This is a genomic window from Arthrobacter hankyongi (assembly GCF_022012395.1).
Classification (GTDB): domain Bacteria; phylum Actinomycetota; class Actinomycetes; order Actinomycetales; family Micrococcaceae; genus Crystallibacter; species Crystallibacter hankyongi.
The window spans coordinates 55,790-112,212 of the sequence record NZ_JAKLTQ010000012.1 but is presented as its reverse complement, the minus strand read 5'-3'; the positions used below and the strand labels follow the sequence as shown (position 1 = coordinate 112,212).

The following is a 56,423-nucleotide window of genomic DNA, read 5'->3' as shown; positions in this document are numbered from 1 at the left end:
TCCACACCCTGCAGACGCATCGCTCCGGTATTTTGTGAGGTCCCGTTCCTGCAGATCAGAAAAGCCTGGCAGCCCTGGCCTCGGGCGGCTCCTCCAGCTCCAGCAGGAAACGCTTGCGCTCCAACCCGCCGGCGTAGCCTACCAGCGATCCGTCCGCGCCGATCACCCGGTGGCAGGGCACCACGATGGAGAGCGGGTTCCGCCCGTTGGCGTTGCCCACGGCCTGAGCCAGATGTGGATCGCCCAGTTGCCTGGCCAGCTGGCCGTAGGTGCGTGTCTGGCCGTAGGGGATGGTCTGCAGCAGTTCCCACACCTTGAGCTGGAAGGCGTCGCCGCGCGGAGCCAGCGGCAGGGTGAAGACCGTGCGCTCGCCGGCGAAGTACTCGGCGAGCTGGCGCTTGGCCTCGCTGAAACCTGCTTCGGTGCGCGCACCGAAGGCCGATGTATCCGGCAGCCGCTTGTGGCCCGGGAAGTAGATGGCGCTCAGCGCCCCGTTCTCGGCGACCAGGGTCAGCTCGCCGATCGGGGTGTCCGTCACGGAGTGCACGCGGGTCATGATGCTCCTTTGTCGTCCAGGACATTTTCCCCCATTCCGTTAAGCAGACGTCCGGGGCGGGGCAATTGTGAGGTCGACCGCAGAAGGTTTTGCTTCGCAGAGCTAATAGTTAGAATATCTAAATATGAACACCGATGGGTCGATGGAACTTTCCCGCCAGCTGCGGCCGCTGCTGACCCGCGTGTACCAGATGGTCCGCCGGCGCAGCCCGGGCTGGGATGTCACCGCGGCCCAATCCTCGGTGCTCACCACCCTGTTGGACCGCGGTCCGCTGCGGATGGGTGAACTTGCCGCCGTAGAGGGGGTGCGGATGCCCACCGCCACCAGTGTGGTGGCCAGGCTGGTCAAACTCGGCCTGGTCGAACGGACGGCGGACCCGCAGGACCGCCGGGCAGTGCAGGTAGGGCTCACGGCGCAAGGCCGCATCCAGATCGACGCGCTTTCGGCCGAACGCAATGCGAACTTCGCCGAACTGCTGGGCCGGCTCAGCGCCGAGGAGCGCGGCCTGCTGCAGGCAGCAATGCCGGCAATGGCCCACCTGCTTTCCTTGGATGCCGACCCGAACCTCGCCGCATCGGAGAACGACCTTTCAACCGCTCTGGAAGGAGCCAGCAACCATGAGTAAAGCTGCAGCCGAGCAGCACGCCCATCCCAAACTGACCGATGCGCTGCGCGGCCAGCCGAAGATGGTATGGGTCACAGCCTTTGCCGCCGTCATCGCTTTCATGGGCATCGGGCTGGTGGATCCGATCCTGAACGTCCTCACCGAGGATCTGGGCGCCGACCCGTCCCAGACCACCCTGCTCTTCGGCTCCTACCTGGGTGTGCAGGTCGTGGCGATGCTGCTCACCGGACTGATGTCCTACCGCTTCGGCGCCAAGCGGACCCTGATCGCCGGACTGGTGCTGATCGTGGTGGCGGCAGGACTGTGCGCGCTGGCCGGGGACATCGAGACCCTGATCTGGCTGCGGGCGGTCTGGGGCCTGGGCAACGCCTTTTTCATCGCCACCTCGCTGTCGGTGATCGTCGGAGCCGCCGGCAGCCACCAGGGGGCGATCCTGCTGTACGAGGCAGCGCTCGGCGTCGGACTGGCCGTCGGCCCGCTGCTCGGCGCGGTGCTGGGCAGCATTTCCTGGCGCGGGCCGTTCGCCGGCACGGCCATCCTCATGGCCGTGGGCGTGATCCTGTGCGGGACCATGCTGGCCAAGGACAAGGACAAGTCGCACCGGACGCCGGTCCGGCTCATTGATCCGCTGCTGGCACTGCGCAACCGCAACCTGCTGCTGACCGGCATCGGCTCGGCCTTCTACACCGCGGCTTTCTTCGCCATCATCGCCTGGGCGCCCTTCGTGCTCAAGGAAGGCGCCTTCTACATCGGCTTCGTCTTCTTCGGCTGGGGCCTCTGCGTGGCCCTGTCCGGCGTCTTCCTGGCGCCGAAGGTCGCCAACTGGCTGGGCGAGCGCGGCGGCGCCACCGCGGCGGTGTTCGTCTATGCGCTGATCCTGCTGGCCATGGCCACCGGCATCAAGACGGTAGTCGTCATCGGCATCATTGCCTCCGGTATCGTCTCGGGCGTGCTGAACACCTTGTTCACCGGCAGCGCGATGAGCTCAGGGACGGCCCCGCGTCCGGTCAACAGTGCCGGCTACAACTTCCTGCGCTGGCTCGGCGGTGCGGCATCGGCCATCCTGGTCGGGCACGTGGCCATCTGGTTCGGCAACATGTCCGCGCCGTTCTGGGCCGCTGCCGCCTGCAGCGTGGTCGCCGCCGTCATGCTGCTGCTGCGCCGGCACGAGGCTCCTGCTCAGGACCCGCACACCGTGCCCGAAGACGCGGCCATCATCGGCGCGGACTAACCACATTCAGCGGATCTGGCGGATCCGTCCGCCGGAGCCCCACGCGGTATCGGCCGTCCAGACCGTGGCGTCCAGGCGTTCGGCCGTCGCCAGGCAGAGCCTGTCCGCCAGCGAGAGTCCGGTGCCCCGCCGCCACAGCAGGGCTGCCCGTTCCGCGTCGTCGGCCTGGACCGGTTCGATCGCCAGGCTGTAGCTCAACAACAGGCCGCGGGACAGGTCCCAGTCCTTGCCTCGGGAAAGCAGCTTCTGCGCAGTTTCCGACCAATTGACCGCACTGCATGCCCCGCCCACGAGCAGTTGCTCTTCAACGAGGTCCGCACCAGGTTCCCCGGCCAGGAAACTCAGCAAGGCCGAAGCGTCGAAGAGGTTCATGCGGCGTCGTCGGCGGCAGCCTGGCGACGGCGTTCTGCGAGCAGTTCGGTGACCAGATCCGTGCCTTCCAGCTGGGTCCGGACAAGTTTCTTGACCTGTTCGCGGGTGGCCAGCACCAGGCCGTGTTCGGATTCCAGCAGAATGAGGGTGGATCCCGGGGCCAGCTGCAGACGCTCGCGGAGTTCGGCCGGAATGACCAGCCGGCCCCGTTCTCCCATCACAACCTGATACGTCCCACTCATGGACACATGATCCCACGCCGGCGCTGGAGCCGGCCAGCGGTCAGCGCGGCTGCAGCGCCAGCTTCACCCCGAAGCCCACCAGCACGGTGCCGGTGATCCGGTCGACGATCCTGACCGTCTTCAGGCTGCTGAGCCATTTGCCGGCCAGCGAGGTGCCGAAAATGAGCAGGGCGAACCAGGCCAGGCTGAGCAGGCAGTGCACCCCGGCCAGCAGCGCGCCCATCAGCAGCGGAGCGGTTTCGTGCGGGATGAACTGCGGAATGGTGGCGATATAGAACACCCCGACCTTGGGGTTGAGCAGGTTGGTGCCCGCACCGAGCAGCCAGCCCTTGGCCAGGTCCCGGTCCGCGGGCGGCAGCGTCCCGCCCGGCAGGTCCGGGGACGGCCCGGCCGGACGCCGGGAAAAGCTGCGCCACAGCATCGAGGCCCCCAGCCACACCATGTACCCCGCTCCGGCAAAAACCAGGACCCGATAGGCCAAGTCGGAGGCGGCCAGCAGCGCCGAAACGCCGACGGCGGCCGCGGTGCCCCAGACCATGGCGCCGGTAGTGATGCCCAGGGCGGTGGCGAAGGCATATCCTCGGTTGCGCGAGATGGCCGAGCGCAGCACCAGGGCGGTATCGAGTCCGGGAATGATGGTCAGCAGACCGGCAACGAGGGCAAAGGAGAGCAGGGCCTGGGCAACGGTCACGCTTAAGAGGGTACTGGGCAGCACAATGGTCAGGAGTCGAAGCCCATCCCCACGGCGTCCGTGAGCTTCAGCCAGGGCCCGCGCCGGCCCCGGTTGCGGTCCGCGCGGGCCAGGGCGCCGTTGGTGGCCTGGATCCCGAGCCAGGCCAGTGGCTCCGGAGGGAAGGGCAGCGGCTTCTTCCGCACCATCCGCAGCCGGGTGCGTTCGGTCGGCTCGCCGGAGAGCAGATCCAGCATCACGTTGGCGGCGAACCGGCTGGCGGCCACCCCCAGCCCGGTGAACCCCGCTGCGTGCGCGGTGCGGCCGCGGTGTCCGGTGGCGAAGAAGGCAAAGAAGCGGCTGCAGGTATCGATGGCACCGCCCCACTGGTGGCTGAACTTCACGCCGTCGAGCTGGGGGAAGGTAGCGAAGAAGTGCGCAGCGAGCTTCCCGAAGGTCTGCGGCCGCTGCTCGTACTCCGGGCGCATCCGGCGGCCGTAATGGTAGACGGCGTCGTACCCGCCGAACAGGATCCGGTCCCTGCCCTGCGGATCGGTGGCCAGCCGGTAGTAGTGGAACCGGTTGTCCAGATCGCTGAGCCCCTGCCGGTTGGTCCAGCCGATGCCGGCCAGCTGCGCGGCGGACAGGGGCTCGGTCATCAGCGCGTAGTCGTAGACCGGGACCGTGTGCAGGCGGGTGTGCGGCAGCAGGGACGGGAACGCATTGGTGGCCAGCGCCACCTCGGCGGCGCTGACGGTGCCGCCGTCGGTGGCCAGCTGAAGCCGCTGCCGGTCCGAGGCCAGCTTGCGGACCGGGGTGTGTTCGTAGATTTCGACGCCGAGGTCCCGGCAGGCCTGCTGCAGGCCCCAGGCCAGCCGGGCCGGATTGAGCAGTGCGGTGCCGCGGCGGTCCCAGAGCCCGGCCCGGAACAACGGCGAGTCCACTTCGGCCCGGACCGCGGACCGGTCCAGATAGCGCAGCGCAGGGTCCGCGGCCGCCTCGTCCCGCAGCCAGCCGGCCTGGTGCTCCGCGGTGGCCACGCTGAGCGAGCCGGTCCGCTCGAAGCCGCAGTCGATCCGGTAACGCTCAAGGGTGTCGGCGATCTCCTGCAGGTTTTCCCGGCCGAGTTCTGCCAGCCGGGCGGCCTCGCCGGGCAGGTGCCGGTGCCCGTTGGCCTCGCCGTGCGTGAGGCTGGCTTCGCAGAATCCGCCATTGCGCCCCGAGGCGGCCCAGCCGATCCGCCGGCCCTCCAGCAGCACCACCCGCCGCTCCGGGTCCCGCTCCTTGGCCAGCAGCGCCGTCCAGAGCCCGGTGTAGCCGCCGCCGACCACGGCAAGATCGGTGGCGGTGTCCGCGGCCAGGGCGGGCAGGGGTTCCGGGCGGGCCGGATCGTCCAGCCAGAACGGGACCGGGGAGGCACCGGCCAGGGCGGCGGCCACGCGGGCAGCGGGAACGGCGGCTTCGGCGTCGTCGTAGATGGTCACGTGCCCGCTTTCTGGTCGTCGCAGGAGCCGCGCCGGCGGCGCAGCTCCCATCGAATCCCATCGAAACCGCAGCGCCGGCCCCTGTCAATGCGCATCTCCGCCCACGAGGCGCTGCGCACCGGCCCGCCGCGTGTCCTACTGTAAGGGCACAACCATCGGCGAAAGGCAGTCAGCGTTGACCATGAAGAGCGGCGTCCGCCGGGCATCCTCCGCAGCCCTGCTGGCCGCGGGCATCATGCTCGTGGCGGCCAACCTCCGGGCGGTGCTCACCGCCGTGGGGCCGCTGCTGGACCAGATCGGGGCGGACACCGGCCTGGGTGAGGCCGCGCTGGGCTTCCTCGCCGCGGTGCCGCTGCTCGCGTTTGCCGCCGTCTCGCCGCTGGCCCACGGGATCAGCGGCAGGTTCGGCGTCGAGCGAACGGTCTTCCTGTCCCTGCTCGTGCTGGCCGGCGGAACCCTGCTGCGGTCGGCCCCGGGCAGCCTTGCCAACTTGTGGACGGGCACCGTCATCATCGGTGCCGCGATCGCCATCTGCAACGTACTGCTGCCGGCCCTGCTCAAACGCGATTTCCCCACCCGGATGGCGTCCCTGACCGGACTTTATTCGGCCGTGCTGGGCGGTATCGCCTCGCTCGGCGCGGGACTGGCGGTACCGCTGTCCCGGCTGCCGGTGGCGGACGGGGAACCGGGCGGCTGGCGGTTCGCCCTGGCCGCCTATGTGCTGCTGGTGATCCCGGCGGTGCTGTGCTGGCTGCCGCAGCTGCGCCGCGCCCGGCCGGACCGGAGCCGGGCCGCGGGCGCGACGGCTGCCGCGGCGTCGCCGGCCCGCGGGGCGGTGTGGAAGTCCGCCGTCGCCTGGCAGGTCACCTGCTACATGGGCCTGCAGTCCATGTCCTTCTACGTCCTCATCACCTGGCTGCCCACGCTGGAACGCAGCTACGGGCGCGGGTACGCCGAATCCGGCTGGGACCTGATGCTGTTCCAGCTCATCGGCGTGGTCTCGAGCCTGCTGACGCCGCCGCTGCTGCGCGGCCGGCAGCAGCGGCTGGCGGCCGCGCTGCCGCCGCTGCTGGTGGCCGCGGGCGTGCTGGGCCTGATGCTGGCCCCGGTTTGGATGCTGTTCTGGGTGCTGCTGGCCGGCTTTGGCTCCGGCAGTGCGCTGGTGACGGCGCTGGCGCTGTTCGGGCTGCGCACGGCCAGCCACCGCGAGGCCAGCGCACTGTCCGGCATGGCCCAGTCCGTGGGCTACCTGCTGGCCGCGGCCGGGCCGCCGCTTTTCGGTGCCCTGTATGCGGGCACCGGCACCTGGGTCCTGCCGCTGGCGCTGCTGCTGGCGGTCGCGGCCGCCCAGTTGGCGACCGGGCTGGCGGCGGGCCGGCACCGGTTCGCCTTCACTCCGGGGTAGCCGGCGGCCCGGTAGGTGGACACTTCACGGATCTGACACCATCGAAGCATGGCTGATTACCTGGATGTGTTCGGGCCGCTGGCCGTAGTGCTCGCCGCGGCTGCCGCAGCGCTGGTCGTGACCGCGCTCCTGCGGATGGCCGCCAACCGGCTGTTCCGGCGGGTGCCGGAAATCCGCAGGATCTCCGCCCGGGCACGGAACCCGTTCAGGGTGCTGCTGGCCGCCCTCGGCATGCGCGTGGGTTTCGGGCTGACCGCTGCGGACGAGCCATGGTTCGCAGTGGTGGACTGGATCCTGGTGGTGGTGCTGATCGGCGCGCTGGCCTGGTTCGCCATCGTCATGCTGCTGGTCATCGAGACGGCCATCCTGACTAAGTACCGCACGGACACCAAGGACAACCGGCGGCTCCGCCGGCTCAAGACCCAGGTCATCCTGGGCCGCCGCGTAGCGGTGTCGCTGCTGGTGGTGATTGCGGCGGCCTGCGTGCTGCTGACCATCCCGCAGGTCCGTGCCCTGGGCGCCGGCATCCTGGCTTCCGCCGGCGTGCTGTCCGTGGTCGCCGGCCTGGCGGCGCAAAGTTCCCTGACCAACGTCTTCGCGGGCATGCAGCTGGCGTTCACCGATGCGATCCGGGTGGATGACGTGGTGGTCGTGGAGAAGCAGTGGGGCACGGTCGAGGAGATCACCATGACGTACGTGGTGGTCCACATCTGGGATGACCGCCGGCTGATCCTGCCCTCCACCTACTTCACCACCACACCGTTCGAAAACTGGACCCGGCAGACGGCGGCCCTGCTGGGCACGGTGGAACTGGACGTGGACTGGCGGGTGCCGGTGGACGAGCTGCGCGCGCAGCTGAAAACCGTGGTGGAGGACACCGGGCTCTGGGACGGGCGCACCGCCGTCCTGCAGGTCACCGACGCCGTGAACTCGCTCATCCGCCTGCGCATCCTGGTCAGCGCCGAGGACAGCGGGACCCTGTTCGACCTGCGCTGCCTGGTGCGTGAGGCGATGGTTTCGTTCGTGCAGCGCGAGCATCCCCAGGCTCTGCCGCGCCAGCGCTGGGAGGCCGCCGGCGGGAACGGGCACGACGGCGCCGCCCGCCATGCCGCGCCGGCGGCGCCGAGCGCGGACGAAGCGCAGCTGTTCACCGGCTCGCTCGACGCCGTCGAACGCAACCGGTCCTTCACCGGCCCGGGCGAGGAGGTCTACGAGGAGCGCGGACGGCGGGCGGACCAAGGCAAGTAGCGGCGCCGGCGGACCTCAATGGGTCAGCACGAACTTCAGCACCGAGACCAGGGCCACGACGACGGCCAGGGCGATGCCCGAGACCACCACCCGCAGCGGGCTGCGCTCCCCGCGCCAGCGGGCCACCGCCGCACCCAGCATGGCCAGCCGGAACAGCGTTGCGGCCTGGGCCAGGAGCCAGGCCGGCTGGGCGTCCAGCCAGCCGGCCCACGCCGCGGCCAGGAAGAGGGCGGGCGCGGTGGCCGAGGAGGCGATCGGCAGCGCGTTGCGCACGTGGGCCCTGGTCTCCGCACGCGTGGCCGGTGCGGCCGGGTGGCGGCGTCCTCGACGGAAATCCGGGGAGGTTGGCTCACGCCACGGTCCCTGCGGATCCGGCGGGCGGCCGGCGCCTCAAGGGCCCTGCCGGTAGGTCTCGATCTGCCTCAGGCGGCGCAGCAGGCTCTCGCGCCGGTGGGCGTCGCCGCCGGCCGTGAGTTCGATATGCCGCCGGCCGTAGTGCCACAGCAGCAGGTCGTCGAGCAGGCGGTCCGGACCCGGCGAATAGCGGTGGTCCAGCGCCTTGCGCACGTGCGTGATGGTTTCGGTCTGCAGCAGGCCGGCCAGATCCTTAGTGGTTTTCAGCCCGTGGGCGGCCAGCAGTTCGGCGGCCCAGCCCCAGTCGTCGTCGGCCTTGCGGTCCACATGCGGCAACAGCGTCTGCCAGACGTCGCGGATCCGGTTCGGCGTCAGCAGCGCGGACCCCTCGTGCTCCTCGTCCCAGTAGCCGGCGACTGTCTCGTAGCGTTCATCCAGATCGACAAAGACCGACTCAACCGTCTCCAGCATGGCCGCCGCGGCGGTGAACTGGCGGTCCACGTATGGGCTGCGGGCACGCGGTTCGTTGGCCTTGAAGCGGATTCGGTGCTCGAATTCTGACCAGGCGTGGGCCAGGATGGTCCGGATCTGGACCTCGAACAGGTAGCTGCCGGTGGGCTTGGCTGTGGCGCCGAGCAGCTCCTGGTACTGCCTGACGGTGCTGCTCTGGATGGTGCGCAGGACCAGATGCCGGCTGGAATAGCCGTAAGTGCCCGATTCGATCGAGCCGATGTCCTTCTCCCGGTCCACCCGGCAGTCGAACTCGCCGCGCTGGCGCTTGATCAGGTTGGCCGCCATCCCGATTTCGTGCGGCAGGCCGACGATCACCCGCACCCCCACCAGGTCGTGCAGGTCCCGCAGCGGATCGGGGAATTCCAGCGCCGGGACCCCTCCCGGTTCGTCGGGCTTCAGGACCCGCGACGCCTTGTCGCGGAAGGACTCCACGGTTTTGGTGCGTGCGGTCACGAACAGCGGCTGCAGGTCCGTGTCCCGGAAGATGTCCCGGATCCGGGCCTGCATGTCGGCAGTGACGGTCTCCAGCTGCGGACGCACCCGCTCGAAGTCGCCGACGGCGGCTGCGACCCCGGGTCGCAGCCGCTCGTCCAGCCGGTCCCACAGCAGTCCCACCGGCGGCTCCGGTCAGCCCTGGGCGTGGCGGTCCGCCACCGCCAGCGCCCGGTCCAGGATCTCCAGCCCGGCCCTGGCGTCCTCGACGCTGATATTCAGCGGCGGGGCCACATGGATCCGGTTGAAGTTGGCGAACGGCAGCAGCCCGCCGGACTTGCAGGCCGCGATGACCTCGTCCATCTCGGGGGAGGAGCCCCCGTAGGCGGCCAGCGGCTCGCGGGTCCGGCGGTTCTTCACCAGCTCCACGGCCCAGAAGCAGCCGGTGCCGCGGACCTCGCCCACCGACGGGTGCCGGCCGGCGATCTCCCGCAGGCCCGGTCCGAAGACCTCCTCGCCGAGCCAGGCCGCGTGCTCCACCATCTTTTCGTCGCGCATCGCGTTGATGGCCGCCACCGCCGTCGCGCACGCCAGCGGGTGCCCCGAATAGGTCAGCCCGCCCGGATAGGCGCGCTCGCGGAAGGTGTCGAAGATGGCGTCGCTGATCGCCACCCCGCCCAGCGGCACGTAGCCGGAGGTCACGCCCTTGGCGAAGGTCAGCAGGTCCGGGACCACGTCCCAGTGGTTGATTGCGAACCACCTGCCGGAGCGGCCGAACCCGGCCATCACCTCGTCGGCGATGAACACGATCCCGTACCTGCGGGTCAGTTCCCGCACGCCTTCCAGGTAGCCCGGCGGAGGCACCATGATGCCGGCCGTGCCGGGGATGGATTCGAGGATGAGAGCGGCGATATTGGCCGCGCCTTCGAGCTGGATGGTGGTTTCCAGGTGCTCCAGGGCGCGCTGGGACTCCTCTTCCGGGGTGGAGGCGTGGAACTGGGAGCGGTAGAGGAAGGGGGCGTGGAAATGCACCGTTCCGGCGTCGCCGTAGTCGTTGGGGATGCGCCGCGGGTCCCCGGTGACGTTCACCGCCAGCTGGGTGCCGCCGTGGTAGCTGCGGTAGGCCGAGAGCACCTTGTACCGCCCGGTGTGCAGCCGGGCCATCCGGATGGCGTGCTCCACCGCGTCCGCCCCGGCGTTGGTGAAGAAGATATGGTCCAAGTCCCCGGGGGTCAGTCCGGCGATCAGCCGGGCGGCCTCGGACCGTGCCTCGTTCACGTGCTGCGGGGCGATGGTGCACAGCTTCGCGGCCTGCTGCTGGATGGCCGCGACCACCTTCGGATGCTGGTGGCCGATGTTGGTGTTGACCATCTGGGAGGAAAAGTCCAGCAGTTTCCGGCCCTCACCGTCCCAGACCCAGGAGCCCTCGGCCTTCAGGATGGTCATCGGCTTGATCTTGTCCTGCGCGGACCAGGAATGGAACACATGCTTCCGGTCCAGCTCGTACGCCCGCCGTCCGGCCTCGACCGCCTCCGCGCCGACGCCGGATGCTGCGGTGGTAGCTTCTGTCGTCATCACTGCCCTTTCGAAAGTCCGGAACGGCTCAGGTGTTCTGCGGGAAGCCGAGGTTGATGCCGCCGTGGCTGGGATCCAGCCAGCGGGTGGTCACGGCCTTGCCGCGGGTGAAGAACTGCACACCCTCGGCCCCGTAGGCATGGGTGTCGCCGAAGAGCGAGCTCTTCCAGCCGCCGAAGGAGTAGTAGGCCACGGGGACCGGGATCGGCACGTTGATGCCCACCATACCGACCTCCACTTCGTTCTGGAACCTCCGGGCCGCGCCGCCGTCGTTGGTGAAGATCGCGGTGCCGTTGCCGTACGGATTCGAGTTCACCAGCTCCAGCGCCTCGTCGTAACTGTCCGTCCGGACCACGGACAGTACCGGGCCGAAAATCTCGTCTGTGTAGATGGACATCCCGGCAGTGACGTGGTCGAAGAGGGTGGGGCCGAGGAAGAAGCCCTCGCCCTCGGCGTCGGCCTCGACCTGGCGACCGTCGACGACGACGGCGGCGCCCGCCGCCTCGCCGGCATCGATGTAGCCGGCTACCTTGTCCCGGTGCGCTCTGGTAACGAGCGGGCCCATATCGCTGCCGCGCAGCCCGTCGCCCACCCGCAGCGTGCGGGTACGTTCGGCAATCTTGGCCACCAGTTCGTCCCCGATCCCGCCCACGGCCACCAGGACGGAGATGGCCATGCAGCGCTCGCCGGCCGAGCCGAAGCCGGCATTGACCGCGGCGTCCGCGGCCAGGTCCAGGTCCGCGTCCGGCAGGACGATCATGTGGTTCTTGGCCCCGCCCAGAGCCTGCACCCGCTTGCCGGCTGCGGTGCCGCGCTCGTACACATAGCGGGCAATGGGGGTGGAGCCGACGAAGGAGACGGCCTTGATGTCCCGGTGGTCCAGGATGGCGTCCACGGCTTCCTTGTCCCCGTGCACCACGTTGAAGACGCCGTCGGGCAGGCCAGCCTCCTTCCACAGTTCGGCCAACCAGTTCGCCGCACCCGGGTCTTTTTCACTGGGTTTCAGAATCACGGTATTGCCGGCGGCAATGGCGACAGAGAAGAACCACAGCGGCACCATGGCCGGAAAATTGAACGGGCTGATCACCGCCACCGGCCCAAGCGGCTGGCGGACGGAGTGGATGTCGACCTTGCTGGAAGCGTTCTCGGAGTACCCGCCCTTGAGCAGGTACGGGGCACCGCAGGCCAGTTCCACCACTTCCAGGCCGCGGGCCACTTCGCCCATCGCGTCGGAGAGTACCTTGCCGTGTTCGGCGGTGATGATCGCGGCCAGTTCGCCCTTGCGGGCGTTGAGCAGCTCGCGGTAGGCGAACAGGATCTGGGTGCGGCGGGCCAGCGAGGAGTCGCGCCACTCCGGGAAGGCGGCCTTGGCCGCGGCCACTGCCTCGTTCACGACGGAGGCATCGGCCATGGCCACCTGCGAGGAGACCTTGCCGGTGGCAGGGTTCATGACATCCTGACGGCGGCCGGCTGTGCCTTCCGCCTCCGTGGTGAAGGCACCGTTAATCCAGTGCTGGGTAGTCTGCATCGAAGCTCCTTGCTCGTTCGGGTCCATTGGCACCATCCTCACCCACCTCCGTGCGGTCCGGTATTGGCATGCTGTAACGAAAACAGCCAGGAGATTTACACTATGTAAATGATGACTGTGGGCGAGGTCTTGGACCTTCCGGTGCTGGCCGCCGGGGCACCGGAAATCCTTGCCGGCCGGGACAAGCTGCAGAACCCGGTCCGCTGGGTGCACGTCGCCGAACTCACCAACCTTGCCGGCCTGCTCGGCGGCGGCGAGCTGGTGCTCTCCACCGGCCTGGGCTTCGGCGGCCACGCGGAAGCGGCCCGCCGCTACCTGGCCGATCTGGAAGCGATGGGCGCCGCCGGCGTCGTCGTCGAACTGGCCGGGGACGGCAACCGGGAACCGGCCCGCGCCGCCCTGCGCGAGGCCGCCGCCGGCGCCGGGCTGCCGGTGGTCATGCTCAGACGGCAGATCCGGTTCGTCGAAGTGACCGAAGTGGTGCACCGGCAGATCGTCGCGGCCCAGCTCGCCGAGGTGGAACGGGCACGCCACGTCCATGAGGTCTTCACCATGCTCAGCCTCGAGGGTGCCGGGGCGGAGGAGATCGTGAGCCAGGCGGCGGGCCTGATCGAGGCGCCGGTGGTGCTGGAGGACGCGGCTCACCTGGTGGTGGCCTTCGCCGCCGGCCGGCTACCCGCGGCCGAGCTGCTGCGGGACTGGGAAGCGCGTTCCCGGCTGGTGCATTTCCGGGAGGAAACCACCCGCTCCGGTATCGAGGGCTGGCTGCAGACCCCGGTGGGACTGCGCGGCCAGCGCTGGGGGCGGCTGGTGGTGCCGGCCGCGCTGGCCGGCGGCCCGGAGCGCGAGGCTGCCGTGTCCATGGTGCTGGAACGGGCCGGGCAGGCCCTGTCCATCAACCGGATGGCCGAGCGCGACCAGCGCGAACTGACGCTCCAGGCCCGGGCCGGCCTGCTGCAGGAACTGCGCCGGCCCCGGTCCCTGGGCGAACCCGAGGCCCTGGCCCGGGCCGCCGCCCTGGGACTGCGGCCGGCCCCGCTGTACCTGCCGGTGGTGCTGCGACTGGACCGCGCCGGGCAGGAGCCGATCGAGCTGCAGCGGCGGGAGCGGGCCCTGCTCGAGCTGGTCCACCGGGTGCTGACCGCCTCACGGAACTCCGCGCTGTCCGCGAGCCTGCAGTCCGGCTCGGTGGCCCTGCTGCTGGCCGTGCCGGCGCGCCAGCTGGAGGACCCGGTGCTGGAACGGATCTGCGGACAGCTCGCGGACGAGGCCGGCACCGGCGCACTGCGCTTGACCGCCGGCGTCGGCCGGGCCCGGCAGACACTGCTGGCCGCCGCCGCCGGGCTGGATGAGGCGGCGCACGTCGCGGAAACGGCCAGTACCCTCAAGCCCGGGGGCCGCCGCTTCTACCGCTCCACCGACGTCCGGCTGCGCGGCCTGCTGGCGCTGCTCAGCCAGGACCCGCGGGTGCAGGCCTTTGTGGAGGCGGAACTGGCGGGAGTGCTGCGCGCCGACGGCGGCTGGTTGCCGCTGCTGGAACGGTATCTGGAATGCGGCGGCAACAAGGCCGAACTGGCCCGGACCGGGTTCCTCAGCCGTCCTACCCTCTACGCCCGGCTGACCGAACTTGAGCGCCGGCTCGGCGTGCGGCTGGACGATCCCGAGTCGCGCACCTCGCTGCACGTGGCGGTCCTGCTGCACCGCCTCAGCCACGAAAAAAATGGCGAGTAGGTGGCGGGCGGGCTCGGCCGCTGGCACAAAGCCGGTCAGGGTCGCTTCCAGCCGGGCGTGCCAAGCAGGCTTCCATCCGGCCTAACGGCCAGCACCTGGACCGGCCAGCGCCGCACCGCCTCCTCGAGCAGCGGCACTCCGCCGGCCAGCACTGCGGTGGCGAGCACATCCGCCGTCACGATGTCGGCGGCCAGCACGCTGACCTGGGCCAGCGGCTCGGCGCCGGCGGGGGACCAGATGTGCGCCCCGCGCTCGGAGCTGCCCGAGGTGGCCAGTGCCTGCCGGCCGGGGCCGAGCGTGACGTCGGCCAGCAAGGCACCGCGGTCCGCGGGATCCACGATGCCGGCCCGCCAGGCCGCGCCCGGACCCGGTCCGCCGTGCGTGAGCACGTCGCCGCCGGCATTCAGGCACCAGTCCGTCAGCCCCAGCCCCAGCAGGACCTCCCCGGCATCGCGGATCGCTGCCGCCTTGACCACACCGGACAGGTCCAGCACCCCGTCCGTCCGCACCGGGGTAAAGACGCCGTTGGCCTCCAGTTGCCAGTGCATGGCCAGCGCGTACATCTCCCGCACTTTCGGACCGGCCGCGGCCAGGCTCAGCTCCCTGGCCGCGATGCGGCTGAGCTCGGAGTCGGGCCGGTACAGGCTGAACCTGCGGTCGTAGCCGGCAAAGGTGCCCTCGACCGCGGCTGCAGCCTCGTCCAGGATGCCGTCCGCGGCACCGGCCGTCAGGCTGACGACGGTGCCCATGCTGTCGAAGACCCGGGTGGCCCTGTCCCTTCGCTCGGTTGCCGCCGGCCCGGTCATCGGGTGTTGTCCAGGGCGGACTGCAGCGAGGATGCGTAGGCCTCGCTGGTGTAGGTGGCCCCGCTGATGGTCTGGATATCGGCCGACTGGGCGCTGAGCACTTCAGAGCGCAGCATCGGCTCGACGGCGCTGCTGATCCGGGCCGAATGCCCGTCATTCTGCGGCAGCTGCAGGGCGGCGACGTCGGTAATCTTCCCGTCCGAAACCGTCACCTGGACCTGCACCGGCCCATACCGGGTCTGGACCGTCTGGCCCTGGTAGCTGCCGCTCGGGGCGGCGGAGGACCCGGCGCCGTCGCCGGAGGCCGGAACCGTTCCTCCCGAACCGGCCCGCGCCACCGCCACCTCGTGCGCGGCGCCGGCCTGCCAGCCTGCCGCCACGATCCCGGCCGATGCGGCCAACGCCAGGGTCAAAGTCCTCAGTCTCACCAGCTGAACCTTTCATGATGGAGTTGGCCGGACGGGGTGCCACGGGTTCGTGCGTCCTGCAGGACCAGGTCCGCCCAGTCCCGCGGCCCGCACACGTAGACATCCGCCTCCGCTATCCAAGGTGCGTAGGAAGCCAGCGTGTAGCCGCTGGCGGCGGAGGCCTCGGGCAGCCAGGAGCCCGGCCGGCGCCGGCCCACTTCGGTGAAGAGCACGGCCCCCTTGGCCACACACAATTCATGGATTTCCCGGTACAGGTACAGCCCCGCCTCGTCCGGGGCCCGGAGGATGACCACGGCCTGCCCCGGGGCGAAGCGGCCGCCTTCCAGCAGTGAGCGGACCGGGGTGATCCCGATCCCCGCGGCGACCATGACCACCCGGTCCGCGGTCCGGGCCAGTTCGCTGAACAGACCGTACGGGCCTTCGATGGCGGCCCGGGTGCCCGGCCGCAGCAGGGCCAACTGCCCGGAGCCGCGGCCCAGGCTGCGCACCGTGATCCGCAGCCAGCCCTGGCTGCCGCTCGGGGCCGGGTCCGCAGACAGCGAGAACGGGTGCCCGTGCCACCACATCCCGGGGCCGAGGAAGCGCCAGATGAAGAACTGTCCGGCCCGGGCCTGCAGCCCGGCCAGGTCCCGGCCGGTCAGGTAGACGGAGAAGGTGTCCGGCCCCGCCGGTTCCACGGCGGCCACCCGCAGGTCGTGGTGCAGCGTGCGGTAGACCGGCAGGACCACCCGGTAGCAGGCCAGGGCCAGCACCGTGCCGGCGTAGAGCAGAATCCAGTACCAGCGCTGGACCGTGCCTTCCGCGAAGAGCTGCCCGGTGCTGAACTGGTGCGGCAGCGCCGCCAGCACGGCCACGTAGCTGAGCAGGTGGATCCCGTGCCAGACCTCGTACGGGTAACACCGGCGGACCGCCACGATGGACGTGGCGACGACGGCGATCAGCAGGCCCAGGCCGATGAAGGCCAGCGGCATGTCCTGCATGGTGGTCCACATCGAGACCGCCTCCGCGAAGGGATTCAGCCCCTCCAACGCCCCGTAGCCGGCCAGCAGCAGTACCGTGTGCGCCAGCAGCAGGTACAGTGCCGGCTTGCCCAGTTTGCGGTGCAGTTCCAGCGCCCGGTCATGGCCGATGGTCCGGTCCACCACCGGCAGCCGGGCCGCCAGCAGCAGCATGACGAAGATCAGGTCCGTGCCGATCAGGCCGGCCAGGATGCCCAGTTGGGTCAGTGCGCCGGCGGCAGTGGAGAAGCCATAGGCACCGCCGTCGGCCAGGAAAAGCGCCACGACCACCGCCACGGAGCCGACGACGAGCACGGTGAGGAGGTCCTCGCGCCACAGCCGGCGCCGGTGGAGCCGTCGGAGGGGCGGCGTGGAGACGCTGCCCGAAGCATTAGTTGACATGTACTAACCATCCGGCCGGAACCTGAGCTGCGGCTGAGAAGAGCCCCAGCCCGGTATATGGATCCGGTCGGGCGGCCTGAGGTGCCGCGGTCTAAGCTGGAACCATGAGCCAGGCGACCAGCACCGACCAGAGCACGGCCTTCAGCACCAGAGGTGCCTACGTCCACACCGGCGAGGAATTCAACCGCGATACCAACTACATCGAGGACCGGATCCTGCGCGACGGCGACAACCCGCAGGCGGGCGAATGGCCGGTGGAAGCGGGCCGGTACCGGCTGATCGCCGCCCGCGCCTGCCCGTGGGCCAACCGCACCATCATCGTCCGGCGGCTGCTGGGCCTCGAGGACGCCATCTCGCTGGGCCTGCCCGGACCCACGCACGACGTGCGTAGCTGGACCTTCGACCTGGACGAGGACGGCAGGGATCCGGTGCTCGGCATTGAACGCCTGCAGCAGGCCTACTTCAAGCGGTTCCCCGGCTACCCGCGCGGCATCACGGTGCCCGCCATCGTGGACGTGCCCTCCGGCGTCGTGGTCACCAACAACTTCGCGCAGATCACCTTGGACTTTTCCACCGAGTGGTCCGGACATCACCGCGACGGCGCGCCGGACCTTTATCCCGAACACCTGCGAGGCGAGATGGCCGCGGTGAACAAGCGCGTCTTCACCGAGGTCAACAACGGCGTCTACCGCTGCGGTTTCGCCGGCAGCCAGGACGCCTACAACAATGCATACGACAGGCTCTGGACGGCGCTGGACTGGCTGGAGGAACGCCTCGCCGGGCAACGCTACCTGATGGGGGAGACCATCACCGAGGCGGACGTGCGGCTGTTCACCACGCTGGTGCGCTTCGACCCGGTCTACCACGGGCACTTCAAGTGCAACCGCAGCAAGCTCACCGAGTTGCCGGCGCTGTGGGCCTACGCCCGGGACCTGTTCCAGACCCCCGGCTTCGGGGACACGGTGGACTTCGTGCAGATCAAGCAGCACTACTACATCGTGCACGAGGACGTGAACCCCACCCAGATCGTGCCGCAGGGTCCGGACCTGGCCAACTGGCTCGAGCCGCACGGCCGCGAGGCACTCGGCGGCCGGCCCTTCGGCAGCGGGACCGCCCCCGACCCGGTCCGCCCCGGAGAACGCGTGACCGCCGGCCACAACCCCCTGTATCCGGTGCAGGACCCCGCCCGCTGACCTTCAGGAGCCACGGATGGACCAGACCGCAGGCCGCCAGCCGCGCATCGCCGTCAGCTACGCCCGCACGGCCGCCAGCCACCCGCCGCGGTTCAGCGCGCATCTGGCCGAACTGGCCGCCCGCGCCGCCGCCGGCGTCGAAGCCGCCGGCGGACACGCCGTCGTCGTCGATTCCGCCTCCGGGCAGGTGTTCAGCGCCGAGGATTTCGACGGCGTGCTGATCCTGGGCGGCGGCGACGTGGACCCCGCGCGCTACGGCGGGAACGGTGCCGAGCCCACCATCCACTGCGTGGACACGCAGGCGGACGAGACCGAAATCGACCTGGTGATCGGCACGCACGAACTGGGCAAACCGGTCTTCGGCATCTGCCGCGGCCTGCAGCTGATCAACGTGGCCTTCGCCGGCAGCCTGGTCGAGGACCTGGGCCCGGACTCGGTGCACAAGAACCACCGTGAGGCGGCGCCGATGGCCCTGCACCAAGTGGCCGTGGAACCGGGCTCCCTGCTCGCCGGTGCGCTCGGTGCCGGACCGGTGCAGGTGCGCTCCGGCCACCACCAGGCGGTGCGCCGGCTCGGGGACCGGCTGAAGGTGGTGGCCAGGGCCGGCGACGGCGTGGTGGAAGCGGTGGAGCTGGCCATGCCGGACGAAGGGTGGCTGCTGGCGGTCCAGTGGCATCCGGAGGACGAGGGTTCGCCGGACGGGCAGCTGGCGGAGCTGATGGTCCCGTTCGTCCAGGCCTGCCGGGGGAATTAGCGGGCTGTTCCGCAGGCGGTGCCGTTGGGGTTCTGCAGGCAGTTGTCGGCGTAGTTGTTGACCTTGGACCGCCAGACGCTGATGTTTGCAGGTTCGGCGGTGAACGAGCCGGTGCCGGGGACGGGAACGGCCGGGCCGCCGTTGACGCTGTAGGTGCCGCTGAAAGTGGTGGTCAGCGTGACCTGGAAGTCGCCGGTGTCCTTGTAGGCATGGCTGGTGGCGGTCTTTTCGCCCCAGCGGTCCTGCGGCAGCGGACCGCCCGGCGCAGTGGTGGGTCCGAGGCCTGCCCCGTCACCGTAGCTCCAGGTGTATTCGACCGGTGTGGCCGTTACTGCCACGTCCTGGTCAAGGATGCGGATATTGAAGGATTGTTCGGCGGCCTTGGCGTAGACGTTGGTGTGGGCACCGACCAGGGTGTGCGGCGAGGGCTGGATGGTCGACGTCCCAGCGTGGACCGGCAGGGACCTGAAGTCGGAGAGAATGCGGCCGGCAATCCGGTCCAGGACGTCGTCTGGATTGCTGGAGTAGATGCAGCCGAATTCTCCGACCACCGTCCAATCGGAGAATCCCAATTCATCGCTCCGCCAATACCATTGCACCGGAACCCCGTCTTCGCCGTTGGTGCACGTTGGAACTCCAGGTAAGCATTGTTTGGCTATATTGTCCCCTTCTAGGCATGCTCTTTCGTATTTATACTCACGATTGCCTTCAATGCTACTGCCGGGTTGGATTCCCCAGAGTTCCGTGCCTGGAAGCTGGGAATACCTTCCCGCGATTATTCCTTCGTTAGTCCAATACGGCGAGCCGCCTTGGTTCTGGGCTGTGGCCGGAGGGGGGTTCCAAGAGGCAAGAAGTGAAGCTCCAATTATTGCTGCCAATATCCAGATGAGCGCACTGAGCTTTCTACATAAGCGACTATGGACCCTCGATAACGCCGACATCGTGCGCCACCCATCCTGTCTCCCCGTAAGTAGCCAAGAAAAGGTCAATCATCTCAGAAGGTGAACGGTCTTCGACTTTCTTGCCGCCCCGGCCGTAAAGCTCGGATCCTGCCATCTTGATATGAACCGGTGATTGGTAAACACCAGCGGTGTCAGCAACAAAATTATCGCTTACCTGCAGCACGTTGACTTGGCCCCCGACTATCCACTTTTTCTCGGACGCCCACCGATCCAGACCGTCGTACACGGCTTCACACCGGGTGCAGTTTGTCGAAGTAACGTCACGCAAGGGGCCCAGATTCGAGGATTCGTAAGCGTAATTCAGCAAGGCGTACCAATACTTGACGAACGCCTTGAGCCCTTTGACCGACTTTTCCCGCGCTGACTCGGGCAGCTTTGGTACCGGCACGTTTTCGGCCGGGCCGTCGGCCGAGGCAGGCTTGTACACCGCCGTCGGGCTCGGCGTGGCGGTTGCCGGTGCCGCGGCGGGAGTGGATGCCGAGGGCACCGGCGTTCCGGCGCCCTCGGCATCGCCGCTGCAGGCACCCAGTGCCAGGGCGCAGGCTGCCGCAAGGACGACTGATATTCGGGCGCGCGCGGATGGAACGGTCACACGGCTCACCTAGACCCCCATGTACTGGCTGGGCTGTTGACTCAACTGCGAGCAGTCTATGCAGATTACCGAGGCCGGTGTGAGCGTTATCCACAGTTTTCAGACAAGATACCGGTCGGCATAGACCCGCATCGCGTCGCGAACAAACCGCGCACCGGCGTCGCCACCGTAATTGGCGCCGAACCGCGGATCTGCGACGTACATTTCGCCCAGCCCGGTGAAGTAGGCGTAGGAGACCTCCTGCCCGCCGTTGGCGCCGGCGAGCCAGTCGAACTGGCGCCGGGCCAGGTCCTGGGCATCGGCGCTGTCCGGACCGGCATCGGAACCGGCGGCCGCGATCCAGTCCGCCTGCAGTGCCCTGCTGCGCTGCAGCCAGGCCCGGCGGCCTTCTTCGCCCAGACCGCGCCACCACCTGTCGCCCCGGGCATAGGCTTCCTTGCCCCAGCGTTGCTCCACCTCGTCCTTGTACTGGGTGTGGTCGAAGCCGTCGAACATTTCCTCGGGCATGAGCGTGGCCCCCCTTTCTGATTTGCCGATGGTTGTGCGTACGGAGGCGATCCGGCGGTCCAGCCGGTCGCGCTCCTCGAGGAGGACCTCCAGATGCGTGCGCAGCGCCGCGATGGTGTCCGTGCGGCCTTGCAGCACCCCGCGGATCTCGTCCAGGCCGAGTCCCAGCTGGCGCAGCAGCAGGATCCGCTGCAACCTCAGCAGGCACGCGCCGTCGTAATACCGATAGCCGTTGTGGCCCACGCGGCTGGGCTGCAGCAGGCCGGCGGTCTGGTAATGCCGCAGCGTGCGGCTGGTGGTCCCGGCCGCCTTCGCGATCTCCTGGATGGACCATTCCGGTGTTCCCTGGCCGCTGTCTGTTCTCATGGTTACCAGTATGGAAGTTGACGTAACGTCAAGGTCCAGCACGGGTGGAAACGGGCTGCCAGTCGCTGTGGCTTTCGCAGGAGCCCCTAAACTGGGGCAGTGCCTGAGTCCCGTTCCATCATCCGTGTGCCGGCCGCCGTCGCGGTGGTGCTCGCCATGGGCGGGGGAGTGGCACTGGCCGTGCAGGGCAAGCTGAACAGCGAGCTGGGTCTGGCCCTGCATGACCGGATTGGGGCGGCCCTGGTCAGCTTCGCCACCGGATTCGCGGCGATCCTGCTGTTTGCGCTTGCGGTACCCGCCGCCCGGGCGCGGCTGCGCGGGGCCGGGCAGGTGTTCAGGCAGCGCAGCTATCCGCGGTGGTATCTGCTGGCTGGCGCCGTCGGGGCATTCTATGTGTTCAGCCAGACCGCCGCCGTCGGCGCCGTGGGACTGTCCCTGTTCACCATTGCGATCGTGACCGGACAGATGATTTCCGGGCTGCTGGTCGACCGGCTCGGGCTGGGTGCCGGCCGGAGGATCGACGTCAGTCCGGTGCGGGTGGGTGCCGCCGCGCTCGCCTTGGCGGCGGCGGCGACGGCGGCGGTGCCGCATTTCGACGCCGGCGGCGCGCACGGGCTGCTGGCGGTGCTGATGATCCTGCCGCTGGTGGCCGGCCTGTTGCAGAGCGTCCAGCAGGGGATGTTGGGACGGATCGCGACGGTCCACGGCAGCCCGGTCATCTCGACCTTGCTGAATTTCGGCACCGGGGTGGTCCTGCTGCTGGCCATCTGGCTGATCCAGGCGGCCGCCAGCGGCCGGACGGGCCTGGCCACGCCGCAATGGTGGCTGTACCTCGGCGGCCCGCTGGGCACGCTGGTGCTTGGCGCAGCAACAATCTGCACTGCCAGCCTGGGCGTCCTGGTGATGATTCTGGCCGTCACCGGTGGCCAACTGGCCGGTTCGGTGGTCTTGGACCTGCTCTGGCCCTCTGCCGGTAGCAGCGTCGACGCCGCGACTCTGGCCGGGATCGGGTTGACCTGGCTGGCGCTGCTGCTGGCGGCACGGCCGTGGGGGAGTCGTAAGGCAGGCTGAAGGCCGTTTGGCTGCCGCGGTGCGTGGTTATCCACAGGGCGGACAGCTCCATTTTTTGTTCTAGTTGCCCAAGCTAGAATCGTATTCATGTTCGAAGAACTGCTTCGTGACAATTCCTGCGGGTCCGTCGTCGACGTGGACTCGTCCACGGTCCGGCAGTGGGTCGAAGCTCTGGCAAGTATGGACCAGGACGTCGACGGCACAGAACTGATTGACAGGATCCGGGCATTGGAGGATTTGAAGGCCTCCGCCGCGGCCGCCCAGGCACGGGCCACGGTGGCGTTCGACGCCGCACAGCGCAGGATACGGGCAGAGGCGGGTGTTCCCGCTGAGAAACAGGGCAAGGGGATAGCAGGCCAGATCGCCTTGGCCCGACGCGAATCGCCGACCCGTGGCGATACCTGCCTGGGCCTGGCCAAGGCCCTGGTATCCGAAATGCCCCATGCCCTCCGTGCCTTGGAGTCCGGAGAACTGAGCGAATGGCGCGCCACGCTGCTGGTACGGGAGACAGCTTGCCTGTCCGTGGAAGACCGTGGCCGGGTAGACGAGGAACTGGCCGGGGACCGGGAATTGCTGGCAGACCTGGGAAATCGGAAGCTGGTTGGTGAAGCGCGCCGATTGGCGTACCGGCTGGACCCACAGTCGGTGGTGCGTCGTGCGCGCAAGGCCGAGTCGGATCGCCATGTCAGCTGCCGGCCCGCCCCTGACACCATGACGTATGTAACCGGACTGTTGCCAGTGAAACACGGTGTGGCCGTGTATGCGGCGCTCTCCCGCGAGGCAGACCGCCTCCGGGCCGCCGGTGACGAACGCGGCCGGGGCCAGATCATGGCGGACATTCTCGTCGAACGCGTGACCGGGCCGTCGGCCGCCGGCAACGCCAGGATCGAAATCCAGCTGGTCATGACGGACCGAACGCTCTTGCAAGGGGACAGCGAGCCCGCACAGCTGTCCGGCTACGGCGTGGTCCCGGCCCAGTGGGCGAGGGATCTGGTCCGCACCTGCACTGCCGGGAACGACGGTCCTTCCGCCGTTTCGGAACGGATCTGGCTGCGCCGGCTCTACACCGCACCCGACACCGGCCGGCTCATCGCGATGGACTCGCGTGCACGACTGCTGCCGGAAGGCCTGCGCCGCCTGGTCCAAGTCCGGGACGCCACCTGCCGCACCCCGTGGTGCGACGCTCCGATCCGGCACCATGACCATGTGCTGGCCTGGGACGCTGGCGGGACCACCAGCGAGGCCAACGGCCAGGGCCTCTGCGAGCACTGCAACCAGGTCAAGGAAGCCGCCGGCTGGCGGGCCGGCCCGGTCCCCGGGCCTCGGCACAGCGTCGAAATCGTCACGCCGACGGGGCACCGGTACCGTTCCACTGCACCGCCGCTGCCCGGCACGGAACCTCCGGGCCGGCCGCCGGGCAGGGAAGAGCCCTCCCGGCGGGTTCGGGGCCGCTGTGGACCTGTCGACTACTTTTTGCCGCGGCTTAGGACCGGCCGGCTTCGGAAGAAGCCTGCTTAGTAGCTGTACCACCCCTGCCCGGATTTGCGCCCCAGCCTGCCTGCGGCCACCAGCGCGGCGACCTGCGGGTCGGGCCTGTCCGCCTCGTTGCCGGTCTCGGCGTAGGTGGCCTGGGCGATGAAGTCGATGACGTCCAGGCCGACCAGGTCCATCAGCTCGAACGGGCCCATCGGGTGCCCCAGTGCGGTGCGTGCGGTGGTGTCGATGTCTTCCTTGCTGGCGATGCCGGCGGCGGACAGGGCCAGGGCTTCGCGCTGGATGGCGCCCATCAGCCGGTTGGCGATGAAGCCGGGGATCTCGCGGTTGATCAGCACCGGTTCCTTGCCGAAGCGGCGGGCCAGTTCCATGGCGGTGTCCACGGTGGCCTGCGAGGTGTCCGGGTGCCGGACCACTTCCACGCATTTCATCACCAGGGCCGGGTTGAAGAAGTGCATGTTGCAGACCCGGTCGGCCCGGCCCGTGGCGGCTGCGACCCTGGAGGAGCCCAGGGTGGAGGAGTTGGTGGCCAGGATGGCGTGGTCCGGGGCCAGGCGGCCGAGCCGGGCGAAGATCTGGCCCTTGATCTCCAGCTGCTCGGTGGCGGCTTCGATCACGAAGTCCGCCCCGGCCGCGGCGGCGTCCAGGTCGGTGGTGAAGTCCAGCCGGCCCAGGGCGGTCTCCGCGTCCGCGGCGTCCAGGCGGCCCTTGGCCACGTTCGCCTCCAGCCGCGCGGACAGTTCCGCCTTGGCCTGGGCGAGCATCTGTTCGGAAATGTCCTGGACGGTCGTGTCGTAGCCGGCCAGCGCCGCGACCAGGCCGATCTGGCTGCCCATGGTGCCGGCGCCGATGACCAGGATGCGCCGGATGCCGTCGATGGAGGGGTGGATGTTCGTCATGTCAGGGCCCTTTCGGTGGGTGCGCGCCGGACGGCACGTTGGTCTCGGGGGTGGGGCTTGCCAAGGCTGCGACGACGGCGGAGACCGTCCCGGCCAGTCCGCCGGCCGGGGTGCCGTCCCCGGCAAGCTGCACGCCGCCGCCGTCGAACGCCGCCGTGACGGCGCCGCGGAGGTCGGCGGCCGCGCCGGCTTCGCCCAGGTGGTCCAGCAGCATGGCCGCGCACAGCAGTTGCCCGGCGGGATTTGCCCGGTCCCGGCCGGCCAACGCCGGGGCGCTGCCGTGGGCCGGCTCGAAGTAGGCCGCGCCGTCGCCGACGTTGGCCGCCGGGCACATGCCCAGCCCGCCCACGGTGGCGGCGCCGACGTCGCTGAGGATGTCGCCGATGAAGTTCTCGGTGACGATCACATCGAACCGGCCCGGGGCGGCGACGAGTTCGTAGGCGGCCGCGTCGGCGTAGCGGTGTTCGGCCTCGACCTGCGGGAATTCCTCGGCAACCTCGTCGAAGATCCGGCGGAAGAAGGCGTAGCTGCGCAGCACGTTGGCCTTGTCCACGCACGTCACCCGGCGCACGCCGTCGGCTGGTGCGCCGCGGCGGGCGGCCGCGGCCGCAAAGGCCCGCCGCACGATCCGCTCGGTGCCCGCCCGGGTGACCAGCAGCTGGTCCACCATGGCATGGTCATTGCCGACGCCGTTGCCCCGGGAGGCGTAGAGCCCCTCGGTGTTCTCGCGCACGATCACATAATCGATCCGCCGGCCGCCCGGCAGCAGGGACCGGACGGGCCTCAGGTTCGCGTAGGCGTCCAGGCCGGTCCGCAGGATGCCGCCGAGCACCCCGGCCTCAAGCCCGTCCGGGGTGCGCACCTCGGGCAGGCCCACCGGCCCCTTGAGCGTGGCGTCGTAGCCGCGGATCCGTTCCAGCGCTGCCGCCGAGAGCGCGGTTCCGGTGCGCCGGTAGGTTCCGGCTCCGCCGTCCTCGCGGTGCCAGCGCAGCACGAAGCGGCCGCGCGCCGCGGTCTCGAGGACTGCGGCGGCGGCCGCCGTGAGTTCGGGGCCGATGCCGTCGCCGGGGATCAGCCCGAGGTGGTACTCGCGCACGGACCGTCAGGCGCCCGGAGTGTCGCCGCGCAGGTACACGGTGGTGGTGTGGGTGAAGAACTCCTTTGCGGCGCCGCCCTGTTCCTTGGGCCCGTAGCCGCTCTTCTTCGCCCCGCCGAACGGCACATGCGGGTCGGCGCCGGCGGATTCGGAGTTGATGTGCAGGATGCCCACGTCCAGGTCGTCGACAGCGTCCAGTGCGCGGGTGATGTCCTGGGTGAAGACCGCCGCGGAGAGGCCGAACTCGCTGTCGTTGGCCAGGCCGAAGGCTTCCTCGGCGCCGGCCGCGCGGCGCAGCGTGAGCACCGGGCCGAAGAATTCCTCCCGCCAGCCGGCGTTCGCGCCGTCGGAAACCTCGAGCACGGTCGGGGCGACGAAGGCACCTGCGGTCAGCGCATCGTCCCCGGCGGCGTCGAAGCTGCCGTCGCCGGTTCCGCCGCCGGCCACCACGCGCGCGCCCTGCTGCACGGAGGTGCCGATTCCGGCGAGGATGGACTTGCGGGCGGCCTCGTTGACCACCGGGCCCATGTGCACGGCCGGGTCCGTGGGATCGCCCACGGTCCAGGCGTCCAGCCGGGCGCGCAGCCGGTCCAGGAACTCGTCCGCCACCGTGTGGTCGACAATGAGCCGCGAGGTGGCGGTGCACTTCTGGCCGGTGGAACGGAAGGCGCCGAACATGACCTGTTCGGCGGCCAGCTCCAGGTCGGCATCGGCCAGCACCACGGCGGCATTCTTGCCGCCCATCTCCGCCTGCATCGGCACGCCGAGGGAGGCTGCCTGCCCTGCCAGCCGGCGGCCGACGCCGGTGGAACCGGTGAAGGTGAGCCCGTCCAGCTCCGGGTGGCCGACCAGTTCGTTGCCCATCGAGCCGGGGCCGATCAGCAGGTTCAGCACGCCGGCCGGCAGCCCGGCGGCGTCCAGGGCTTCGGCCAGGCGCATGGCCAGCAGCGGCACCGTGCTGGCCGGCTTCCAGACCACGGTGTTGCCGTAGGCCAGCGCCGGGGCGATCTTCCAGGCCGGGATGGCAATCGGGAAGTTGAACGGGGTGATCACCCCGACGACGCCGAGCGGCTTGCGGGTGACGAGGATCTTCTCGCCGCGGCGCGGGGAGGAGAAGATTTCCCCGGCCGTGCGGTCACCCTCGTTGCCGTAGTAGCGCAGGATCTGCGCCGCGCGCCGGACCTCGCCGGTGCCTTCGGCGGCGGTCTTTCCCTCTTCCCGGGCCAGTTCCAGGCCCCAGGCCATGGCATTGGACTCGAGCTGCGCGGCCGCGGCCAGGAGCACGGTGCCGCGCTCGTGCGCGGGGGTCCGGGCCCAGTCCCGGGCGGCGCGGCGCGCGGCGGCGACGGCGCGGTCCACCTCGGCGGCGCCGGCCTGCCGGCCGCTGGCGACCACTTCGGCGGGCCGGGCAGGATTGGCCGAGGTAAGCAGACCGCCGTCGCCTTCTACCCACTCGCCGGCGATGTAATGCTGCAGTCCGACAGTCATGTGCTTCTCCTACAGTGCCGTTAGCGGAAGGCGGGGATGCCGGTGATCTTGTTGCCCAGGATCAGGGTGTGGATTTCGTCGGTGCCTTCGTAGGTGCGCACGGATTCGAGGTTGTTGGCGTGGCGCAGCGGCGGGTAGTCCAGGGTGATGCCGTTGCCGCCGAGCATGGCGCGGGCGTCGCGGCAGATCTTGATGGCTTCGCGGCAGTTGTTCAGTTTGCCCACCGAGATCTGGTGGGGCTGCAGGGCCCCGGCGTCCTTGAGCCGGCCCAGGTGCAGGGCGAGCAGGAAGCCCTTGTTGATTTCCAGCGCCATGTTGACCAGCTTGGCCTGGGTCAGCTGGTAGCCGGCCAGCGGTTTGTCGAACTGCAGGCGCTCCTGCGCGTAGGCCAGGGCGGCCAGGTAGCTGTCCCGGGCCGCGCCCATGGCGCCCCAGATGATGCCGTAGCGGGCCTCGTTCAGGCACTCGAACGGACCGCGCAGGCCCTTGGCCTCGGGCAGCAGCGCCGAGGCGGGCAGGCGGACGTCGGTCAGCTCGATGTCGCACTGGATGGAGGCGCGCATGGACAGCTTCGGTCCGATCGGGGTGGCGGTGAAGCCGGGGGTGCCGGTGGGCACCACGAAGCCGCGCACGCCGTCCTCGGTCTGCGCCCAGATGATTGCGACCTTCGCCACCGAGGCCAGGCCGATCCAGCGCTTGGAGCCGTTGAGCACCCAGTCGTCCCCGTCGCGGCGGGCGAAGGTCTTCATGGCGCCGGGGTCCGAGCCGGCGGTGGGTTCGGTCAGCCCGAAGCAGCCGATCGCCTCACCTTTGGCCATGGCCGGCAGCCATTGGTTCTTCTGTTCCTCGGAGCCGTGCTTGTGGATGGCGCTCATCGCCAGCGAGCCCTGCACCGAGACGAAGGTGCGCAGCCCGGAGTCCCCGGCCTCCAGTTCCGCGGCGGCCAGGCCGTAGTCCACCGCGGAGCGCCCGGCGCAGCCGTAGCCGGTCAGGTGCATGCCCAGCAGGCCCAGCTTCGCCATTTCGGGGACGATCTCCAGCGGGAAGACCGCGTCCTCGTACCAGCCGGCAATATTGGGCTTGATCGCCGCGTCCACGAAGGAGCGGACGGAATCGCGCAGCGCGCGCTCCTCGTCGGAGAGCAGGGAATCGATGCTGATCAGGTCGAATTCTTCAGTCACGGTGATGTTTCCTCTTCGGGGTGGTCGGGGAACGACGGCGGGTTAGACGGCGGCCGGACCGGCGGCCGCGAGGATGGCCCCGCGCAGCACCTGCAGGCCGTCCGCGAGCAGCTCGGGGCCGATCACCAGTGGGGGCAGCAGCCGGATGATGTTGCCGTGGGTGCCGCAGGTCAGGGTCAGCACGCCCTGCGCGTGGCAGCGGGCGGAAACTTCCTTGGCAATATCGGCCCGCGGTGCGAGCGTGCCCGGCTCGGCGAATTCCACGGCGAGCATGGCGCCGCGGCCGCGGAACTCGGCCACCAGGCCGGTTTCCTGGACCAGCGGGGCCAGCGCTGCCCGGGCTGCGGCCTCGATGGCCCGGGCGTTCTCCAGCAGGGTCCCGTCCTCGAAGGCCTCGAACACGGCCAGGGCCGCCTCGCAGGCCAGCGGGTTGCCGGCGTAGGTGCCGCCCAGCCCGCCGGCGTGCACGGCGTTCATCAGCTCCGTGCGCCCGGTCACCGCGCTCAGCGGCACGCCGTCGGCCAGCGCCTTGGCGCTGAGCGTGATATCCCCGGCAACGCCCTCGTGCTCGCTGGCGAACAGGGTGCCGGTACGGCCCATGCCGGCCTGGATTTCGTCGATCACCAGCACAATGCCGTGCCGGTCCGCGATGGCCCGCAGGCCGGCCAGGAAGCCGGGCGCAGGGACCACGAAGCCGCCTTCGCCCTGGATCGGCTCGATCACCATGGCGGCGAAGTCCCCGGGCCCGTGTTCGGCCAGCGTGGCCTCGACACCGGCCAGTGCGGCGGCGGTCACGGACTCCGGGCCCTGGGCGGCGGCGGGGGAGCGCAGCGGGTTGGCCGAGGACGTCCGGACGATCTCGGCCGGGAACGGGCCGAAGTTCAGCTTGTAGGGGTTGACCTTGGCGGTCATCGCCATGGTCAGCAGGGAGCGGCCGTGGTAGGCCTCGTCGAAGACCAGGACCTTGTCGCGGCCGGTGGCGGAGCGGGCGATCTTGACCGCGTTCTCCACGGCTTCGGCGCCGGTGGAGAAGAGCGCGGTGCGCTTGTCGAAATCGCCGGGGGTGTGCTCGTTGAGCCACTTGGCCACCTGGGTGAAGGACTCGTATTCGGTGACCATGAAGCAGGTGTGCGTGAAGCGTTCCAGCTGGGCCGCGACGCGCTCGCGGACGCGCCGGTTGCTGGCGCCGATGCTGGTCACGGCGATGCCGGAGGCGAAGTCGATGATCCGGTTGCCGTCCACGTCCTGCAGGATGCCGCCGCCGGCCCGGTCGATGAAGACCGGCAGGGTCACGCCGAATCCGTCCGTCACGTGAGCCTGCCGTTGTGCATGCAGGGCCTGCGAGCGCGGGCCCGGGATGGCCGTGGCCAGGTGGCGGGACTGGGGGAGCGTGGCGGCGTCGGCCGCGGCGGGGGCGGTGGCCAGGGTTTCTGTCATGGGCACCACCGTAGACGGAGGGCAGCGGCCGGTCATTGGATGTCCTGACCAATAAAGGGCCGAGTTTCGGATAATCCGCATAAATTGATGCATAATCGGGCCATGGTTTCCCTCGCACACTTGTGCAGCCGCCTCGGCAGTTCGCTGCACCCCGCCGCGCCGGGCACGGTCTCCGGCCGGCAGCTCTCCGGCGTGCATATCTCCGAGCTGGAGGATCCGACCGCCTACCTCGAGGGCGGCGAGCTGCTGCTGACCACCGGCATCCCGCTGCGCGGCGCCGGCAGCCAGGCCAGCCGGGCGCAGACGGCGGCCTACGTGCACCGGCTCGCCGCACGCGGCGTGGCGGCGCTGGGCCTGGGCCTGGGCGAGGGGCTGGACGCCGTTCCGCCGGCGCTGGCCGAGGCCTGCCGGGCCGAAAGCCTGGAACTGCTGGTGGTGCCGGACGGCGTGCCGTTCATGGAAGTGTCCCGGGCCTTCTGGGACCTCGCGGCCCAGAGCGGCCAGGCGGACCTGATCGCCGGCCTGGGCACCCAGACGGCCCTGGCCCGCTCCGCGCTGCGGCCGGACGCGCTGCCCGCCGTCGTCAAGGGGCTGGCCCAGGCGCTCGGCGGCTGGGCCGCCTACCTGCCCGCCGACGGCGGCGCCGAAACCTTCTGGCCGACCGGCGCGGCATCCCTGGTGCCGCAGCTGCGGCAGGAAACCCTGCAGCTGAACCAGACCGGGGCGCCGTCGGCGGCAACCTTCGGCCTGCACGGCACGGCGGTGGTGGAGTACCCGATCCTGGTCGGCCGCCGGATCGAGGGGTTCCTGGCCATCGGCGCCGGGCGCACGCTGGCCAAGGCGGACCGGCAGATCATCCTCACCGTCTGCGTGCTGCTCTCGCTCAAGGCGCAGCAGCGTCAGGAACTGGAAGGCACCTCCGCCGCCCTCGGGGCAGCCGTCACGAAGCTGGTGCTGCGCGGCCACGTCGAAGCGGCGCGGCTGCTCACCGCGGATACCGGCCTGGGCATGCTGCCGGAGCGGGTGCGCGTGCTTGCGGTGCGCGGCGGCAGCACCGAGCGTCTGGGCGCGCTGGCCGGGACCGTGGCGTTACTGGCCGCGGATGAGGACGCCGCGGAACTGGCCGGGCTGCTGGCCGGGTGCCGGTTCCGGCTGGCCGAGGACGGGCTGGGCTGGTTCCTGCTGCCCGCGGCGCCGGCCGCCGGAAGCGGGGACGCGGCGGGCGGGGACCTCCCGGCCCGGCCGTGGCAGGAGTGGGGCTGGGACCAGGACGACTGGGAACAGGGCGAAACCGGTGCCGTCCCCGGCCCGCCGCGCGCCGCCGTCGGGCCCGGGACGGAAGGCCATGACCGGGCGCCGCAGACGCCGCGGTGGATGGCTGGCGACGGCGCGCCCCCGCACGGCGCGGCAGTCACCGAACCGCTGGCGCTGGCGGACGTGGCCGGCCGGGCCGCGGCCCTGCGGCAGGCCGCCCTGCAGGCTCCGGCCGGGAGGCTGGTGGGTACCGGCGGCGGCGCCGATGCGCTCGCGGACGCCTGGGCGGAACAGCTGGCCGGCTACGGGCGGGCCGACCTGCTGGGCACTGTCGCGGCCTACCTGCGCCGCCGCGGGCACTGGGAGGAAGCGGCGCGGGATCTGAACGTGCACCGCAACTCGCTGCGGCACCGGATGGCCGTGGCCGAGCGGCTCCTCGGGGTGAGCCTGGACGATCCGGACGCCGCGGCCCACCTGTGGCTGGCCTTGCGCCGCCGCGGGCTCTGAACGCTCAGCCGCGCAGCCAGCGGAGCACGCCTTCCGTGTGCTCGCCTAGGGCCGGCGGAGCCTGGGTGGGGGCCTGCAGCGGCGGTGTCCAGGTGATCGGATGGCGCACCTGCTTCCCGACGGTCCGGCCGGAGGCATCCTGCACCTCGATGACCGGGTCCAGGCCCAGGGAATCGGCATAGTCCAGGCCCTCGTCGATGCTGGCCACCTGCCCGGCCGGCACGCCGGCGCCGGTCAGCTTGTCCTGCCAGATGCGGGCCGGGGCGGCGGCCAGCGCCTGCTCGAGCAGCGGGACCAGGTCGCTGCGGTGGCGCACCCGGGCGCTGTTCGTTGCGAAGCGTTCGTCCGTGGCCAGTCCGGGGGCGCCGAGGATGTCGGCCAGCTTGGCGAACTGCCCGTCGTTGCCGCATGCGACCGCCAGCGGCCCGTCCGCGCACTCGAGCAGCTGGTACGGCACGATCGACGGATGCGCGTTGCCCATCCGGCCCGGGACCTGGCCGGCGCCCAGATAGGCCTGGGCCTGGTTGGCCAGCGCGCCCTGCAGGCTGGAGAGCAGATTCACCTCGAGATGGCTGCCGCGGCCGGTGGACTGCCGGGCGTTCAGCGCCGCGAGGATGCCGATCGTGGCGTCCTTGGCCGTGAGCACGTCCACCAGGGCGACGCCGGCCTTGTAGGGGGAGCCGTCCGCGTCGCCGGTGATGCTCATCAGCCCGCCCAGGGCCTGGACGATGAAGTCGTAGCCGGGCAGCTCGGCCCCGCCGGTGGAGCCGAAGCCGGAGATCGAGGCGTAGACCAGTCCCGGATTCAGCTCCGCGAGCTCCTCGTAGCCCAGCCCCAGTTTCGCCATGCCGCCGGGCTTGAAGTTCTCCACCAGCACGTCCGCGCGCCGGGCGAGCTCGCGGGCCAGGGCGCAGTCGGCCGGATCGGACAGGTCCAGGCAGACGGATTCCTTGTTGCGGTTCACGCTCTCGAAGTAGGTGGCGCCGGTGGCGGAGAAGGGCGGGCCCCAGCTGCGGGTGTCGTCGCCGGTGCCGGGGCGCTCAACCTTGACTACCCGCGCTCCCAGGTCCGCCAGGGTCATGGTGGCCAGCGGCCCGGCGAGCACGCGGGAGAAATCGGCGACGAGCACACCGTCCAGGGGACGCTGGCCGGACGACGGCGGGGGACTGGGCTGGGTAGGCATCGGCGCCCTTTCGTGCTTCGGGACTGTGCTTCGAAAATGTGCAGAGGACCGGACGGCGCAACCGCCGCCGGTTGCCGGACTGGCGTTCAGTGTAGGAAGGTCGCCCGGTGGTCCGCATTGGATGTCCGGACCCAAGGATGGACGGTTTGCACAAAGCGGGTGGCCCCGCCACGGCCCAGCATTGTCCTCCGCGCCCACGATTAGACCGCCCGGTACAGCTTTACGCTTCAAGCAACGCTCTGACCTGTGGTGATACCGAGACGCCATTTGAAAGCCGGGCGCGGAGGACGCGTGGCCGGCCGTGTTTGCTACCGGCAGGCACGGCAGACGGCGCGGGGCCGCCGTCGTCGCCCTTTCCATCCCGGCCTCCGGCGGCAGGCGGGGGACTAGGATTTTTCCCATGGAACGGGTGCCCCGCGGCTGCGCGGGCCGGCTGGATGACGGCGACGCCGAAAGCATCGCGGCACGGGCCATCCTGGACCGGCTGCAGGCCCTGGAGCCGCTGTGCGCCCGGAACACGGAGGCGGACGACTTCGAGCCGGGCTCTCCGCTGGCGCGGCTGGACGAGCGGTTCGCCGCCTCGCACAGCGTCAGCAGCCTGCTGCAGCAGTCCCTGGCCGCGGCGATGGATAACCTCCAGGCCCTGCGGCGGCTGCTGTTCGCCGAGGAGCCGGGCGGATCCGGTTGCTACCGGCTCTATACGAACGCACCCTACTCGCTGGTGCGCACGGTCATCGAGTGCGCGGCGACGGTGCTGTGGGCCCTGCTGCCCGAGCACGGGCGGGAACGCGCCCGGCGCAGCCTGGTGCTGATTGCCCGCGAAGTGTTCAACGCCGCGTCCTTCTGGGACACCTACCTGGAGGAATTCCACCCCGGGCAGCACGCCGGGGCCCGGGACTATTTCGACGGCCTGCGCCGGTCCGTCAACGAGTCGGCCCAGGCCATGGGCCTGCCGCCGATCTTCAGCCGGAAGGCGGACGGCAACTGGGGCTACGCCACGAAGAACCGCACCCAGACGGCGATCCTGAAAGACCTGCGCTCCGCCGGCGACGTGCCGGCGGAGCTGGTCTATGTCTGGCAGTTCTGCAGCGGCTATTCCCACGGGCTGGAGTGGGCCTCGGCCAACGGCGGCAGCTATCCGGATCCGTTCAGCGGCCCGGGCAGGGAACAGGCCCCGGCCGGCAGCATGGAGCAGCTGCGGCGCATGTGCGATGCCGCCTTCGACCTGGTTCCCCGGGCCTGGGCCATCTACGACATGCGCCGCCGCGCGTGGCCGCTGCTCTAGCCAACATGCTCCGGCAGCAGCGCCGTGCGCCTGCCGGTCGCCGTCCGGACGGCTGCATAGAGGCCGGCGGCGATGGCCGGGGTGGCCAGCGTGCCCACGATGCCGCCCCACGGCGCGCCGGACTGCACGAACGCAATGCCGATGGCCGCCGAACCCAGCCAGGCAGCAATTCCGGCCGGGTTGGCGGCCGCGAAGACCCGGTCCGGCAGGGCACCCGGCTCGGCGGCGGCCCCGCTGCGCCGGTCCATCGCGATGTGGGCCAGGGCGATGGCGACCCAGCCGGTGACCATGACGCCCTGCCACGTGAGGGCCAGCAGCAGGTAGTCCACCACCGGCAGCAGCATCAGCAGGAAGATGAGCGCGCCAGTGACAGCGGCCCAGACGGCGGCCGGAGCGCGGAAGCGCAGGGTCCGCTCCAGGAACTCCTTGAGGTTCGAGATTCCGAGGGCGTAGTTGGCGGTGTTGATCCGGGTCTGCGAGACGAAGACCACCAGCAACCCCAGCGGCCCCATCAGCTGGACCAGTCCGGCGGCCACGCCGGTTTCGGTGGCGTCCAGCCCCGGGATGGTGAAGGTCAGGAAGATGCCGATCAGCGCGTTGACGCCGAAGGCGAGCGTGTAGAAGAGCCAGCCGAAGGTGTAGCGCTGGTGGAACGCGGTGTCCGTCGGCTTGCCGAGGGCAGCGAAGTCCATGGTGTACATCATCATGATCCACACGCCCATGTAGGCGGCGAAGGTGGCCAGCCAGCCGGGGCCGCCCGCGGCGAAGGGCAGCGGACCGGTGCTGTGCGTCAGCCAGTTGCTGGTGAAACCGTGCGCGGCGCCGGCCCAGACCACGGCGGCAGCGAGGCCGCCCCAGTAGAGGGGCAGCAGCCAGCCGTTGATCTTGTCCAGCCAGCGGCGGATGCCGCCGGCTACCAACGGCGTGGTGTAGAGGACGACGGCGGCATACCACAGCGGCATCGGTCCGCCGAACTGGGCCTGGAAGGCGAAGGCCAGGATGGAACCTTCGAAAACCGCATAGTAGACGGCGGTGGCGGCGAAGATGAGGGTCGCCAGCAGGGCGCCGGTCCGTCCGAGCAGGCTGCGGGAGAACTGGCTGACCGTCAGTCCGTGCCGCAGCGCGTAGGCGGAGAGGACGCGGTTGACGGCGCCAAAGACCGCGATGGTCAGGACCAGGCCGATGATGGCATCGACGGTGCCATAGGCCTGGGCGAGGGCGGCACCGATGTAGACGAAGAACATCGCACTGACCAGGCCGTACCAGGCCATCGAGAGCGAGCCCTTGCTCATTTGTGCGGCGTCGGGAGAATGCAGCTGGGTATGGTCGGTGGTGGTCATGTCAACTCCGGATGAGGGCAGGAACGAGCATGAAAAGGGCGCGGCGGCAGGAAGTACCGTCGCCGGGAAACGAGGAAACCGGGAAACCGGGAAAACTGCAGCGAAGCAGGCCAGGGCCGCGGAAGGCGGGCGGAAACGGCCGGCCAGGGACGGACCGGGCCGCCGTCGTCGGCAGACGCCTCAGGGTGGCTGCCGACGACGGCGCGGGGCGGCTACTGCCAGTGGGCGGCGGACCGGCGCTGCATCAGCTCCCGGTACTGGGCCGTGGTGGTGGGGTAGAGTTCGCCGGTGCCCCAGTCGAGGATGACGCCGTGCCGGCGGATGACGTCCAGCATCGGCAGTTCGCCGCTGCGGTAGCGTGCGGCCACAGTCTCGGCATCATCGCTGAGCCAGCCGGGGCGCAGGGTGCGGATCTCGGTGCGCAGCGCTTCGGTTGCCTCGACGTCGATCTCGAACCGGTCCAGTTCCGGATCGATCCCGCGGATGACCACGCCGTAGTCCTTCGCGGCCCGCTCCAGCGACACATAGCCGTCGATGACGTCCTCCAGGACTTCCTCGGGGCCGCGTTCGAGCGGATCGCCGTAGCCGCCGCCGCCCGCGGAGGGGCGGGTGAACGCGTCTCCCGAGGCGACGGGCACGGACGAGAAATTGGAGCCGAGGAAGCGTTCGTCCGCCGTCCCCTTGTTCAGCCATACCCCGTGCGGGATGGACGGCAGCCCGCCCTCGATACCCCAGGTGATCGACCGGGCGCGGTCGCAGCAGTAGCTCATCACCGTGCTGACGGCATCCGTGAGGATGCCGCCCTTTTCGATCCCGCAGCCGCCGCGGTGGCGGCCCGGGCCGCCGGAATCGACGGCGATCGCGTGCATGGTGGTCAGCACGGGGGAGAGGCGTTCCTGGCCTTCGACCGGCTGCACCGCCAGGCCCGGCCCGAAGACCGGCGCGGTGGCTCCGGCGCCGTCCTTGGAGGCCCGGCCGCCCCAGCCGCCGGCCATCCAGTCGTACCACATGAAGTACGGGTTGCCGGCGTCGCGCGCGTCGCGCCCGCCCACCAGCAGGTACTCGAGGTTGAAGGCGCAGGCCATGGCACGCTCGGGCATGATCCGGGACCACAATTCGAAGATGCCGTTCATCAGCTTCTCGTACGGTCCGGAACAGAAGCCGGTGACGGCGTGCGGCCAGCCCGCATTGACCACGGTGCCTTCGGGGCCGATCTCGGCGGTGACCGCGGCGTAGAACCCGGAATTCAGCGGCACATCGGGGAAGAATGTCTTGGTGCCTGCATAGATGGCCGAAAAGGTGGTGCCGTAGCCGGAGTTCAGGAAGGTCTCCACGGCCGGCGCCGAGCCAGTGAGGTCGTAATGGATGCCGCTGCCGTCCAGCATCAGCTTGATCCGGATCGGTACCAGCCCCTCGCCCTTGCCCGGGTCGAAGTCGATGTAGTCGACGGTCTCCCACTCCCCGCGCGGCAGCGATTCCAGGCGCCGCAGCACGGTGCGCTCGACGTAGTCCTGGGTCTCCTGCATTGCGGCGACCACGGTGTCCTTGGAGTACTTTCCGACCAGGCGCAGGACCTCGCGCTCGCAGACCGCGGTGGCCTCGGACTGTGCGTGCAGGTCGCCCATGGCCTGCTGCGGCGCCCGCGTGTTGGAGACCAGCAGCTGTGCGACGTCGTGCAGGAAGACGCCCTTGCTCCAGATCCGCACCGGGGTGATGCGCAGGCCCTCGCCGAAGTGCTCCTTGGCGTTGACGTCGAAGGAGCCGGGGACGTTGCCGCCGATGTCCGCCCAGTGTCCCTTGTTCTGGGCGAAGGCGATGACCTCTCCCTCGGAGAAGATCGGGCGGATGAAGCTGACGTCGTTGAAGTGGGTGCCGCCGCGGTACGGGTCGTTGATGGCGAAGACATCGCCCGGGTGGATGTCGGAGCCGAATTCCTCCAGCACCGCCTGGCACTGGAAGTGCAGCGTGCCCACGTGCACCGCGATGTCGCCGCTGCCCTGCATGACGGTGTTGCCGCGGGCATCGCAGAGCGCGGAGGAGAAGTCGCGCGAATAGATGACGAAGGAGTAGCAGGTGCGCAGGATCTGCTCGCTCATCAGGTCGACGCTGGTGGCGAAGGCATTCTTGAGGACCTCGAAGGTCACCGGGTCAAGGCCCGACGGCGCTTGCCGCCCGGGTGCTGTCGAGGGCGCCAGCGTGGTGTCGGTCATTTGCTTTCCTCCTGCTCGAGGCGGCGGTGGGTCAGATGGATCCGGATGTTCAGCCATTCGTCGATCTCCGCCACGGTGTCCGGCGGGATTACGGTGGTCGAATCCAGTTGGTTGACGATGGCCGGCCCGGCGAACGTGGCGCCGGCGGGCAGGCTGTCCCGGTTGTAGACGGGGGTCTCGAGCCAGCCGTCCGGACCGAAGTACACCGAACGGTGCGATCCGGGCTCTCCCGGACCGCCTGGCCGGAGCTCGGCCGGCCGGAAGCTGGGCTTGGGGGTCTTGCCGACGGCGGTGAGCTGGAGTTGGTAGATCTCCACCGGCTGGGAATCCTGGCGGAACGCGAATTCCTTTTCGTGCTGCTGGTGGAAGGTGTCGATGGCGGCGGCGAGGGCGCCGGGGCCGGAACCGATCGGGACCGAAAGGGAGCGCCACTGGCCGTGGTAGCGCATGGAGATGATGCGCTGCAGGACCGAGTCCTCCTCGCTGACCCCTTCGTGCCGCAGGCGTGCGGTGGCGTCCGCCTCCAGCGAGCGGTACGTGGCCTCGAGGTCCTCCTCGTCCGCGGTGGCTGCCAGTGCCGTGTACATGGTGGACAGGTCGTGCCGGATGTCCACCAGCAGACAGCCCAGTGCCGAGGTCACCCCGGGGTTGGGCGGGACGACGACGGTGGGAATGTTCAGTTCCCGTGCCACCTCCGCGCCGTGCAGGGCGCCGGCCCCGCCGAAGGCGATCAGCGCGAAGTCGCGCGGGTCGTAGCCCCGGCGGATGGAAATCAGCCGGACGGCGTCGGCCATGTTGGCATTGGCCACCTGCAGGACGGCGTGGGCCGCCTCCTCCTCCGTCATCCCCAGCGGCTCGGCGATGACGCGGTTGACCGCCTTGCGCGCGAGTTCGCGGTCCAGCATCTTGGCGCCGCCGGCCAGGTCGGTACCGAGCCGGTTGAGCAGCACGTTCGCGTCGCAGTTGGTGGGTTCTTCGCCGCCGGTGCCGTAGCAGGCCGGGCCGGGATCCGCACCCGCCGACTGCGGGCCGTTGCGCAGCGAGCCGGCAATGTCGATGTGGGCCAGCGAGCCGCCGCCCGCGCCGATGGTGAGCACTTCGATGCTGGGGAAGACGATGGGGTGGCCGTATTCGACCTGCCACTCCTTGGTGATGCGTAGTTCCCCGCCGGAGACCAGCGCGATGTCGGTGGACGTACCGCCCATGTCCAGCCCCACGGCGTTCTCGTAGCCGCACTGCTGGGCCACATGCTTGGCGGCTATGGCGCCGGCGGCAATGCCCGACGCCGCGAGCCGGACCGGGTAGCGCTTGACCATGCGCGGGGTCATGGATCCGCCGCCCGAATGCAGCAGCAGCAGGTCCCCGGCATAGCCTCCGTCTTTGAGCTGTTCGGCCAGCCGGTCCACGTAGCCGGTCACCAGCGGGGCCAGGACCGCGTTGGACACGGCGGTGTTGAACCGGTCATGTTCGAAGATTTCGGGCAGGATCTCGGCGGAGGTGGAGACGGTGGCCTCCGGGATCTCCTCTTCCAGGATCCGGCGCATGCGGACCTCGTTGTCCGCATTGGCATAGGAATTAAGGAAGCACACGGCGATCGTGGTGGCACCGCGCTTGCGCAGCAGCGCCGCGAGCCTGCGGGCCTCATCCTCGTCCAGCGGGGTCACGATGTTGCCGGCGTAATCGGTGCGCTCGGTGACTTCGAAGCGGTCGCGCCGGCGGATGTAGGGGCCGGTGACGTCGTTGTAAGCATCCCAAAGATCATCCTTGGTGCCGTCGCGGATTTCGATCACGTCGCGGAAGCCGCGGGTGGTCACCATGGCGGCGGCGGGGAAGTTCCGGGTGATCAGGGCGTTGGTGGCGACGGTGGTTCCGTGGGAGAACAGCGAGACGTCTGCCAGGTCGATCCCGGCCCGGGCGACGCCGTTCATCACGGCGATCATGGGGTCGGCGGGAGTCGAGGGCACCTTGGTGACCCGCATGCTCTGGGTTTGTTCATCGAAGATGCAGACGTCGGTGAATGTTCCGCCGACGTCGACGGCGACTCGTACATTGGCCATCTGAGTGTTCCTCCAGACGTGGATTCGGGTAGCCATAAGGTTCCGCTGTGACGCAAGTCGCTGTCACTGGCAGAATTGAAAATGCTCACACGGCCGGTTGTGATTTTTACAATCCGGTGCCCTGACCGGGGCCGATCCGGCATGTGGCCGGCTGTTTCCAGGAGGTAAATTGATCGACGCCCGCGGTTCGGTTCCCTTTTTGACGCTCGGCGAGATCGCCGCGGCACCCTCCCTGAAGGTGGCCGCGGTGGTGGCAGGGGACCCCGCACGCAGCATCACGGGAGCACACACCAGCGAGATCCACGATCCCGGCCGGTGGTTCGAACCGGGTTCCATCATGCTGACCACCGGGCTGCGGTTCGTCGGCGCCGAGGACGACGCCGGGCTGGCACAGCATCTGGTGGCCAGCCTGCGCGGAGCGGGCGTTGCGGCATTGTTCTTCGGTGTCGGGGTGTACTTCGACCGGGTGCCGGTCACCCTGGTGGCGGCCTGCCGGGCCGGCGCGTTCCCGCTGTATACGGTCGCAGCCGAGGTGCCCTTCTATGTGGTGGAGAACTTCGTCAACCAGTCCAAGGTGTCCCCGGACTCGTACCAGCTCAAACGCGCCATGCGCCTGACCAACGACCTGCTCGAGGCCATGTCCCACGAGGACCCGACCCGGGCGCTGATCTCCAGGCTCGGGGCGACGTGCCGCGGGACCGCCGTGCTGTATGAGGAGTCCGGCCGGGTGGTCGAATCGACGGGCGAGGGTCCCGTCCACCTGATCTGGAATGAAGTGCAGCACGGCGCAGGCGCAGGGGCCTTCGACGTCGGCCGCTGGAAGGTGATGGCCCGGCCGCTGGTGCTGCGCGGCAACGGCTACCGGCTGGCGGTAGCCAGCCGCAATGCCGGCGTCGTGGAGGACCTGGGCGAGGTGCTCCTGGAAACCACCCAGCGCCTGCTCGGAGCGATCAGCGGGATCAACCAGCTGGCGATGTCGCGGGAACGCCATGAAGGCATCCAGCTGCTCACTGCGCTGCAGGACGGCATCCCCGGGTCCCGGGAGCTGCGTTTCTGGGAGCGCATGAGGCCCTTCCGCTTCGAGCCGTACACCAGGCTCCGGGCAGCTGTGGCACAGGGACTGGACAACGCGCCTTTGCCGCCGGCACTGGTTCCGCGGCTGCTCGAGTATGCGGGACGGAGCGGCCTGGGGCTGCTGCTGGCCGAGAGCGGGCGGACCCCGGAGAGCCCGCCCGGTTTCCAGGCAGTGGTCAGCGAATCGGCGGTACTGGACGGCTGGCTCCAGCTGTTCCGGGGCGAAGCCTCGATCGGGCTGTCCGAACCCTACGGTGACCTGGCCGCCACTCCCGAAGCCTTCCGGGAGGCCGAAACCGCCGCGGGGATTGCGCGCCGGGCGGCAGCCTCGGGCGCGGGCCGGGAGGCCGGTATTGTCCGGCTCGACGAAGTGGATCCGGTGTCCTGGCTGCTGGCCCGCCGGGACTCCCCGCGGGAGGCGGACAAGCTGGCGCGTTATGTCGACGCGCTGCGCCGGGACCCCGGGCTGCTGCGGACCGTCGTGCGCTATCTGGCGATGGACATGGATGTCGCGCGCACCGCCGAATCCCTTTTCCTGCACGGCAACACCGTGCGCTACCGCCTGCGCAAGGCCGAGGAGCTGGTGGGCGGCAGGCTGTCGGAGGCCGCGGTGGTGGCGAACCTCTACCTGGCCCTGCAGGAGGAGATCGCCGCCGAGCACGCCGCCCGGGTTCCGGGGGACCGGATCGATAAAATCTTTTAGAAACAAAGGTTTTCGCCGAGTTTACCGCAGGCGTGTCCCGCGTCATATTCGCCCAAACAGCCGTCGCCTAGCCTTGGATTTGCCGGTATTTAGCCAGCGCTGCCGGTGCCGGCAAAAGTTCTCCGATGAAACCTCTTGCCAATAAAAACATTCACAAATACAGTTTTTACGTGACGCGCCTCACGTGGCGTGCATCACCGAGGTGGAACCGGGGCTTCCGCCGGAACCGCAAGCTTACGACCTTCCTCCTGAAGGAGTTCAATGTCCGCCGAAATGACCCGTCCGGCCTCCGGGCCGATGCTCGACGAGGATGCCGAGCATCTTGCCTCGCTGGGCTACACGTACGATTCGCAGTTCAAGCGCGAGATGACCTTCTGGGGCAACGTGTCCCTGGGCTTCACCTACCTCTCCCCGGTGGTGGGCATCTACTCGCTGTTCGCAGCGTCGCTGGGCGTCGCCGGCCCGCCGATGTTCTGGTCGCTGATCATCGTCGGCGCCGGGCAGCTCCTGGTGGCCACCGTGTTCGGCGAGGTCGTCTCCAACTACCCCGTGGCCGGCGGCGTCTACCCGTGGGCACGGCGGCTGTGGGGCCGCAAGTGGGGCTGGATGAACGGTTGGGTCTACCTGTGCGCCCTGCTGGTCACTATTGCCAGCGTTGCCTACGGGGCCGGGCCGTACCTGAGCGGGCTGCTGGGCATGGAAAGCAACGTGGACTCCACCATCGTCGCAGCGCTGCTCGTCATTGCGCTGGCCACCGTGCTGAACCTGGGCGGGACGAAGATCCTGAACAAGGTCGCCATGCTCGGCCTGATCGCCGAACTTACCGGGGCGCTGGTGGTCGGGATCTGGCTGATGATCGCCGCCCGCCACCATGACCTGAGCGTGCTGTTCCAGAGCTTCGGCGCCGGGGAGGGCAGCGACTACTTCATCGCGTTCGCCGCCGCCGGCCTGATCGGCATTTACCAGTACTACGGCTTCGAGGCCTGCGGCGATGTGGCCGAAGAGGTTCCGAACCCGGGCCGGACCATTCCCAAGGCCATGCGGATGACCATCTACATCGGCGGTTTCGCGGCGATGTTCGTCTGCCTCTCGCTGATCCTGGCCGTGCCGGACTTCGGCGCCGTGATCTCCGGTGCGGACGCGGACCCTGTCGGCAACGTGCTGGCCTCGGCCTTCGGCCCGGTCGGCGTCAAGGTGGTCCTAGCCGTCGTGATGATCTCCTTCGTCTCCTGCGTGCTGAGCCTGCAGGCCGCCACCAGCCGGCTGGCCTACTCCATGGCCCGCGACGGCATCCTGCCGGCCAGCCGCCTGCTGAGCAAGTTCAGCGAGTCCCGTCACGTGCCCCCGTACGCGCTGCTGGTCGCCGGCCTGGTCCCGGCCCTGATCGTGCTCGGCTCGAAGGTTTCCTCGGACGCGCTGGTGGCCATCATTTCCTTCGCGGCGATGGGCATGTACATGGGCTTCCAGATGGTGGTCCTGGCCGCCCTGCGGGCCCGGCTGAAGGGCTGGAAGCCCCGCGGCGCGTTCCAGCTGGGCAAGTGGGGCGTTCCGGTCAACATCGCAGCCCTCGTCTGGGGCGTGCTGGGCATGGTGAACATGGCCTGGCCGCGCACCCCGGATGTGCCCTGGTACGACAACTACATCGTCCTGATCTCCGCCGTCTCCGTGGTGGCCGTCGGCCTGGTCTACATGGCCTGGAAGAAGCCGTACCTGCGCGGTGACGCCCCCGCCGCGGACGCTGTGCCAGCCGCAGCCACCTCCTGAGCGCCGCCCGCCCGCCGGCCGCACCCTTCCCCTCCGAGCAAGAAAAGGTTCCCACCATGAGCACACCTACTATCAACGTGCCCGACGTCCCGTACCTGGACATTTCGGATCCGTCCTTCGCCATGCAGTCCGAGGCGCTGCGCAGCGCCCGCGAGCAGAGCTGGTATGCCCGGACCAACTTCGGGCTCGCCGTCCTGCGCTACGACGAGGTCAGCAAGCTGCTCAAGAGCCCGCAGCTGATCCAGGGCAGCGCCAAGTGGCCGGCCCACAACGGAGTCCACGGCGGGCTCTTCTACGACTGGTGGACCAAGAACCTGCTGGTGCTCGAGGGCGAGGACCACCACCGGATCCGCCGCCTGCTCAACCCGGCCTTCTCGCCGCGGCTGATCAAGGAGCTGGTGCCCCGGTTCCAGGAACTGGCCAACGAGCTGGTGGATGCGTTCATCGAGGCGGGCGAGTGCGAGTTCGTCCGGGACTTCGCCGAACCGTACGCCACCCGCGTGCTGACCATCCTGCTCGGGATCCCGGAGAGCGAATGGCCGAAGATCGCCCGGCTGGCCTCCACCGTGGGCCTGGCCCTGGGCGTGACGTTCAAGCAGGACCTGGACAAGGTCGAGGCCGCCGTCGCCGAGCTGTACGAGTACGCCGAGGAACTGATCAAGGACCGCCAGGCGGACCCGGGCGAGGACTTCGTCTCCCGCCTGGTGCTGGCCAACCGGGACGGGGACCGGCTCAGCGACGAGGAGCTGCGCAATGCGCTGGTCCTGCTGATTTTCGGCGGCATGGACACCACCCGCAACCAGCTGGGCCTGGCCATGCAGTCCTTCATGCGCAACCCGGAGCAGTGGGAACTGCTGGCCCGGCGCCCGGACCTCGGCGGCAAGGCCGTGGAGGAGGTCATGCGGACCAACCCCACGGTCACCTGGGTGACCCGCGAGGCGGTGGAGGACTTCACCTACCAGGGCCTGTTCATTGAAAAGGGCACCACCGTCCACCTGTTCACCCAGTCCTCCGGCACGGACCCGCGGGCCTTCCCGGACCCCGGGATGGACCTGCTCGGCGAGCATGCCCCGCACTACGGTTTCGGCGGCGGCGTCCACCACTGCCTCGGCCACTTCGTGGCCCGCGCGGACATGAGCGAGGCGCTGCCGCTGCTGGCCCGGCGGCTGGCCGATCCGCACCTGGCCGGCGGAGACGAGTGGCTGCCGGATTCCGGCAACACCGGACCGGTCCGCCTGCCGATCGCCTTCACCAAGCGCGCCTGAACCGGCCCGCCCCAGACCCACATACCTGAGCACTACCGGAAAGCAGGACCTGTCATGAACACCATCGACGTAGACCGCAGCCTCTGCGACAACCACGGCCAGTGCGCCATTGCCGCCCCGGCGGTCTTCCGGATGAACGCGGAGGGCATCCTCGAATACGAGGCAACCGTCGAGGACGCCCTGCTGGACGAGGTGGAGGAAGCCATCGACGTCTGCCCGGTCCAGGCCATCTTCCTGAAGAACTGACGGAGTGTGGCCATGGCCCGCAGGATCATTGTGGCCGGCGCCTCCATGGGCGGGCTGCGCGCAGCCGAGCAGCTGCGGGCGGCCGGCTGGGACGAGGAGATCGTCGTCGTCGGCGACGAGGCCCACCCGCCCTACAACCGGCCGCCGCTGTCCAAGGAGCTGCTCGCCGCCCCGGGCAGCGCCGAGGAGGCCCTGGCCTCCGTATTGCTGCGGCAGCGCCGCAGCGCCGCGGACATCCAGTGGCGGCTCGGCACCGCGGTAGCCGCCGCTGACCTGGCCGCCCGCACCGTGACGCTGGCCGGCGGCGAAGAACTGGCCTACGACGGCCTGGTCGTCGCCACCGGGCTGCGCCCGGCCCGGGTTCCCGTGCCCGGACCGCGGCACGGCCGCCACGTCATCCGCCGCCTCGAGGATGCTCTCGGACTGCACCGGGAACTGGCCCCCGGCGCCCGCGTCGTCGTGGTCGGCTCCGGCTTCATCGGGTGCGAAGCAGCAGCCACTGCCGTCTCGCTCGGCTGCCGCGTGACGCTGGTCGAAGGCTCCGGCGGCCCGATGGAACGGCCCCTCGGCAAGCGGCTGAGCGACGGTGTCCGCAGCTTCCTGCGGCGCCGGGGCGTGAAGTGCGTGCCGCAGCAGCGCGTGGTGGAGTTCCTGGCGGGGGATGCCGCGGGCGGGTACGACGACGGCACGCACCTGCGGTGCGCCGGCGTCCGGCTCGCGGACGGGACCGAGGTTCCTGCCGACGTCGTGATCGAGGCCGTCGGCTCGCACCCGAACACCGAATGGCTGAGGGGCAACGGCCTGGACCTCTCCGACGGCGTGCTCTGCGACGGCTCGCTGCGCGTCGTCGGCGCCGGCCATGTGGTGGCCGTGGGCGACATCGCCCGCTACCCGGACCGCCGCACCGGCACCGGAGCCCGCCGGGTGGAGCACTGGGCCACGCCGGCCGATACCGCCAAGATCGCCGCCCCCGCCCTGGTGGCGGGACTCAACGGGACCGGGGCACCGGAACCGGCGGCACCGCTGCCCTCCTTCTGGACGGACATCTTCGCGGTCCGTATCCAGGGCGTGGGCAGCCCGGCGCCCGCGGACCGGATCGACGTCCTCGAAGGGGACCCGGACCGGCCCGAGGACGGTGCGGCGCTGGGCTACTACCGCGCCGGCCGGCTGATCGGCGCGGTCACCTCCGCACTGCCCGCGGACAAGCAACTGCACTACCGCAGGCTCGTCACCGACGCCGGCATCCCCGCAGATTCCCGGCTGGCCGCCGTCTAGGACGGCACCGGCCACAGCACAACCTGGACAAGCCTAGAAAGAAGACCGACATGACTCTCACCCCCGTCCGGCCCGAACTGGCCGGGACCGGCCTGCAGTCCGGCCTCCACGACGCCCTGAACGACAGGGAAGCGTTCGCCCGGCACCAGGAATCCAACCTGCGCCCCGACGTCGTGCGCGAACTCGGCCGCCGGATCGAGGAAGCCGGTGTCGAGTACATCTATTACGCGCTGCCGACCATCGGCTCGCGGATGGTGGCCAAGATGGTCCCGGCGAACCACTTCCGCCGCAACCTGGCCAAGGGCATCGCCTTCCACCGCACCGCACTCTCGGACCTGCAGAACGACCGCTACGGCAACCTGATCGGCGGCGGCATCGAGGCGCGCGAATTCTGGGCGCTGCCCGAGCCGGACACCTTCGTGGTGCTGCCCTGGGACACCTCGGTGGCACGCATTTTCTGCACCGCGTACGAGCCCCCGCACCTGCCCGAGGTCGGCGGCCGCCCGCTGGCCGTCGACACCCGCTCGCTGCTGATCCGCTCGCACGAGGCGTTCACCGCGCGCACCGGCTTCGAGGTCCGTTCCGGCACCGAACCGGAGATGACCTGGGAAGGCCCGGGCCTGGACGTGGTCAAGAAGCCGGGCACCAGCCCGGCCTACCAGGTGGAGAACCTGGAGCGCATGCGCCCGATCTACAAGCAGTTGGTCACCTACGCCAAGGCCATGGGCCTGGACATGATCGAGGGCGACTACGAGGATGACGGCCAGCTCGAGCTGAACTGGATGTACGACCGGGTCGAGAACACCGCGGACCGGCTGGTCACCTACCGGCAGATCTGCAAGCAGGTGGCCCGCGAATTCGGCGTCACGGCCAGCTTCATGCCCAAGCCGTACAACGGCCAGATGGGCAACGGCTGCCACCACAACCTGAGCCTGTGGGACGGGGACACCAACGTCACCGAGGACGCCGGGCGGGTGGAGCTGCACATCTCGCAGACCGCCCGGCACGCCCTCGGCGGCCTGCTCGCCCACGCCCCCGGCACGATGGCGGTGATGGCCTCGACGGTGAATTCCTACAAGCGCTTCTGGGACGCCGGACAGTTCGCCCCGAGCCTGGCCAACTGGGGCCTGGACAGCCGCGGCTGCCTGGTCCGGATCTCCGCCAACGGCCGGATGGAATACCGGGTCCCGGACGCGGCGGTGAACCCGTACCTGTCCCATACGCTGATCCTGGCCTCGATGGAGGACGGCCTGGACCGGCGGCTGGATCCGGGCCTGCCCGACGACGGCGCGGGGGTTGCCGCGGCCGGCGGCCAGCTGCCGCTGACCTTGGGCGACGCGGTCGAGGCCTTCGCGGCGGACAGCTACCTCACCGGCGTGCTGCCGGCGGACCTGGTTGCCATCTACACCCAGCTGAAGCAGGAGGAATGGGCGCGCTACTGCGGCGCCATCACCGAGTGGGAGCGCGACATGTACTGGGAGACCATCCCGTGAGCGCCACCCTCTCACCGGGCATCCTGCGCCTGGCCTGCATCGATTCCGAGGCCCCGCCGTTGTTCCACCTGGCCGACGCCGCCGGGATCCGGCGCGGCTACGAGCCGTCGGCGGCGGCACTGGTGGCCTCCGTGCTGGGCCTGCGCCTCGAGTGGGTGGTCATGGCCTGGGACGACATGCTCCCGGCGGTGCGCGACCACCGCGTCGACGCCGTCTGGTGCGGCCAGGGGATCATCCCCGAGCGCCAGGCAGTGGTGAACTTCAGCGACCCGTACGCGGTGTTCGACGAGACCGTGCTGGTGCGCCGGGGCGACCCGGCGCGCGCCCCGGAGGACCTGGCCGGCTACAAGGTAGCGGCGATCGAGGGCAGCGCGAACATGAAGCTCGCCCTGACCTTCCCGGGCATCGTCCCGGTGGGCTTCACCGGTGCCGACGTCTTCGGCGACATGCTGGCGGCCCTGCGCCGCGGCGAGGTGGACGCCATGGTGGACGACGACGTCGTCACCGTCCCGCTCGGCGAAGATCCGGCCTACGAGGTGGCCTTCACCGCCCGCACCGGCAACCGCTGGGGGATCGGCGTGGCCAAGGACAACCCGTTCCTGCTGGCGGAGCTGAACACCGCGCTGGCCGCCGTGGTGGCGGACGGGCGGCTGGCACGGACCTGGAACCAGTGGATGCCGCACCTGCCCTTCCCCCTGGACACCCAGGTGCCCGCATGAGCCGGCCGCTGATCGGGGTGCCGGGCATGTGGTCCAGTTCCGTGCACGGGATGCGGTTCGACGGTGTGGCCGTTGCGGCCGCCGTGCTGCGCTGCATCGACCGCGCGGGCGGCGAACCGGTGGTGATGTTCCCCGGCAGCATTGACGGCGTGGGGAACCCGGCCGCCCAGCTGGCCCGGTTCGACGGCGTCGTGCTCCCCGGCGGGGCGGATGTGGACCCGGCGCGGTACGGGGCCGAGCCGGACGAGCACTACTGGCCCGCCGACTATGACGGCCAGGACGCCTACGAGGCAGGGATCCTGGCCGGCTGCCTCGAGGCGGATATCCCGCTGCTGGCGATCTGCCGCGGGCTGCAGCTGCTGAATGTCTCCCGCGGCGGCACGCTTATCCAGCATCTGGAGCCGGGCGCCGTGACGCACAAGGACGCCGTCCATCCGGTGGCGGTGCCCGCGGGGTCGCTGCTGGCCGCTGCCGCGGGCGCCGGCACGGTGGAGGTTTCCTCCTACCACCACCAGGCGGTGGGGGACCTTGGTGAGGGCCTGCGCGTGACGGCCACCGCCGCCGACGGCGTGGTCGAGGCCCTGGAGCTGCCCGGCTCCCCGCTGCTGGCGGTGCAGTGGCATCCGGAGGACCTCGCGGCCGGCAACCCCGCGGACCATGCCCTGTTCCAGTGGGTGGTGGAGGCCGCCCGGCAGCGGCGGGACGTCCTGGCCGGGCTCGCCGGGGCAGGCGTCCGGTGAGGGCCGGGCAGGAAGGCGGCGCGCCGGCACTGCGGGTGGACCCGGCCGACGTCGTACCGGCCGGCGTCGCCGGGCTGCCGGCGGACGCGCCGCGGATCGCCGTCGTCGTCTCGCTGACGTTTCCGGGCATGACGGCCCAGACGCTGGAGCTGATGGAGCGGTTCACCCGCACTGCCATCGAGGCCTTGCTGGCCGCCGGGGCACGGGCCGAACTGGTGGACAGCGCAGCCGATGACCTGGTGCCGGAGACGGAGCTGGCCGGATTCGACGGCGTGCTCTTCCTCGGCGGCGGGGACGTGGACGGCGCCCTCTACGGCCACCACGGACCGGTGCCGAACTCCTACGGTGTGGACCGGCGCGCGGACGAGTACTGCCTGGCGCTGATCCGCGGCGTACTGGAACGGGACCAGCCGCTGCTGGCCATCTGCCGCGGCTCGCAGCTGCTCAACGTCGCCTGCGGCGGCACCCTGATCCCGGACCTGGACCCGTGGCAGCTGCACCGCGGCGGCCCGGGCGCGCCGATCTTCCTGGACGAGGAAGTCTCGCTGGTGCCGGGCACCCGGATCGCCGGCATCCTGGGCCGCGACCGCGTCACCGTCCGCTCCGGGCACCACCAGGCGGTGGGAACCGTGGCCGATGCGCTGGCCGTGACTGCCGTGGCCGGCGACGGCGTAGTGGAAGGCACCGAACACCGGGAGAACTCCTGGGTGGTCGGGGTGCAGTGGCATCCGGAGGATTCCCACGGCAGCGCCGCGGACCGCGCCCTGATCTTCGAGGCGTTCGCGGCGCGCTGCGCGCGGCGGCAGGACGCCTTGGCCGGAACTGTGGGCGTGTCCTAGCCCGGCCGGCTGCTGCAGAGCAGGCTCAGGTTCAGGTAGGGCACCTCCAGCGGCACCAGCGAGTAGCCCTCGGGCCGGTTCTTGATCCGTTCACCGACCAGGAACCGGCCCGAATTGCCCAGCACCACGCGGTTCTCGTTGCCGTTCAGGATGGCCGCATCGCCGGGGACGCTGCGGATCATCGGGATGAAGACCTGTTCCAGGTCGCGCACGCGCAGGTCGCAGCCGGTCACGCCGATGAAGTTCCCGCGCACGTAGCTGGGCACCGTGCAGGTCATGATGTATTCGTTGAAGCCCAGATAGTCCACGTAGGGCCCGGCGATGGTCTGCTGCCCGGTGCGCGCGGCAATCGAAAACCAGGGCAGCTGTTCGTAGTCGTAGAAGCTGTTGCCTTCCGGAGCCAGATCGAAATCCAGCTTTTCGATGGCGTTGTCGTCATTCTTGAACCACCATTCCAAAACGCCTTCGGCGTCCTGAATGGAGGAAATCGAAAATATGACCCCGGCGCCCACGACGTCGGAATGGGAATTCAGGAATTTGGTGGATTTTTCCCGCAGGCCGGCCAAATCCCGTTTGGAGATCTTGGTGCGGTCTCCCAGCGCGGCTTCCAGCAGCAGGCCCACCTCGCCGGACATGGTCCCCAGGTCCCGGTAGAGGTCGTTGAGCCAGCCGGTGATCGAGTCGGCGGCCTTCGCGGTGAGGTCCTGCGGGCTCAAAGGGTCTCCTGGGTCCGGTCCGAGTAGCTCAGGGACAGCTTGGTGTCGATCAGGTGGTAGATGTTCCGGCGGATGTGCTCCAGCGCCAGCCGCTGGGCCGTGTCCGGCTCGTCGCGCCGGATCGCCTGGGCCAGCTGCAGATGTTCCGCCGCCGCCGTTTCCAGGTCGAAGACGCCGGCCAGCGGGGTCCACAGGATCTGGCTGATTTCACCCTGGAGCCGGATTTCCGTGGCGACCAGCCGCGGCGACTGGGCCGCGACGGCCAGTTCGATGTGGAAGCGGCTGTCCGCCCGGGCCCGTGCCTCCGGCGTCTCGGCGCGGGCCTGCGCACGGGCCAGCTGTTCCAGCCGGTCCAGCGCCTGCGGGTCAGCGCGGTCGCAGGCCAGGCGGACCGTGGCAGCGGTGACGGCCGCATGCTCGTCGCCCAGGTCCCGCAGCTCGGCGATGGAGGTTTCCGCCAGGTACCGCTGCATCAGGTCGCGGGCCGCCGGCGGAGCCTTGACGACGAAGGTTCCGCCATTGCGGCCCCGGCGGGTCTCGACAATGCCCTGCTCGCGCAGGGACGCGAGCGCGTCGCGAAGGGTGGCCCCGGCAACGCCGAACATTTCGGAGAGCTCGGATTCGGCCGGCAGCCGTTCGCCTTCGCGCAGCATGCCCAGCGAAATGGCCGTGGAAATCCGCTGCGCGATGGTATCGGCCCGCTCCAGCGCCGGCAAGGTCCGGTAGATCTGCGACTGCAAGGCAGGCAGGGAGGCCACGGCACCTCCTTCCGGCACGGGCAATCGGCGAATCAGTCCATCCCAATATATCGGCTGGTGGCCGCGGATCCTGGGACCTGGTTCGTGCCGAAAATGGTTGCCTTCCTGCGGGCCTACCGGTAGCGGCGGCGCTGGTTCTCACGGGTCGAGGGACCGGTGCCCGGTTCGGCGATCCACGGGCCGGTGCCTTCGGAGATATCGATGATGCCGGCTTCCAGCCAGGTGTACTCGCCGTCGAGCACCTTGCCGGCCAGCCGCTGGTCGGTGGCATCGGTATTGCGCCAGAGATCATCGAACAGCTGCCGGACGCGCTCGCGGGACTGCTGGCAGAATGCATCGGCGAGCTCCCGGGCGCTCCTGCCCGCCGCCGGATCCTGCCGGCGCAGCAGCTCCGCCCGGCTGCAGCAGGCGGCCATGGCGAACAGCTCGGCGCCGATGTCCACAATGCGTCCGAGGAAGGCCTGCCGGTGCTCCAGCCCGGCCTGCCAGCGCGCCATCCCGGCAAAGGTGTTCCGGGCCAGCTTGCGCGAGGACCGCTCGGCGAACCGCAGGTGCGTCGCGAGCGGCCCGAACTCGGCATAGGACCGGGGATTCAGTCCCTGGCCGGCCAGCAGCTTGGGGAGCCAGCCCGCGTAGAAGCCGCTGGCGCCAAGGGCGGCGCGGGCCTTGGCGGACAGGTCGGCATCGGCCGAGGCCAGGTCACCGGCCGCGGCCAGATGGGTGTCCACCGCTTCCCGCGCGATCAGCAGCCGCATAATCTCCGAGGAGCCTTCGAAGATCCTGTTGATCCGCATGTCCCGCAGCTGCTGTTCGGCAGCTACCGCCCGCTCGCCGCGTGCCTCCAGGGAATCGGCGGTCTCGAAGCCGCGGCCGCCGCGGATCTGGACCAGGTCGTCCGCGACCTTCCAGGCCATTTCGCTGGACCAGAGCTTGGCCAGGGCCGCCTCGATCCGCACGTCCTTGAGCCCGGACTCCGCCAGCGCAGCGGAGAGTTCGAAGACGGCCTCCAGCGCGAAGGCGGTGGCGGCGATGAAGGCGATCTTCTTGCCCACGGCCTCGTGCCGGCCGATCGGCCGGCCCCACTGGACGCGGGCCATGGACCATTCGCGGGCGATCTTCAAGGACCACTTGCCGCTTCCGGCGCAGATGGCCGGAATGGCCAGCCGCCCCGTATTCAGGGTGTTCAGGGCGATCTTGAGGCCCTGGCCTTCCTTGCCCAGCCGGTTGGCCGCCGGGACCCGGACGTTGTGGAAGCGGGTGACCCCGTTTTCGAGTCCGTGCAGCCCGCTGAAGGCATTGCGGTGCTCCACGGTGATCCCGGGGGAGTCCGCCTCGACCACGAAGGCGGTGATGCCGCCGGCCGATTCCCCATGCGGGGGCACCTTGGCCATGACCACCACCAGTTCGGCGACCACCCCGTTGGTGGTCCACAGCTTGCTCCCGTTGAGCACGTACGTTTCCCCGTCCTCGTCCGGCTCCGCCGTCGACGACAGGCGGGCCGGGTCCGAACCGACGCCGGGTTCGGTCAGCAGGAATGCCGTGACCGCGCCGGCCGCGCAGCGGGGCAGGTACCGGCGCTTCTGGTCCTCGGTGCCGAAGACCTTGACCGGTTCCGGGACGCCCACCGACTGGTGGGCCGACAACATGGCCCCCAGGCTGGGGTGGACGGAGCTGAGCAGCATCAGGGCCCGGCCGTAATAGGTCAGCGACAGGCCCAGGCCGCCGTATTCGACCGGGGTCTTCATGCCGAAGGTGCCCAGTTCGGCCAGGCCCTGCAGGTATTCGTCCGGAATCCGGGACTCGCGCTCGATCAGCCGTCCGTCCATCGTGCGGGCGAATTCCTCAAGCCGGGCCAGGAAGGTCTCGCCCGCTGCCTGTTGCTCCGGGGTGGGGACGGGATGGGGGTGGATCAGGTCAGGATCAAAGTGGCCCAGGTACAGGCCCTTGGCGAAGCTCGGCCGCGTCCACTCGGTTTCCCGTGCCGCTTCGGCCACCGCGCGGGCCGCGCGTTCGCTGACTTCGCCGGATTCCTGCGTCCGGTCCGTACCAGTGCTCATGGCTGTCCCCTTCGACCAGGGCCGCCGTGGGCCGGTGACCCTTTAGCTGTGTCATTACCGTACTACCGGCAACGGACAATTGTTACTCCCCGGTATGGAAATCCGGGTCCCGGGAATAATGGGAGTTACCTGAAGCTTCAACTATTCAGACTCATTGGCACAACCGGGAGAGATCAGTGGATTTCGGCATTTTCACCTTCGGCGAGCTCAGCCGCAACATCGACACGGGGCAGGCCCTCACGCCGCACCAGCGGCTGAAGGAGCTGCTGGAGCTGGCCAAGCTGGCGGACCAGGCCGGCATCTCCTTCCTGGGCCTGGGCGAGCACCACCGCCACGACTTCGCCATCTCCGCGCCGGAGGTGGTGCTGGCCGCCATCGCCCGCGAGACCACGCAGCTGCGGCTGGCCACCGCCGTGACGGTGCTTTCCACCCAGGATCCGGTGCGGCTCTTCGAGCAGTTCGCCACGCTGGACCTGGTCTCGGACGGGCGGGCCGAGATCATCGCCGGCCGCGGCGCCTTCACCGAGTCCTATCCGCTGTTCGGCTACGACCTGGCGGATTACGACGCCCTGTTCGAGGAGAAGCTGCAGCTCCTGCTGGCCGCCCGCAGCCAGGAGGTGCTCAGCTGGCAGGGCGGCCTCACGCACGGCATCGACGGGATGGACATCGCCCCGCGCCCGCTGCAGGAGCGGCTGCCGGTCTGGGTGGGCGTCGGCGGCACGCCCGCCTCCTTCGAGCGCGCCGGGCGCCTGGGCCTGCCGCTCTACATCGCACTGCTGTCCGGGCCGCAGCACTTCGCCCGGCTGGTGGAGTACTACCGGGAGACCGCCGCGGCGCACGGACATGATCCGAAGGCGCTGCCGATCGGCACCGGCGGGCACTTCTTTGCCGCACCGACGTCGCAGCAGGCCCGGGACACCTTCTATCCCTATTACCGCGCCTACTTCGAACAGAACATGCCCCGGCGGATGGGCCACTTCCCGCGCGCCACGTTCGAGGACTGGGCCGGACCCGGCGGCGGCCTGCTGGCGGGCAGCCCGCAGGAAGTGATCGAGAAGATCATGGTCCAGTACGAGGTGTTCGGCCACGACCGGTACATGGCCCAGATCGGCCTGGGCGGCCTGCCGTTCGCCGAGACGGCCAAGTCCATCGAGCTGCTGGCAACCGAAATCATGCCGGTGGTGCAGAAGGAGACGCACGCGGCCCGCAAGCCGTAGCGCCTATCCGGCCGGTGCCGCCTGCTGCTCCGCCTGCGCAAGGTGGGCCAGGATGGCCGCCGCACAGGCCGCCGGCTGCTCCCAGTGCACCATATGGCCGGCTCCCGGCACCTGCACGTGCCGCCAGCCCGGGTGTAGGGACAGGAAGCCGGCGATGGCCTCGGGCGTCCGCGTCGCATCCCGGCTGCCGGTGAGCACCAGCGTGGGTGCGCGCACCAGGTCCGGCACCTCGCCGGCGGCCCCCTCGAGGCCGGCCAGCATGCTTTCGCGCACGACGGCGGCGGGGAGCCGGAAGGGGGCCAGGAACGTTTCCCGGTCCGCGCCTTCGGGCTCCGTTCCGCCGCGGAACCAGGCCGCGATCATTTCGCCGGCGGCGTCCGGGGCGGCCGGCCCGGTGCCGCCGAAAAGCCGCCGGAGCCTGGCTGCGGTGGCCGCCGACGGCGGCAGCGGCACCATGCCGACCAGCGTTACCGATGCCGCAACCTCCGGCCGCCGCGCCGCCACGGTGGCCGCAATGTTGCCGCCGAGCGAGTGCCCGACCCAGTGCGCGGGGCCGTGGCCGGCCAGCTCCGCGGCGAGCCGGGCCGCCACGTTCTCCACGGTCCACTCGAAGCCGTCCCCGGCGGCACCGCCGGCAGGGTTGTCTCCGGCCCGGTCCGCCGCTCCGGCCATGCCGTAACCGGGCAGGTCCACCGCCAGCACGGTGCGGCCGGCATCTTCCAGCTCGCGGGCCAGTGGCTTCCAGTAGGCGCTGGAACAGGCCCAGCCGTGCAGCAGGATCAGTGGAGCGGGCATGCTCCGATTATGCCGCCGGATGTTCCGCTGCGCCGCCCGGCAGGGCCCTTCCGCGGCGGCCGATGACCGTCAACGACTTACGCAAGTGAACTGTTTCCTATTTCTTCCAAACATAGGCTAGCCTAACCTTTGTTTTGACACCTTGAGCCCAGGAGCCTTCAGTGGACCTTTCACTCGCACGCCGTTTAGCCGCGGCAGCCGCCGTCGTCCTGTTGTCCCTCACCGCCTGTGCCACGGGCCCGGCCGGCGGAACCGGCGCTGCCGCGGACCCCGCGGACGGCACGGATTTCCCCGTCACGATTGAGCACGCCTTCGGCGAGACCGTCATCGACAAGCAGCCCGCCCGTGTCGCCACCGTGTCCTGGGTGAACGCGGATGTGGCGCTGGCGTTCGGCGTGGTTCCGGTGGGCATGGCCGCGGACGAGTGGGGCGGGAACCAGAACGCGTCCACGCCGTGGAAGGATGCCAGGCTCCAGGAACTGGACGCCGCCATCGGTACCGGAAAGGCGCCGAAGCAGTACTCCGAGGCGGACGGCATCGCGTTCGACGAGATCGCCGCGCTGACCCCGGATGTCATTCTGGCCGCCTACTCCGGCCTGACCGAAGAGGACTACAAGACGCTCTCCAAGATCGCCCCGGTGGTGGCGTATCCCGACGTGGCCTGGGGCACCCCCTGGCAGGATTCCACCCGGATGATCGGGCAGGCCCTCGGCAAGAACGCCGAGGCCGAGGCGCTGGTGGCCGCGACCGAGCAGACCGTCGCGGACAAGGCCGCGGACTACCCGCAGCTGAAGGGCAAGAGCTTTATCTACGGCAACCTCGAGCCGGACCGCGGCGACGGCATCAATATCTACCTCGAACAGGACAACCGTCCCCGCTTCCTGAGCAGCATCGGCATGACCATGTCACCGTTCGTGGCCGAGGCCGGCAAGGACTCGCCCGAGTTCTTCCTCCCGTGGTCCAGCGAGCGCGCCAACGAGCTGGAATCGGACGTCTTCGTGACCTGGGTTCCGGATGCCAAGACCAAGGAGGCGATCAAACAGGATCCGCTGCTGGGCCAGATCCCGGCCGTCAAGTCCGGCGCCCTGGTGGCCGACTCGGACAATACGCTCACCCTGGCCATCTCGGCCGCCTCCCCGCTGAGCCTGCCGTGGGCCTTGGACAAGTTCCTGCCCCTGCTCGGTGAAGCGGCCGACGCCGCGGACGCGGCGAAGTAGCCCGTTCCAGCCGCCGGACGCGCGCCCGGGATTCCGGGTGCGGAAGTCCGGTTCCGAGGAGGTAGGACA

General features: G+C 69.8%; 51 protein-coding genes (1 of these 51 cut by a window edge). 23 read left to right on the top strand and 28 right to left on the bottom strand.

The features are described 5' to 3' along the window. Positions 1-55: 55 nt before the first annotated feature. On the bottom strand, positions 56-556 hold the full coding sequence (locus LVY72_RS15510; protein WP_237822471.1) for a methylated-DNA--[protein]-cysteine S-methyltransferase: 501 nt from the start codon (positions 554-556) through the stop codon (positions 56-58). Between the two features lie 124 nt (positions 557-680). Between LVY72_RS15510 and LVY72_RS15505 the strand changes: the two genes are divergently transcribed. Both LVY72_RS15505 and LVY72_RS15500 read left to right on the top strand, forming a co-directional pair. Next, entirely contained in the window at positions 681-1,181 is a 501-nt protein-coding gene (locus tag LVY72_RS15505; protein ID WP_237822469.1) for a MarR family winged helix-turn-helix transcriptional regulator, read from the top strand. After that, complete coding sequence (locus LVY72_RS15500) at positions 1,174-2,412, top strand: MFS transporter (RefSeq protein WP_237822467.1); 1,239 nt, start codon at positions 1,174-1,176, stop codon at positions 2,410-2,412. Before LVY72_RS15505 ends, LVY72_RS15500 begins: the two co-directional genes overlap by 8 nt. A gap of 6 nt (positions 2,413-2,418) precedes the next feature. On the opposite strand, the gene LVY72_RS15495 is transcribed toward LVY72_RS15500, so the two are convergent. From LVY72_RS15495 to LVY72_RS15480, 4 genes are read right to left on the bottom strand one after another with little or no spacing between them, the layout of a single operon-like run. Beyond that, complete coding sequence (locus LVY72_RS15495) at positions 2,419-2,784, bottom strand: type II toxin-antitoxin system VapC family toxin (RefSeq protein WP_237822465.1); 366 nt, start codon at positions 2,782-2,784, stop codon at positions 2,419-2,421. Further along, entirely contained in the window at positions 2,781-3,026 is a 246-nt protein-coding gene (locus LVY72_RS15490) for an AbrB/MazE/SpoVT family DNA-binding domain-containing protein (protein WP_237822464.1), read from the bottom strand. The genes LVY72_RS15495 and LVY72_RS15490 overlap by 4 nt, the downstream gene beginning before the upstream one ends. Before the next feature lie 40 nt (positions 3,027-3,066). Next, positions 3,067-3,717, bottom strand: a complete 651-nt coding sequence (locus LVY72_RS15485; RefSeq protein WP_237822462.1) for a LysE family translocator — start codon at positions 3,715-3,717, stop codon at positions 3,067-3,069. Between the two features lie 29 nt (positions 3,718-3,746). Beyond that, positions 3,747-5,180 carry an NAD(P)/FAD-dependent oxidoreductase gene (locus LVY72_RS15480; protein ID WP_237822460.1) on the bottom strand — a complete coding sequence of 478 codons (1,434 nt, stop codon included), beginning with the start codon at positions 5,178-5,180 and terminating at the stop codon, positions 3,747-3,749. A 181-nt stretch (positions 5,181-5,361) separates the two neighbouring features. Between LVY72_RS15480 and LVY72_RS15475 the strand changes: the two genes are divergently transcribed. Next, entirely contained in the window at positions 5,362-6,585 is a 1,224-nt protein-coding gene (locus tag LVY72_RS15475; RefSeq protein WP_237822524.1) for an MFS transporter, read from the top strand. A 48-nt stretch (positions 6,586-6,633) separates the two neighbouring features. After that, a complete protein-coding gene (locus LVY72_RS15470) occupies positions 6,634-7,833 on the top strand; it encodes a mechanosensitive ion channel family protein (RefSeq protein ID WP_237822458.1) in 1,200 nt (399 codons plus the stop codon). Between the two features lie 15 nt (positions 7,834-7,848). On the opposite strand, the gene LVY72_RS15465 is transcribed toward LVY72_RS15470, so the two are convergent. From LVY72_RS15465 to LVY72_RS15450, 4 genes are all read right to left on the bottom strand, one after another. After that, positions 7,849-8,106, bottom strand: coding sequence for a DUF4175 domain-containing protein (locus LVY72_RS15465; RefSeq protein WP_237822456.1), 258 nt, complete (start codon positions 8,104-8,106; stop codon positions 7,849-7,851). Between the two features lie 117 nt (positions 8,107-8,223). Next, on the bottom strand, positions 8,224-9,315 hold the full coding sequence (locus tag LVY72_RS15460; RefSeq protein ID WP_237822454.1) for a GTP pyrophosphokinase: 1,092 nt from the start codon (positions 9,313-9,315) through the stop codon (positions 8,224-8,226). A gap of 12 nt (positions 9,316-9,327) precedes the next feature. Next, positions 9,328-10,707 (bottom strand): aspartate aminotransferase family protein, encoded by a 1,380-nt coding sequence (locus LVY72_RS15455; RefSeq protein ID WP_237822451.1) that lies wholly within the window; start codon positions 10,705-10,707, stop codon positions 9,328-9,330. 28 nt (positions 10,708-10,735) lie between these two features. Continuing rightward, entirely contained in the window at positions 10,736-12,235 is a 1,500-nt protein-coding gene (locus LVY72_RS15450) for a CoA-acylating methylmalonate-semialdehyde dehydrogenase (protein WP_237822449.1), read from the bottom strand. Between the two features lie 108 nt (positions 12,236-12,343). Here LVY72_RS15450 and LVY72_RS15445 point away from each other — a divergent pair, with 108 nt between their 5' ends. Next, entirely contained in the window at positions 12,344-13,966 is a 1,623-nt protein-coding gene (locus tag LVY72_RS15445; RefSeq protein WP_237822447.1) for a helix-turn-helix domain-containing protein, read from the top strand. 35 nt (positions 13,967-14,001) lie between these two features. On the opposite strand, the gene LVY72_RS15440 is transcribed toward LVY72_RS15445, so the two are convergent. The 3 genes from LVY72_RS15440 to LVY72_RS15430 are packed head-to-tail and all read right to left on the bottom strand — an operon-like array spanning position 14,002 to position 16,600. After that, positions 14,002-14,772, bottom strand: a complete 771-nt coding sequence (locus LVY72_RS15440) for an FAD:protein FMN transferase (protein ID WP_237822445.1) — start codon at positions 14,770-14,772, stop codon at positions 14,002-14,004. Then, positions 14,769-15,200, bottom strand: a complete 432-nt coding sequence (locus LVY72_RS15435) for an FMN-binding protein (protein ID WP_237822443.1) — start codon at positions 15,198-15,200, stop codon at positions 14,769-14,771. Before LVY72_RS15435 ends, LVY72_RS15440 begins: the two co-directional genes overlap by 4 nt. Further along, entirely contained in the window at positions 15,197-16,600 is a 1,404-nt protein-coding gene (locus tag LVY72_RS15430; protein ID WP_237822441.1) for a ferredoxin reductase family protein, read from the bottom strand. The genes LVY72_RS15435 and LVY72_RS15430 overlap by 4 nt, the downstream gene beginning before the upstream one ends. A gap of 104 nt (positions 16,601-16,704) precedes the next feature. Here LVY72_RS15430 and LVY72_RS15425 point away from each other — a divergent pair, with 104 nt between their 5' ends. Beyond that, positions 16,705-17,793 carry a glutathione S-transferase family protein gene (locus LVY72_RS15425; protein ID WP_237822439.1) on the top strand — a complete coding sequence of 363 codons (1,089 nt, stop codon included), beginning with the start codon at positions 16,705-16,707 and terminating at the stop codon, positions 17,791-17,793. A gap of 16 nt (positions 17,794-17,809) precedes the next feature. Continuing rightward, the gene (locus LVY72_RS15420) at positions 17,810-18,547 is read left to right on the top strand and encodes a gamma-glutamyl-gamma-aminobutyrate hydrolase family protein (RefSeq protein WP_237822437.1); all 738 of its coding nucleotides are present in this window, start codon (positions 17,810-17,812) and stop codon (positions 18,545-18,547) included. Here the strand turns inward: LVY72_RS15420 and LVY72_RS15415 are convergent. The 3 genes from LVY72_RS15415 to LVY72_RS15405 all read right to left on the bottom strand — a co-directional run bounded on the left by LVY72_RS15415 (position 18,544) and on the right by LVY72_RS15405 (position 20,974). Then, the gene (locus LVY72_RS15415; protein ID WP_237822435.1) at positions 18,544-19,119 is read right to left on the bottom strand and encodes a PKD domain-containing protein; all 576 of its coding nucleotides are present in this window, start codon (positions 19,117-19,119) and stop codon (positions 18,544-18,546) included. The genes LVY72_RS15420 and LVY72_RS15415 overlap by 4 nt on opposite strands. 343 nt (positions 19,120-19,462) lie before the next feature. Further along, a complete protein-coding gene (locus LVY72_RS15410) occupies positions 19,463-20,101 on the bottom strand; it encodes a DUF6318 family protein (protein WP_237822432.1) in 639 nt (212 codons plus the stop codon). A 99-nt stretch (positions 20,102-20,200) separates the two neighbouring features. Further along, entirely contained in the window at positions 20,201-20,974 is a 774-nt protein-coding gene (locus LVY72_RS15405; protein WP_237822430.1) for a MerR family transcriptional regulator, read from the bottom strand. A gap of 99 nt (positions 20,975-21,073) precedes the next feature. On the opposite strand from LVY72_RS15405, the gene LVY72_RS24765 reads away from it, so the two are divergent. Next, entirely contained in the window at positions 21,074-22,045 is a 972-nt protein-coding gene (locus LVY72_RS24765) for a DMT family transporter (RefSeq protein WP_237822428.1), read from the top strand. Between the two features lie 87 nt (positions 22,046-22,132). Further along, positions 22,133-23,563, top strand: a complete 1,431-nt coding sequence (locus LVY72_RS15395) for an HNH endonuclease (protein ID WP_308190828.1) — start codon at positions 22,133-22,135, stop codon at positions 23,561-23,563. Here LVY72_RS15395 and LVY72_RS15390 read toward each other — a convergent pair. From LVY72_RS15390 to LVY72_RS15370, 5 genes are read right to left on the bottom strand one after another with little or no spacing between them, the layout of a single operon-like run. Further along, the gene (locus LVY72_RS15390) at positions 23,560-24,438 is read right to left on the bottom strand and encodes a 3-hydroxyacyl-CoA dehydrogenase family protein (protein WP_237822426.1); all 879 of its coding nucleotides are present in this window, start codon (positions 24,436-24,438) and stop codon (positions 23,560-23,562) included. The genes LVY72_RS15395 and LVY72_RS15390 overlap by 4 nt on opposite strands. Before the next feature lies 1 nt (position 24,439). Then, a complete protein-coding gene (locus tag LVY72_RS15385) occupies positions 24,440-25,534 on the bottom strand; it encodes an isocitrate/isopropylmalate dehydrogenase family protein (protein WP_237822425.1) in 1,095 nt (364 codons plus the stop codon). A gap of 6 nt (positions 25,535-25,540) precedes the next feature. After that, the gene (locus tag LVY72_RS15380; RefSeq protein WP_237822423.1) at positions 25,541-27,022 is read right to left on the bottom strand and encodes an aldehyde dehydrogenase family protein; all 1,482 of its coding nucleotides are present in this window, start codon (positions 27,020-27,022) and stop codon (positions 25,541-25,543) included. A gap of 20 nt (positions 27,023-27,042) precedes the next feature. Continuing rightward, a complete protein-coding gene (locus tag LVY72_RS15375; RefSeq protein ID WP_237822421.1) occupies positions 27,043-28,203 on the bottom strand; it encodes an acyl-CoA dehydrogenase family protein in 1,161 nt (386 codons plus the stop codon). A gap of 42 nt (positions 28,204-28,245) precedes the next feature. After that, positions 28,246-29,640: an aminotransferase class III-fold pyridoxal phosphate-dependent enzyme gene (locus LVY72_RS15370; protein WP_237822419.1), complete on the bottom strand. Its 1,395-nt coding sequence runs from the start codon at positions 29,638-29,640 to the stop codon at positions 28,246-28,248. Between the two features lie 102 nt (positions 29,641-29,742). Between LVY72_RS15370 and LVY72_RS15365 the strand changes: the two genes are divergently transcribed. Further along, the gene (locus LVY72_RS15365; protein ID WP_237822417.1) at positions 29,743-31,401 is read left to right on the top strand and encodes a PucR family transcriptional regulator; all 1,659 of its coding nucleotides are present in this window, start codon (positions 29,743-29,745) and stop codon (positions 31,399-31,401) included. Positions 31,402-31,405: 4 nt separating this feature from the next. Here the strand turns inward: LVY72_RS15365 and LVY72_RS15360 are convergent, their stop codons facing one another. Then, positions 31,406-32,584 carry a CaiB/BaiF CoA transferase family protein gene (locus LVY72_RS15360; RefSeq protein ID WP_237822415.1) on the bottom strand — a complete coding sequence of 393 codons (1,179 nt, stop codon included), beginning with the start codon at positions 32,582-32,584 and terminating at the stop codon, positions 31,406-31,408. A 400-nt stretch (positions 32,585-32,984) separates the two neighbouring features. Here LVY72_RS15360 and LVY72_RS15355 point away from each other — a divergent pair, with 400 nt between their 5' ends. Continuing rightward, positions 32,985-33,869 (top strand): hypothetical protein, encoded by an 885-nt coding sequence (locus tag LVY72_RS15355; protein ID WP_237822413.1) that lies wholly within the window; start codon positions 32,985-32,987, stop codon positions 33,867-33,869. Here LVY72_RS15355 and LVY72_RS15350 read toward each other — a convergent pair. The 3 genes from LVY72_RS15350 to LVY72_RS15340 all read right to left on the bottom strand — a co-directional run bounded on the left by LVY72_RS15350 (position 33,866) and on the right by LVY72_RS15340 (position 39,476). After that, complete coding sequence (locus tag LVY72_RS15350; RefSeq protein WP_237822411.1) at positions 33,866-35,209, bottom strand: purine-cytosine permease family protein; 1,344 nt, start codon at positions 35,207-35,209, stop codon at positions 33,866-33,868. The two genes, LVY72_RS15355 and LVY72_RS15350, sit on opposite strands and share 4 nt — an antisense overlap. 212 nt (positions 35,210-35,421) lie before the next feature. Beyond that, entirely contained in the window at positions 35,422-37,419 is a 1,998-nt protein-coding gene (locus tag LVY72_RS15345) for a hydantoinase B/oxoprolinase family protein (protein WP_237822409.1), read from the bottom strand. Further along, positions 37,416-39,476, bottom strand: coding sequence for a hydantoinase/oxoprolinase family protein (locus tag LVY72_RS15340; protein WP_237822407.1), 2,061 nt, complete (start codon positions 39,474-39,476; stop codon positions 37,416-37,418). Before LVY72_RS15340 ends, LVY72_RS15345 begins: the two co-directional genes overlap by 4 nt. A 169-nt stretch (positions 39,477-39,645) precedes the next feature. Between LVY72_RS15340 and LVY72_RS15335 the strand changes: the two genes are divergently transcribed. The 9 genes from LVY72_RS15335 to LVY72_RS15295 all read left to right on the top strand — a co-directional run bounded on the left by LVY72_RS15335 (position 39,646) and on the right by LVY72_RS15295 (position 49,594). Next, positions 39,646-41,253 carry a helix-turn-helix domain-containing protein gene (locus LVY72_RS15335; RefSeq protein WP_237822405.1) on the top strand — a complete coding sequence of 536 codons (1,608 nt, stop codon included), beginning with the start codon at positions 39,646-39,648 and terminating at the stop codon, positions 41,251-41,253. A gap of 261 nt (positions 41,254-41,514) precedes the next feature. Then, the gene (locus tag LVY72_RS15330; protein ID WP_237822403.1) at positions 41,515-43,017 is read left to right on the top strand and encodes an APC family permease; all 1,503 of its coding nucleotides are present in this window, start codon (positions 41,515-41,517) and stop codon (positions 43,015-43,017) included. A gap of 56 nt (positions 43,018-43,073) precedes the next feature. Next, the gene (locus LVY72_RS15325) at positions 43,074-44,282 is read left to right on the top strand and encodes a cytochrome P450 (RefSeq protein ID WP_237822401.1); all 1,209 of its coding nucleotides are present in this window, start codon (positions 43,074-43,076) and stop codon (positions 44,280-44,282) included. A 54-nt stretch (positions 44,283-44,336) separates the two neighbouring features. After that, positions 44,337-44,528, top strand: coding sequence for a ferredoxin (locus LVY72_RS15320; RefSeq protein ID WP_237822399.1), 192 nt, complete (start codon positions 44,337-44,339; stop codon positions 44,526-44,528). A 12-nt stretch (positions 44,529-44,540) separates the two neighbouring features. Further along, complete coding sequence (locus tag LVY72_RS15315) at positions 44,541-45,803, top strand: NAD(P)/FAD-dependent oxidoreductase (RefSeq protein ID WP_237822397.1); 1,263 nt, start codon at positions 44,541-44,543, stop codon at positions 45,801-45,803. A 50-nt stretch (positions 45,804-45,853) separates the two neighbouring features. Then, positions 45,854-47,296: a glutamine synthetase family protein gene (locus tag LVY72_RS15310; RefSeq protein WP_237822395.1), complete on the top strand. Its 1,443-nt coding sequence runs from the start codon at positions 45,854-45,856 to the stop codon at positions 47,294-47,296. Next, positions 47,293-48,015 carry an ABC transporter substrate-binding protein gene (locus LVY72_RS15305; protein WP_237822393.1) on the top strand — a complete coding sequence of 241 codons (723 nt, stop codon included), beginning with the start codon at positions 47,293-47,295 and terminating at the stop codon, positions 48,013-48,015. The genes LVY72_RS15310 and LVY72_RS15305 overlap by 4 nt, the downstream gene beginning before the upstream one ends. After that, positions 48,012-48,755 carry a gamma-glutamyl-gamma-aminobutyrate hydrolase family protein gene (locus LVY72_RS15300; protein ID WP_237822391.1) on the top strand — a complete coding sequence of 248 codons (744 nt, stop codon included), beginning with the start codon at positions 48,012-48,014 and terminating at the stop codon, positions 48,753-48,755. Before LVY72_RS15305 ends, LVY72_RS15300 begins: the two co-directional genes overlap by 4 nt. Beyond that, positions 48,752-49,594, top strand: coding sequence for a gamma-glutamyl-gamma-aminobutyrate hydrolase family protein (locus LVY72_RS15295; protein WP_237822389.1), 843 nt, complete (start codon positions 48,752-48,754; stop codon positions 49,592-49,594). The genes LVY72_RS15300 and LVY72_RS15295 overlap by 4 nt, the downstream gene beginning before the upstream one ends. On the opposite strand, the gene LVY72_RS15290 is transcribed toward LVY72_RS15295, so the two are convergent. From LVY72_RS15290 to LVY72_RS15280, 3 genes are all read right to left on the bottom strand, one after another. Beyond that, positions 49,591-50,310, bottom strand: coding sequence for a cache domain-containing protein (locus LVY72_RS15290; RefSeq protein WP_237822387.1), 720 nt, complete (start codon positions 50,308-50,310; stop codon positions 49,591-49,593). The genes LVY72_RS15295 and LVY72_RS15290 overlap by 4 nt on opposite strands. Beyond that, complete coding sequence (locus tag LVY72_RS15285) at positions 50,307-51,068, bottom strand: FadR/GntR family transcriptional regulator (RefSeq protein WP_237822385.1); 762 nt, start codon at positions 51,066-51,068, stop codon at positions 50,307-50,309. Before LVY72_RS15285 ends, LVY72_RS15290 begins: the two co-directional genes overlap by 4 nt. A gap of 113 nt (positions 51,069-51,181) precedes the next feature. After that, complete coding sequence (locus LVY72_RS15280) at positions 51,182-53,125, bottom strand: acyl-CoA dehydrogenase family protein (RefSeq protein WP_237822383.1); 1,944 nt, start codon at positions 53,123-53,125, stop codon at positions 51,182-51,184. 176 nt (positions 53,126-53,301) lie between these two features. Between LVY72_RS15280 and LVY72_RS15275 the strand changes: the two genes are divergently transcribed. Then, positions 53,302-54,342: an LLM class flavin-dependent oxidoreductase gene (locus LVY72_RS15275; RefSeq protein WP_237822380.1), complete on the top strand. Its 1,041-nt coding sequence runs from the start codon at positions 53,302-53,304 to the stop codon at positions 54,340-54,342. 3 nt (positions 54,343-54,345) lie between these two features. Here the strand turns inward: LVY72_RS15275 and LVY72_RS15270 are convergent, their stop codons facing one another. Next, a complete protein-coding gene (locus tag LVY72_RS15270) occupies positions 54,346-55,137 on the bottom strand; it encodes an alpha/beta fold hydrolase (protein ID WP_237822378.1) in 792 nt (263 codons plus the stop codon). Between the two features lie 161 nt (positions 55,138-55,298). Between LVY72_RS15270 and LVY72_RS15265 the strand changes: the two genes are divergently transcribed. Both LVY72_RS15265 and LVY72_RS15260 read left to right on the top strand, forming a co-directional pair. Beyond that, positions 55,299-56,354, top strand: coding sequence for an iron-siderophore ABC transporter substrate-binding protein (locus LVY72_RS15265; RefSeq protein ID WP_237822376.1), 1,056 nt, complete (start codon positions 55,299-55,301; stop codon positions 56,352-56,354). A gap of 68 nt (positions 56,355-56,422) precedes the next feature. Continuing rightward, position 56,423, top strand: partial view of a FecCD family ABC transporter permease gene (locus LVY72_RS15260; RefSeq protein ID WP_237822374.1) — a 1-nt sliver only. The gene runs 1,034 nt beyond the window's last position; a 1-nt sliver of its 1,035-nt coding sequence is all that appears in the window; its start codon straddles the right edge of the window (only 1 of its three bases is visible, at position 56,423); its stop codon lies off the right edge, out of view.

What these genes read in the sequence shown, in the direction of transcription:
- LVY72_RS15445 (WP_237822447.1), top strand. Translation starts at nt 12,344, where the DNA reads ATGATGACTGTGGGCGAGGTCTTGGACCTTCCGGTGCTGGCCGCCGGG.
- LVY72_RS15420 (WP_237822437.1), top strand. Translation starts at nt 17,810, where the DNA reads ATGGACCAGACCGCAGGCCGCCAGCCGCGCATCGCCGTCAGCTACGCC.
- LVY72_RS15355 (WP_237822413.1), top strand. Translation starts at nt 32,985, where the DNA reads ATGGAACGGGTGCCCCGCGGCTGCGCGGGCCGGCTGGATGACGGCGAC.
- LVY72_RS15390 (WP_237822426.1), bottom strand. Translation starts at nt 24,438, where the DNA reads ATGACGAACATCCACCCCTCCATCGACGGCATCCGGCGCATCCTGGTC.
- LVY72_RS15315 (WP_237822397.1), top strand. Translation starts at nt 44,541, where the DNA reads ATGGCCCGCAGGATCATTGTGGCCGGCGCCTCCATGGGCGGGCTGCGC.
- LVY72_RS15500 (WP_237822467.1), top strand. Translation starts at nt 1,174, where the DNA reads ATGAGTAAAGCTGCAGCCGAGCAGCACGCCCATCCCAAACTGACCGAT.
- LVY72_RS15380 (WP_237822423.1), bottom strand. Translation starts at nt 27,022, where the DNA reads ATGACTGTCGGACTGCAGCATTACATCGCCGGCGAGTGGGTAGAAGGC.
- LVY72_RS15300 (WP_237822391.1), top strand. Translation starts at nt 48,012, where the DNA reads ATGAGCCGGCCGCTGATCGGGGTGCCGGGCATGTGGTCCAGTTCCGTG.
- LVY72_RS15405 (WP_237822430.1), bottom strand. Translation starts at nt 20,974, where the DNA reads ATGAGAACAGACAGCGGCCAGGGAACACCGGAATGGTCCATCCAGGAG.
- LVY72_RS15340 (WP_237822407.1), bottom strand. Translation starts at nt 39,476, where the DNA reads ATGGCCAATGTACGAGTCGCCGTCGACGTCGGCGGAACATTCACCGAC.
- LVY72_RS15450 (WP_237822449.1), bottom strand. Translation starts at nt 12,235, where the DNA reads ATGCAGACTACCCAGCACTGGATTAACGGTGCCTTCACCACGGAGGCG.
- LVY72_RS15370 (WP_237822419.1), bottom strand. Translation starts at nt 29,640, where the DNA reads ATGACAGAAACCCTGGCCACCGCCCCCGCCGCGGCCGACGCCGCCACG.
- LVY72_RS15365 (WP_237822417.1), top strand. Translation starts at nt 29,743, where the DNA reads ATGGTTTCCCTCGCACACTTGTGCAGCCGCCTCGGCAGTTCGCTGCAC.
- LVY72_RS15430 (WP_237822441.1), bottom strand. Translation starts at nt 16,600, where the DNA reads ATGTCAACTAATGCTTCGGGCAGCGTCTCCACGCCGCCCCTCCGACGG.
- LVY72_RS15505 (WP_237822469.1), top strand. Translation starts at nt 681, where the DNA reads ATGAACACCGATGGGTCGATGGAACTTTCCCGCCAGCTGCGGCCGCTG.
- LVY72_RS15440 (WP_237822445.1), bottom strand. Translation starts at nt 14,772, where the DNA reads ATGACCGGGCCGGCGGCAACCGAGCGAAGGGACAGGGCCACCCGGGTC.
- LVY72_RS15510 (WP_237822471.1), bottom strand. Translation starts at nt 556, where the DNA reads ATGACCCGCGTGCACTCCGTGACGGACACCCCGATCGGCGAGCTGACC.
- LVY72_RS15455 (WP_237822451.1), bottom strand. Translation starts at nt 10,707, where the DNA reads ATGACGACAGAAGCTACCACCGCAGCATCCGGCGTCGGCGCGGAGGCG.
- LVY72_RS15425 (WP_237822439.1), top strand. Translation starts at nt 16,705, where the DNA reads ATGAGCCAGGCGACCAGCACCGACCAGAGCACGGCCTTCAGCACCAGA.
- LVY72_RS15310 (WP_237822395.1), top strand. Translation starts at nt 45,854, where the DNA reads ATGACTCTCACCCCCGTCCGGCCCGAACTGGCCGGGACCGGCCTGCAG.
- LVY72_RS15495 (WP_237822465.1), bottom strand. Translation starts at nt 2,784, where the DNA reads ATGAACCTCTTCGACGCTTCGGCCTTGCTGAGTTTCCTGGCCGGGGAA.
- LVY72_RS15360 (WP_237822415.1), bottom strand. Translation starts at nt 32,584, where the DNA reads ATGCCTACCCAGCCCAGTCCCCCGCCGTCGTCCGGCCAGCGTCCCCTG.
- LVY72_RS15280 (WP_237822383.1), bottom strand. Translation starts at nt 53,125, where the DNA reads ATGAGCACTGGTACGGACCGGACGCAGGAATCCGGCGAAGTCAGCGAA.
- LVY72_RS15330 (WP_237822403.1), top strand. Translation starts at nt 41,515, where the DNA reads ATGTCCGCCGAAATGACCCGTCCGGCCTCCGGGCCGATGCTCGACGAG.
- LVY72_RS15490 (WP_237822464.1), bottom strand. Translation starts at nt 3,026, where the DNA reads ATGAGTGGGACGTATCAGGTTGTGATGGGAGAACGGGGCCGGCTGGTC.
- LVY72_RS15475 (WP_237822524.1), top strand. Translation starts at nt 5,362, where the DNA reads ATGAAGAGCGGCGTCCGCCGGGCATCCTCCGCAGCCCTGCTGGCCGCG.
- LVY72_RS15395 (WP_308190828.1), top strand. Translation starts at nt 22,133, where the DNA reads ATGTTCGAAGAACTGCTTCGTGACAATTCCTGCGGGTCCGTCGTCGAC.
- LVY72_RS15350 (WP_237822411.1), bottom strand. Translation starts at nt 35,209, where the DNA reads ATGACCACCACCGACCATACCCAGCTGCATTCTCCCGACGCCGCACAA.
- LVY72_RS15325 (WP_237822401.1), top strand. Translation starts at nt 43,074, where the DNA reads ATGAGCACACCTACTATCAACGTGCCCGACGTCCCGTACCTGGACATT.
- LVY72_RS15470 (WP_237822458.1), top strand. Translation starts at nt 6,634, where the DNA reads ATGGCTGATTACCTGGATGTGTTCGGGCCGCTGGCCGTAGTGCTCGCC.
- LVY72_RS15320 (WP_237822399.1), top strand. Translation starts at nt 44,337, where the DNA reads ATGAACACCATCGACGTAGACCGCAGCCTCTGCGACAACCACGGCCAG.
- LVY72_RS15345 (WP_237822409.1), bottom strand. Translation starts at nt 37,419, where the DNA reads ATGACCGACACCACGCTGGCGCCCTCGACAGCACCCGGGCGGCAAGCG.
- LVY72_RS15270 (WP_237822378.1), bottom strand. Translation starts at nt 55,137, where the DNA reads ATGCCCGCTCCACTGATCCTGCTGCACGGCTGGGCCTGTTCCAGCGCC.